The organism is Streptomyces sp. NPDC047072 (genome assembly GCF_040643855.1).
Lineage (GTDB): Bacteria > Actinomycetota > Actinomycetes > Streptomycetales > Streptomycetaceae > Streptomyces.
Genome location: NZ_JBEYVC010000046.1, coordinates 1 through 57,671 on the forward strand (window position 1 = coordinate 1; position 57,671 = coordinate 57,671).

The following is a 57,671-nucleotide window of genomic DNA, read 5'->3' on the forward strand; positions in this document are numbered from 1 at the left end:
TGATGCCCGCGCCGATGCCGGAGCCCGCCTTGACCATGATGGACTGGCGGTGCTCGGCGGGGCGGACGCTGTGCTCGCCGACGGCCATGCAGTTGTCCGCCCGCTCCACCGCCCCGAGCGCCAGATGCACGGTGGCCCGCAGGGTCAGCGCCCGCGCCCGCCAGATGACGTCGTCCGCCTGCCGCAGCCCGGGAATCGCCCGCCGTACGTCCTCCAGCGCCTCCCGGTGCCGCCCGAGAACGTACGAGGCGTAGGCGCGCCGGAACAGGATGCGCGCCCTGGTATGACCGCTGCTGACGGCGACACCCCGCTCCAGCGCCTCCAGGCCCTGCCGGGTGCGGCCCGCCTGGATCAGCGCCACGCCGAGCGTGGCCACGACCTCCGCCTCCTGGTCCGCCGCCTGGGCGCGCACCGCGAGGTCGCGCGAGCGGCGCAGATGGTGCAGCGCGAGCCGGATGTCCCCCCAGTCGCGCTGCCACAGGCCGATGACCTGGTGCGCGACGGAGGCATGCAGGGGTACGGGATCCGAGCCGAGCACCTCTTCTGCCCTCGCCCGCGCCTGGTTGGGCGCGGCGAACACCATCGGCAGCAGTTCGAGAACGGAATCGCTTCCCCCTGTCACTCCAAGGATGGTACTGGCCCTGGTTGCACGTCACACGGGTTTGGCGCTGTATCAATCGACGGCTCCACCGCTCTGACTGACGACCGCCGCCTCAGTGGGAGGACACGCCATGGCACCTCAGCGATTCCACGAGCAGTTCGACCAGATCCAGCGCTCCATGCCCGACGTCCCCCTCGCCCTGGGGCCCGACGACGCCTCGGAGTTCGTCTACGAGAAGGGTGTCGTGCTGGCCCGTGACGGCCGCGACGCCCAGTTCGTCGAGGACACCGTCCGCACCCACTTCACCGAGGCGACCGGGCTGACCGGCGACGCCGTCCGCCGGGACAGCCCCGAGACCAACCGCTCGGGCATCACCCGCATCCGCGTCGGCGACCCCGGCCACGGCGACCACCGCGGCGACCGGGCCGTCACCAACGCCCTGCGCGCCCTGAGCGAGCGCGAGGGCCGCGCGGGGCGCCGGCTGGTCAGCCGCAACCACGTCGTCTCCCTCTCGGTCAACTGCTGTCCCGGCGACGAGCCGGTGCCCGCCGCGCTCAGCCAAGGCACCAACCCCGCCCCCGAGTTGGCGGGCCACGACCCCGACACCGCGGTGAAGGTCCTCGTCGTCGACAACGGCCTCACCCACGACCACGCCCTCGTGCCGCTCCTCGCCCACGTCGACGGCGACCTGCACGGCACGGAGACCGACAGCGACGGCAACCTCCTCCAGTACATCGGGCACGGCACGTTCATCGCCGGCGTCCTCGCGGCCGTCGCGCCGAACACGAACGTCACCGTGCGCAGCAGCCTCAACGACGCCGGTGCCATCCTGGAGTCGGAGTTCGGCGACCGGCTCTTCGACGCCGTGGCCGACGGCTGGCCCGACATCATCAGCCTCTCCGCCGGCACCTCCAACGGCAGCGGCGACGGACTGCTGGGCCTTGAGGCCTTCATGCAGGAACTGCGCACCCAGGGCACCCTGTTGGTGGCCGCGGCCGGCAACAACGCCAGCGCCAACCCGTTCTGGCCCGCCGCCTACGCCGACCAGCCCGACTACCAGGACGTCGTCCTGTCGGTGGGAGCGCTGCGCGGCGACGGCGAGTACGGCGCCTGCTTCAGCAACTACGGCTCCTGGGTGAAGGTCTTCGCCCCCGGCGAGCGCCTCACCAGCACCCTCACCGGCTTCGACGCGCCGGTGCCGTACGAGTACCAGCACTCCACGTACGACGCCTGCCGGTTCGGCTTCACCTACGTCTGCACCTGCCAGTCCCCGTCCCACACAGGCGTGTTGAGCGACGACGGCACCACCACCGCCACGCCGGACCAGGTGATGTTCGAGGGGTACGCGCACTGGAGCGGGACCTCGTTCGCCACCCCCGTGGCCGCGGGGCTGGTCGCCGCCCACATGACCGCCAACAAGGAGACCGACCCGCGGGTCGCGCGGCAGCAACTCCTCGCCGCGAACACCCAGTTCGCCGAGGTGCGCGGGGCGCACGTACCGGCGCTGCGGCCGGCCGGGTGGCGCCCGGTCCCGGTCGTGCAGCGCCCGGTCGGCGCATGAGGTCCGGAACGGCCCCTTCCACGGCGTACGATGACAGGCCGCACACGAGGAGTGGGGCCGTGGACCGAGCAGATGTCGGCGCGCTGGTCCAGTCCGCCGTCGACGGTGACGCGGCGGCCTGGAAGGCGCTCGTGGAGGGGCTGAGCCCACTGGTGTGGTCGGTGGTGCGCGCACACCGGCTCTCGGACGCCGACGCGCACGAGGTGTACCAGACTGTCTGGTTCCGTTTCGCCCAGCACCTCGGGCGCATCCGCGAACCCGACAAGGCCGGTTCCTGGCTGGCCAGTACGGCGCGCCACGAATGCCTGAAGGTGCTCAAGAACTTGAGGCGGCTGACCGTCACCGACGATCCGCAGGTGCTGGACCGGATCAGCGACGACCGTACGCCCGAGCAGTCGTTCCTCGATCTGGAGGAGGCCGCCGAGCAGAGCGAACGGGTGCGGCGCCTGTGGCAGGAGTTCGACGGACTCGGCGACCGCTGCAGGCAGTTGCTGCGGGTCCTGATGGCCACGCCCAAGCCCAGCTACCAGTCCGTGTCCGCCGCCCTCGGGATCGCGGTGGGCAGCATCGGTCCCCTGCGCCAGCGCTGTCTGCGCCGGCTCAGGGCCCGGCTCGAGGCCCGGGGGGCGGTATGAGCGACCTGCACGACGACTTCGACGACGCCTTCGGCTTCGAGGAGGAGCTGGCGCCCGACGAGGAGTTGACACTCGACCTGCTGGAGGAGGAGCTGCGGCAGGCCGCGGCGATCCTCGACCCGGTGCCGCCGCGGCTGCGGCAGATCGCCGTCGAGGCCTTCGCCCTGCACGACCTCGACACCAGGATCGCCGAGCTGGGCTTCGACTCGGTCGTGGACGCCCTGCCGGTGCGGGGCGCCACGGCCGCGCCCCGGATGCTCACCTTCCACGCCGGTGAGCTGACCGTGGACGTCGAACTCACCCCGCACGGGCTGCTGGGACAGGTGCTGCCCCCGCAGTCGGCCCGGATCGAGGTGCTCAGCGGGCCTCAGGCGGGCGCGCCGCTGACCACCGACGACATGGGTCGCTTCAGCTACGAGGACGCTCCCGCCGGTCCGTTCGCCCTGCGACTGCGGACCGGCGAGGGGGTGATCGTCACCGACTGGCTGACCGTCTGAGCGGTGAGGGGGCTCTCTCACCACGTGACGGGCAGGGACTGCGGTCCGCGGATCATCGTCCTTCGGCGCCAGACGACCTCGTCGGCCGGGACCGCGAGCCGCAGCCCCGGCAGCCGGTCGAGCAGGGTGGCGACCAGCAGTTCGGTCTGGAGCCGGGCGAGGACGGCACCGGTGCAGTAGTGCGGGCCGTTGCCGAAGGCCAGGTGCGGGTTGGGGTCCCGGTCGGGGTCGATGCGCTCCGGATCCGGGAAGACCTCGGGGTCCCGGTTGGCGGCCAGGTAGGAGACGTACACCGGGTCGCCCGCACGGATCCGCAGACCGTGCAGTTCGACGTCCTCCAGGGCGATGCGGGCGAGCCCGACCGAGGCGCGGTGCGGGATGTACCGCAGCAGTTCGTCGATGACGCCCGCGCGTGCCTCGGGCCGGCGACGCGTCCGCTCCATCAACTCGGGCCGCGTCAGCAGCAGATACAGCATCTGCCCGCAGTTGTGGGTGACGGCCTCGCCGCCGATCTGAAGCGGACCGGCGAGCCCGACGGCCTCCTCCTCACCGATCTCCCCACGTCGTACGGCCGCGCCGAGCAGGGAGTACACGTCGTCGCCGTCGCTGTGCGCGCGGGCCCGGACGGTCTCCGTGATCCACCCGTACAGGCCGGCCTTGGCCTGCTCGGCGGCCTCGGCGCCGCCGGAGGTGGAGATGATCTGCCGGGTCCAGGCGTGCACTTGACCACGGTCGGCGGCGGGCACACCCATGACCTCGCTGACGAGAGCGATCGGAAAGGGCTCCAGGACCCGCTCGACCAGATCGGCGGGCGGCCCGTCCGCGAGCACCCCCTCCATCAGCCCGTCGAGCAACTCCTGTGCCCGGGGCCGCAGTCGCTTCATCGCGCCCATCGTGAACGCCCCGGCGACCGCCCTGCGCAGCCGGTTGTGGTCGGGCTGGTCAGCGAAGGCGAGCGAGCCGGGTCGGGGCTTGAAGTGCGGTGCCATCCTGGTCACTTGACGCTGTGTCACCTCAGCGCGGCCGAAGCGCGGGTCGTTGGTGATCGCCTTGACGTCCTCGTAGCGGGTGGCCAGCCACGCCCAGCCCTCGCCGTGCGGCAGCCGGATCCGGGTCAGCGGTCCCTCGCGCACCAGGTCCGCGAGCACGGGGTCGAAGTCGGTCCCGGCCAGGTCGAGCGCGGGCCACTCCCGCACCGGGGGCGGCGCCTGCTCGGCCAGCGTGGTGGTCTCCTCGGTCATGTCACCCACCCTCACCGCAGCCGGGGGTGCGTGTCGCGGGGGAGTGCTCCAAGCGGAGGGCGGCGGGTCAGTGCCGTACGGCGTCCACGAGCGCCGCGAGCGCCCCGGCGAGCCGCTTCAGCCCGGCGCCGGCGGGTCCGCCCGGCTCGGTCATGTAGGTGTCCCGCCGGATCTCCACCATCAGGGCGCTCACCCGGGCGTCCCGGCCGTAGAACTCCAGCGGCACGTACGTCCCGCTGAACGGACTGTCCAGCCCGGCCTCCCCGAACGCCTCCCGGGCCGCGGCGACCAGCTGGGGCGGGGTGTGGAAGGGGTCGGTCCCGAGACACACGGGCGGCCGCGGTCCCGCGCCGTGCAGCTCGTAGGGAAGCGCCTCCGTGGGATACGAGTGCACGTCGACGATCACGGCCCGCCCGGTGGCGGCCAACCGGTCGGCCACGGCCTCGGTCATGGCCTGCGCGTACGGCCGGAAGTACCGCTCGACGAGCGGAGCGGGGTCGAAGCCGTCGGCCCGCAGCGCCTCCCGATGCGTGGTCCGCGTGTACACGGCCCCCATCCCGACGGCGAGCATCTCCTCCCGCTCGTCGGGGAACCGCTCGGGGTCGACGACCAGCCGCGACAGCCGGTTCACGAACCGCCAGGGCCGCACCCGGCACCGCCCGGCCGCCTCCTCGGCCAGCTCCGCGGTGTGCGCGTCGACGATGTGGTCCAGCTCCCGCTCCAGGGCTACGTCGTCCAGCACGATCCCCGCCCGCGCCTCCGCCGGGATCGCCCGCGCCGAGTGCGGGACGTGCAGGATCACCGGGGACTGCCGGTCCCCGGGCAAGAGGTCGAACGAGGTCATGAGGCCGCTCCCGGGGCGTTGTCAGTGGCGTGGTGCACGATCACACCATGCTGTCCGCGGTGTACACACCCGGGACCGGTGACACACCACCGCCCCGGCCGGACCGAAGCCGACCGGGGCGGAGCGCTGCAGCGAGCGGGCGTCAGCTGAGGGACGCCAGGGCCTCGTTCCACGTGGTGGACGGGCGCATGACCTTCGCGGCCTTGGCCGGGTCGGGCTGGTAGTAGCCGCCGATGTCGGCCGGCTTGCCCTGGACGGCGTTCAACTCGTCGACGATCTTCTGCTCGTTCGCGGCGAGCGTCTCGGCGAGCGGGGCGAAGGCCTTCGCCAGGTCCGCGTCCTCGGTCTGCGAAGCCAGCTCCTGCGCCCAGTACAGGGAGAGGTAGAAGTGGCTGCCACGGTTGTCGATGCCGCCGACGCGACGGGTCGGGGACTTGTCCTCGTTGAGGAAGGTCGCCGTGGCGCGGTCGAGGGTGTCGGCGAGGACCTTGGCCTTCGGGTTGTTCGTGGCCGTCGCGTACTGCTCAAGGGACGGGACCAGCGCGAAGAACTCACCCAGCGAGTCCCAACGCAGGTAGTCCTCCTTGACCAGCTGCTGGACGTGCTTCGGCGCGGAGCCGCCGGCGCCCGTCTCGAACAGGCCGCCGCCCGCCATGAGCGGGACGACCGACAGCATCTTGGCGCTGGTGCCCAGCTCCAGGATCGGGAAGAGGTCGGTCAGGTAGTCACGCAGGACGTTGCCCGTCACCGAGATGGTGTTCTCGCCGCGGCGGATGCGCTCCACCGACAGCTTCGTCGCGTCGACCGGGGCGAGGATCCGGATGTCCAGGCCCTCGGTGTCGTGCTCCGGCAGGTACGCGTTGACCTTGGCGATGAGGTTGGCGTCGTGCGCGCGGGTCTCGTCCAGCCAGAACACGGCCGGGTCGCCGGTGGCACGGGCGCGGGTGACGGCCAGCTTCACCCAGTCCTTGATCGGCGCGTCCTTGGTCTGGCAGGCGCGGAAGATGTCGCCCGCGGCGACCGGCTGCTCGATGAGGACGGTGCCGGCCTGGTCGACCAGACGGACCGTACCGGCCGTCTTGATCTCGAAGGTCTTGTCGTGGGAGCCGTACTCCTCGGCCTTCTGCGCCATCAGGCCGACGTTCGGCACCGAGCCCATGGTGGAGGGGTCGTAGGCGCCGTTGGCCCGGCAGTCGTCGACGACGACCTGGTAGACACCGGCGTACGAGGAGTCCGGGAGCACCGCCAGGGTGTCGGCCTCGGCGCCGTCCGGGCCCCACATGTGGCCGGAGGTGCGGATCATGGCCGGCATCGAGGCGTCGACGATCACGTCGGACGGCACGTGCAGGTTGGTGATGCCCTTGTCGGAGTCGACCATCGCGAGAGCCGGGCCCTCGGCGAGCTCCGCGTCGAAGGAGGCCTTGATCGCGTCACCCTCGGGGAGGGCGTCCAGGCCCTTGAGGATGCCGCCCAGACCGTCGTTCGGGGAGAGGCCGGCGGCGGCGAGCGTGGCGCCGTACCGCTCGAAGGTCTTGGGGAAGAACGCGCGGACCACGTGGCCGAAGATGATCGGGTCGGAGACCTTCATCATCGTGGCCTTGAGGTGCACGGAGAAGAGCACGCCCTGGGCCTTGGCCTCGGCGATCTGCGCGGTGAGGAACTCGCGCAGCGCGGCCACGTGCAGCACGGACGCGTCCACGACCTCGCCCGCCAGGACCGGTACGGACTCGCGCAGCACGGTGGCGGAGCCGTCCTCGGCGACCAGCTCGATCTTGAGCGAACCGGCCTCGGAGATCACGACGGACTTCTCGGTGGAGCGGAAGTCGTTCTGCCCCATCGTCGCCACGTTGGTCTTCGAGTCCGAGGACCAGGCGCCCATGCGGTGCGGGTGGGACTTGGCGTAGTTCTTGACCGAGGCGGGGGCGCGGCGGTCGGAGTTGCCCTCACGCAGCACCGGGTTCACGGCGGAGCCCTTGACCTTGTCGTAGCGGGCCTGGATCTCCCGCTCCTCGTCGGTCTTCGGGTCGTCCGGGTAGTCCGGCAGCGCGTAGCCCTGGGCCTGGAGCTCGGCGACCGCGGCCTTGAGCTGCGGGATCGACGCCGAGATGTTCGGCAGCTTGATGATGTTGGCCTCGGGCGTCTTCGCCAGCTCGCCCAGCTCGTGCAGGGCGTCCGGGATCCGCTGGTCCTCGGTCAGGTACTCCGGGAACACCGCGATGAGGCGCCCGGCCAGCGAGATGTCCCGCGTCTCCACAGAGACACCCGCCTGCGAGGCGTACGCCTGGACCACCGGCAGGAAGGAATACGTCGCCAGGGCCGGGGCCTCGTCAGTGTGCGTATAGATGATGGTCGAGTCAGTCACCGGGTGCTCCGCTCCACGTCTGCAACATTGCTCGACATCAAGATATCTCGTGATCGACCCGGCCTCGACAGGGGTGCTCGCCCACTGTCCGAGAATCTGTTCGCCCGGAGAGGCAACCCGAACGCCCGATCTCGTGGTGAAGCAGGGTGATCACCCTTCATCCGACGGCCGGACCTGACCACCCGGCCGCCCGAGCGAAAGCGGACCATGAGATATCGCACCCGAGTGACGGCTCCGGCCGCGCTGATCGGCACCGCCGTGGCCCTGTCCGTGGGCACCACCCCGGCGCACGCCACTCCGACGCCCGGCACGCCCGGCGCGGAGACCCTGGGGGACTCCGTCTATCCGAGCCTCGGCAACGACGGCTACCGCGTGCAGGCCTATCACCTGGACCTCGCGTACGACGCCACGACGAAGCTCGTCGAGGCGAAGGCGACGCTGAGGATCACCACCGCCCAGGAGCTGAGCCGCTTCTCCCTCGACGCCCTGGGCCTGGACATACGCACGGTGACCGTGAACGGCGCCACGGCCGCCTTCGAGCAGGTCGACGAGAAGCTGCGGATCACGCCCGCCGTCCCGCTGCGCGCGAAGCGGAAGGTCACCGTCGTCGTGGCCTACGGGGCCGACCCGCGCCGCGCCCTCACCCACACCGCGTGGGTGCCCACGCCGGACGGCTTCGCGATCTGCCCGCAGCCGAACTCCGCGCACACCGTCTTCCCGTGCAACGACCACCCCCTGGACAAGGCGGACTTCACCTTCCGGATCACCGTCCCCACCGGCCTCAAGGGCGTCGCGAGCGGCCACCTGGTGAGCACCGAGGACGTCGGCGACGGGCGGACCGCCTACTGCTACCGCTCCCGGGAGCCGATCGCCACGGAGATCGTGCAGATCACGGTCGGTGACTACGTGATCAAGGAGCGCTCCGGCCCGAACGGGCTGCCGCTCAGGGACGTCGTCCCGACCGCCCGCGCCACCGCCCTGGAGCCCGCGCTCGCCCTCACCCCGAACCTGGTGAGCTGGATCGAGCAGCGCCTGGGCGCCTACCCGTTCGAGACGTACGGCCTGCTGCCGTGCAACAACGACGCCTCCAACGCCTTCGATTTCACGGGCCTGGAGACCCAGACCCTCACCCTGTACAAGCCGAACTACCTCCTCCAGGAGGAGTCCAAGATCGGTTCGCACATGATGCACGAGCTGGTCCACTCCTGGTTCGGCAACAGCGTCAGCCCCGCCAACTGGGCCGACCTGTGGCTCAACGAGGGCCACGCCGACTACTACGGGCTGCTCTACCGCTACGAGCGCGGCTGGACGGACTCGCTCGGCTACTCCACGTTCGAGGCGCGGATGAAGTACACGTACGCCCTCGGCGACCAGTGGCGTAAAACCTCCGGCCCGGTCGCCGCGCCGAACGAGGTCAACCTCTTCGACAACCAGCGCTACACCGGCGGCGTGCTCGTCCTGTACGCGCTGCGCCAGGTCGTCGGCGAGAGCGTGTTCAGCGCGATCGAGAGCACCTTCCTGGAGCGCTTCCGCGACTCCTCGGCGACGACCGACGACTACATCGCCGTCGCCTCGGAGATCTCCGGCACCGACCAGTCCGGCTTCCTGCGGGACTGGCTCTACGGCACGAAGACCCCGAGGATGCCCGGCCATCCGGACTGGACGGTCACGCCGGTGCCGTCCAACCTGCGTACTCCGCAGCGCACGCCGGGCGGCCACCACGACAACTCGGCGACCCTGTAAGGCCGTAGAGGCGCCGTAAGGCCGTAGCGGAGGATGCGTCAGTCGAGCCGGGTGGAGGAGACCTCGCCCGGCTCGATCTCGATCGCCGCGCCGCGCTGCTGCGGGATCGCCACCGAGCCGCCCTGGATCGCCACCGTGCGCGCGGGGGCCGGGATGCGGATGCCCTCGGCGCGGTAGCGCTTGTGCAGGCGCTTGATGAACTCGTGCTTGATCCGGTACTGGTCGCTGAACTCGCCCACGCCCAGGATGACGGTGAAGCCGATCCGGGAGTCGCCGAAGGTGTGGAAGCGCACCAGCGGCTCGTGCTCGGGCAGCGCGCCCTCGATCTGAGTCATCACCTCGGTGACGACCTCGCAGGTGACCCGCTCGACCTGGTCCAGATCGCTGTCGTAGGCCACTCCGGCCTGCACCAGGATCGTCAACTCCTGCTCGGGACGCATGAAGTTGGTCATGTTCGTCTTGGCGAGCTCGCCGTTGGGGATGACGATCAGGTTGTTGGAGAGCGCGCGGACCGTGGTCTGACGCCAGTTGATGTCCTCGACGTAGCCCTCCTCGCCGCTGGCCAGCCGGATGTAGTCGCCGGGCTGGACGGTCTTGGAGGCGAGGATGTGGATGCCCGCGAAGAGGTTGGCGAGCGTGTCCTGGAGGGCGAGCGCCACCGCCAGACCGCCGACGCCGAGGGCGGTGAGCATCGGCGCTATCGAGATGCCGAGGGTCTGGAGCACCACCAGGAAGCCGATGGCCAGGACCAGTACGCGGGTGATGTTGACGAAGATCGTGGCCGAGCCGGCCACACCGGAGCGGGACTGGGTGACCGTGCGCACCAGCCCGGCGATCAGCCGGGCCGCCGCCACCGTGACCACGAAGATCATCAGGACGGTCAGGATCTGGTTGACCGTGTGCTGGACCCCCTTGGTCAGGGGCAGTGCCGCCGCGCCGACGGCCGCGCCGCCGACGGTCGCGCCCCAGGGCACCACGGTCCTGAGCGCGGCCACGATGACGTCGTCGCCGGTCCACTTGGTGCGGTCGGCGTGCTTGCCGAGCCACTTGAGCAGCATGCGCAGCAGGAACGCCGCCAGCAGACCCGCCGCCACCGAGATGCCGGCGGCGACCAGGTCGTCCATGGTGAGATCCCGTTGAAATGCCGTCACGTTGCCACCTGTTCGAATTGCGGGAAGTGCGATCGCACCGGCCGTGGAGGTTCCGTGGCCGACGCGACCGCTCATCCTGCCGTATCCGCCACAGGAGTTCGTAGCCGAGCGGACGCCGGATCGCGCGGTTTCAGACGATGCCCTCGGCGAGTTCGGCCTGTTCACGGTCGGAGTACGCGGCCGTCGTGGGCGTCCCGTAGGAGCGGCGGGCGACGAACCACCAGACCGTGGCCAGGAACAGGACGACGGCGAGGGCCACGGACGCGTAGTTCATCGTGTCCACCGTCACCGGCGAGGACTGCGGCAGGCAGAACAGCACCGTCACACCCGCCACCCACACCACGGCCGTCCATCCGATCGGCCTGCTCCACCGGCCCAGGCTCCACGGACCCGGCTGAAAACGGCTCCCCGCGCGCAGCCGCAGGAAGACGGGAATGGCGTACGCGGGGGTGATCCCGATGACGTTGATCGCGGTGACCGCCCCGTACGCGGTCGCCGAGTACAGCGAGGGCAGGGCCAGCACCCCGGCGACCGTCACCGACAGCCACACGGCCGCGACCGGCGTCTGGGTGCGGGCGCTGACCTTGCGCCAGAGGACCGAGCCCGGCAGGGCCTTGTCGCGGCTGAACGCGAACACCATCCGGCTGGCCGCGGCGACCTCGGCGTTGCCGCAGAACAGCTGCGCGACGATCACCACGATCAGCAGCGCGCTCGCGCCGTCCGTGCCCAGGCCGTCGATGAGGATCTGGGCCGGCGGCACCCCGGTGGCGCTGTTCCGGGTCGCGTCGTAGTCCTGGATCGCGAAGGTGAGCCCCATCAGCAGCACGAAACCGGCGATCCACGACACCCAGATGGAGCGCACGATGCCCTTCGCCGCCGACACCGAGGCGTTGGAGGTCTCCTCGGACAGGTGGGCCGAGGCGTCGTAGCCGCAGAACGTGTACTGCGCGAGCAGCAGGCCGATCGCCGCCACGTAGACCGGGTTGTGCCAGCCGGTGTCGTTGACGAACTCGGTGAACACGAAGGACGAGGACTGGTGGTGGTCGGGCACGATCCACAGGGCGCCCACGATGAGCGCCACGCCTATGAGGTGCCACCACACGCTGACCGAGTTGAGCACGGAGACCAGCCGGACGCCGAACAGGTTCAGCACGGCGTGCAGCAGCAGGATCGCCACGAAGATCAGCATGGTCTTGCCCGGCGTCGGCTCGAAGCCCCACTGGAGATTGGCGAACGCGCCCGCGAACAGGGCGGCGCCGTAGTCGATGCCCGCGATCGCGCCGAGCAGCCCGAGCAGGTTGAGCCAGCCCGTGTACCAGCCCCAGCGGCGCCCCCCGAGCCGGTCCGCCATGTAGTACAGGGCGCCGGACGTCGGATACGCGCTGGTGACCTCCGCCAGCGCGAGTCCCACGCACAGCACGAACAGGCCGACGCCCGCCCAGCCCCACAACATCACCGCCGGGCCGCCCGCGCCCATGCCGAAGCCGTACAGGGTCATGCAGCCGGACAGGATCGAGATCACCGAGAAGCTGATCGCGAAGTTGCCGAAGCCGCCCATGCGCCGGGCGAGCACCGGCCGGTAGCCGAGTTCGCGCAGGCGCCGCTCCTCGTCCTGCGGCGGGACTCCGGACGAGAGGGATGGTTCGGGGGTGCGTGACATGCTCAGACCTCCGTGGAAGGGGACGGGGAGTCGTGCGGGTGTCAGGCGTCGGGGCCGGGCGCCGCGGACCGGCTGCGGGCACGGGCCTGGAGGAAGACCTGGGCGGCCTGCGCGGGGTCGCCGGGATCGGCGGCGCGACACGCCCAGGGCAGGGGGGTGTAGTAGGGGCCGAGCGCTTCGAACACCCGGGACGCCTCCGCGAACAGGAGCGCTCCGGACAGGGCGTGGGCGAGATGGTTGAGATCGAGCGGGGTGCGCTCCTCGGGGCGGGTGTGCGCGAACCAGGACGCGTGCGCCCGCCGTGCCTCGCGGGTGGCGTCCTCGGCCACCCAGTGCAGATCGAGCGCGGCCGTGCGCCCGCCGCCCCGCCGGTACCGCTCCACCCGCACGTACAGCGGCAGGACGTGCAGCGCGGAGGCCGGCGGCGCCGACCCCGCGGCCCAGTGTGCGTATCCGGCCGCCTCCGCCAGCCGGTCCGAGCCGGCCTGCGCGTACAGGAACTGCAGCATGCGGTGGTGGGCCTCGCGGTTGTACGGGTCCCGCTTGTCCGCCTCCGCGAGCAGCCCCCAGGGACCCGGCGGCAGCATCGGGCCGGGCGGGCGGGCCCGGTGCTCCTCCCACAGCAGCTTGCGGTCCAGCTGGGCGAGGGCCAGCAGACAGACCCACGGCACCGGGTCGTGGGGCGCGACCCGGGCCGCGGTCCGGCTCACGTCCCAGGCCTCGATCCACAGTTCATGCGTACGGCGATGCTGTTCGCGCCGGGCCCGCAGCGCGCGTTCCACCGCGACCCGGGCGCGCATCACCGTGGCCGGCACGCTGCCGGGCTCCTCGGCGGTCCAGGCCCGCACCACGTCGGTGCCCGCGGCGGCCGCGGCCAGCACCTGGGTGCGCTGGGTCCACTGCCACCAGGCGGTCGTACGTTCCAGCAGGGTCCGCATCGACATCCAGCGCCCGGCGCGCACCTCCTGGAGGGCCGCGCGCAGCTCCGGGTCCTGGCCCGCCGGATCGTAGGGGCCGTGCTCCTTCTCTGGCCATCACCTGCCCGTCCCGGGCTTCGGACCGGGCAGGACGGCAGGGTGGAGTAACAACAGCCCTCCTCGGGGCGGCGGTTGAGGAGATCGCGCTGGACGGCGGTCACTATAGGGGCGGGGGTGGCGTCGCCACACCTCCTTCCGGATCTTTCAAATGGCTTGTTGACTAAGCGACTTGACTGGTGATCAGCCAATGAAAGAGACGGTGTTCCATGGCCCTGCGGGCGCTTGACGGGAGGGTGGGGCGGCGGCAGGCTGTCGGGCTGTGATCATCGAGGAAGGCGCGTGATGACCGGTCCGGTACTGGCCGTCGACCAGGGGACGTCGGGCACCAAGGCCCTGGTGATCTGTCCCGAACGCGGGGTGATCGGCACCGGGTTCGTGGAGGTCCGGCCCCGCCATCTGCCCGGCGGGCTGGTCGAGGTGGACCCGCGGGAGCTGTACGAGTCGGTGGTCGGCGCGGGGGCGAGGGCGCTGGCCGAGGCGCGGGAACCGGTGGTCGCGCTGGGGCTCGCGAACCAGGGCGAGACGGTGCTGGCGTGGGACCCGGTGAGCGGGGAGCCGCTGACCGACGCGTTGGTGTGGCAGGACCGGCGGGCGGAGAGTGTGTGTGCGGAACTGGGGGCGCATGCCGAGGAGTTGCGGGAGCTGACGGGTCTGCCTCTGGACCCCTACTTCGCCGCCCCCAAGATGGCCTGGATCCGGCGTCACCTCACGGCCGACGGGGTCGTGACCACCAGTGATGCCTGGCTGGTGCATCGGCTCACCGGGGCGTTCGTCACGGACGCGGCGACCGCGGGGCGCACGCAGCTCCTGGATCTCGACCGTGCGGAGTGGTCGCCGCGTGCGCTCGATCTTTACGGGCTGGCCGACGAACGGCTTCCCGAAGTCGTCGACAACGCCCAACAGGTCGGTGTGACCACGGTGTTCGGGGCGCCGATCCCGCTCACCGGGCTCGTCGTCGACCAGCAGGCGGCGCTGCTCGCCCAGCGGATCACCGGGCCCGGCGGGGCCAAGTGCACGTACGGCACGGGGGCGTTCCTACTGGCGCACACCGGTGAGCGGGCGCGGCGGGGTGACGCCGGGCTGGTCAGCTGTGTGGCGTGGCGGCTTGGTGGGCGGGCCAGTTACTGCTTGGACGGGCAGGTGTATACGGCCGCGTCCGCGGTGCGGTGGTTGACCGACCTCGGTGTGATCAAGGGGGCGGCCGATCTTGACGTCGTGGGGGGTGCGGTGGCGGACAGTGGTGGTGTGACTTTTGTTCCGACCCTCGCGGGGCTTGCCGCGCCTTGGTGGAGAGGCGATCTGCGGGGGTCTCTTACCGGGCTCGGGCTCGATACGGGGCCCGGGCATGTGGTCCGTGCGTTGTGTGAGGGGCTTGCGGCGCAGGTTGTGGAGCTGGCGGAGGCTGCGGGGCGGGATCTGGGGGCGCCGCTGGACGCTCTGCGTGTCGACGGTGGGCTGACTCGGTCGACGCTTCTTATGCAGACTCAGGCTGATCTGCTGCAACGGCCGGTGGAGGTCTCTGCGTTGCCTGATGCGACGGCGCTCGGTGTGGGGGCTCTGGCTCGGTTGGGTGTGGACGCGGGGCTTGATGTGGCTGAGGTGTTGCCGGAGTGGAAACCGGCGGCCGTGTATGAGCCTCGGGTTTCGGCGGAGGAGGCGGGGGAGCGGCTCGGGGGGTTTCGGGCTGCGGTGGAAGGGTTGCTGCGGGGGGTGGAGCGATGAGGGTGCCTCGTCCTGTGGTGGGGTTTCTGCGGCGCCGTCGTGGCTGGTCGCGCAGTTCCCCGCGCCCCTTTAGGGCGTTGCTGTGCTGTGGCTCCATATGACGGGCGGCATGTGCGGTGTTGTCACCCGGCGTGGGGCGTTGCCCTCCCCGCCGTACGACGTCGTGGTCGTCGGGGCCGGAGTCGTGGGCAGTGCTCTTGCTCGTGAGCTTGCTCGATACCCCGGTCTCCGGGTCGCTCTCCTCGACGCTCAGGACGATGTCGGGCAGGGGAGTTCCAAGGCCAACACCGCGATTCTGCATACCGGGTTCGATGCCGTGCCCGGTTCTCTGGAGGCGCGGTTGGTGCGGGAAGGGGCCCGGCTTCTTGCCGACTACGCCAAGGAGTCCGGCATCCCCGTCGAACCCGTCGGCGCCCTCCTCGTCGCCTGGGACGAGGAGCAGCTTGCCGCGCTGCCACGGCTCGCGGAGAAGGCGGAGCGGAACGAGTACCGGGACACCCGGCTGCTCGATGCCGCCGAACTCCACGAGAGCGAACCACACTTGGGGCCCGGCGCGCTCGGTGCCCTGCACGTGCCCGGTGAGAGCATCATCTGTTCCTGGACGACGACGCTTGCCTACGCCACCCAGGCGGTTCGACACGGAGTCGATCTGCATCTCAACTCCCGTGTGGGCGAGGTGAGTCGGGAGGGTGACCTGCACGTCCTCGCCACCGACCGCGGGCCCCTCCGCACCCGTTGGCTGGTCAACGCCGCCGGTCTGCACGCCGACACCCTCGACCGTGCCCTCGGTCACGACGACTTCACCGTCACCCCGCGCCGCGGCCAGCTCCTCGTCTTCGACAAGTTCGCCCGCGACCTGGTCCGCCACATCCTGCTCCCCGTCCCCACGGCGCTCGGCAAGGGCGTCCTGGTCGCCCCCACCGTCTACGGCAACGTCCTGCTCGGGCCCACCGCCGAGGACCTGTCCGACAAGCGGGCCACCCTCTCGACCGCCGACGGTCTCGCCCTGCTCCGGGAGAAGGGCCGCCGTATCCTCCCCGCACTCCTCGACGAGGAGGTCACCGCCGTCTACGCGGGCCTGCGCGCGGCCACCGAACACGAGGACTACCGGATCTCCGCGCATCCCGAGCAGGCGTACGTCACCGTCGGCGGTATTCGTTCCACGGGGCTGACGGCATCGCTCGCCATCGCCGCGTACGTGACGTCACTGCTCGCCGAGTCGGGTCTTGATCTCGGTCCTGCCGCGCCCCTGGAGCCGGTCCGTATGCCCAACCTCGGTGAGGCGTTCCCGCGGCCCTACCAGCGGTCCGAACTCATCGCGGCCGACCCTGAGTACGGCGTCCTTGTCTGTCACTGCGAGCGCGTTTCCCGGGGCGAGATCCGCGATGCGCTCGCCGCGACGGTGCCACCGGCGGGTCTCGACGGGCTGCGCCGTCGTACCCGGGCGCGGGCGGGACGGTGTCAGGGGTTCTACTGCGGGGCGGCGGTACGGGAGCTGTTGGAGGCCGCCCAGCCCTTTGAGGGGACCCGGCCATGAGCGCGACACGCCAGATCGACGTCCTCGTCGTCGGCGCCGGCCCCGCCGGGCTCGCCGCCGCGGCCCGCCTCGCCGCCGCCGGGGTCGCCCGGGTCGAGGTCCTCGACCGGGAACGGCAGGCCGGGGGAGTGCCGCGGCACTGCTTCCACGGCGGCTACGGCACCTGGCTGCACCCTCTGACCGGCCCCGCCTACGCCCACCTCCTCGTCATCGCCGCCCGGAGCGCCGGCGCGGTCGTCCGAACCGGGGTGACCGCCCTGGACTGGGCCGGGCCCACGGCCCTCCACACGGTCGGACCCCAGGGCCCGGAGACGATCGAGGCACGCGCGGTCGTCCTGGCCACCGGCGCCCGGGAACGACCACGCACCGCACGCCTGGTCCCGGGCACCCGCCCGGCCGGTGTCTTCACCACGGGCGAACTCCAGCAGGCGGTCCACCTGTTCGGGCAGCACATCGGCACCCGCGCGGTGGTCGTCGGCGCCGAGGACGTCTCCTACGCGGCGGCGGCCACCGTACGGGCCGCCGGTGCCGCGGTCGTCGCGATGGTCACCGACCTTCCCCTGCCGCAGACTTCACCGGCCCGAGCCGCCGACGCCCGGCTCCGGCACGGGATTCCGCTCCTCACCGACACGACGGTCACCGAACTCCTCGGCCACGGACGGCTGTCGGGGGTCCGCGTACGCCACCGTGACGGTCGTACGGTCGTACTGCCCTGCGACACCGTCGTGTTCACCGGCGACTTCGTCCCCGACCACGAACTGGCCCGGCGCGGCGGCCTCACCCTCGACACCGGGACCCGCGGCCCCGCGGTCGACGGCACCCTGCACACCTCACGGCCGGGCGTGTTCGCCGCGGGCAGCCTGCTGCACGCCGTGGAGAGCGCGGCGACGGCGGCCAGGGAGGGGACGCATGCCGCGGGCGCGGTACTCAAAGCACTCGACGGAGCCCAACGCGCCGTCGGTGTCTCCCTGTTGGTCGATGCCCCTCTGCGCTGGATCGCCCCGAACCTGGTCGCCCCGACCGACCGCCTGCCGTACGTCCTGCGCACGGCCACTCCGCTGGCCCGCAAGGTTCTCCGTGTCACCCAGGACGGCCGCACACTGCACCGCGAACACCTGGCCCGGGCCCTCCCGAACCGCACGGTGACCCTGAGGTCCGGCTGGACGCACGCCGTCGACATCAAGGGCGGGGCGGTACACGTGCTGGTCGAGGACCCGCGGGTCAGATGACCTTCAGCCGGACCAGTGCCCCCAGCGTCAGCGCCCCCGGCAGCAGCGGTACCCACACCGTGATGATCCGGTACGCGAGCACCACCGCCGTGGCCACCGCCGCCGGGCCGCCGGCCGCCACGAGCGCGATCACCAGGGCCGCCTCGACCGAGCCGACCCCGCCCGGCGTGGGCACCAGGGCCACCGCGCAGGTCGCCGCGAGATAGGCGAGGGCCATGTGCACGGGCGGTACCGACAGGCCCAGCGCCTGGCCCACCGCGGCCAGCCCGGCCGCCTGGAGCGCCGGGAAGGCGAGTGAGCCGCCCCACAGGGCGAGCGCCCTGGCGGGACGGGCGTGCACCGAGCGGGCCTCGCCGAGGGCGGTCCGCAGGAAGGAGCAGACGGCCGTGCGCACCCGGCGGACGCCCACGAGCACGCCCACGGCCAGGACGAGGACCGCGCCCAGGCCCAGCAGCAGGGGGCCGCCCGCCGCGTCCGGCAGCAGCGCGCCCACCTGGAGCGCGTCCGGGAAGGCGATGAAGAGCGCGGCCAGCAGGGTCAGCCGGCCGACCGACTCGGCCAGCAGATACAGCGCGAGGGCCGCCGAGGAGCGGGCGAGCGGCACCCCGCACACGGTCATGAACCGCAGGTTGACCGCGCTCGCGCCGAGCCCGGTCGGCAGCAGGTGGTTGGCCGCGCCCGCCGCGAACTGCGTGGCCAGCAGCCGCCGCCGGGGCAGCCGCTCCACGACGGCGCCCTGCCGGGTGAAGGAGGCGGCCACCCAGGTCAGACAGGTGGCACCGGCCGCCACCAGCAGCCACGGCCACTCGGCGTGCCGCAGCTGGCCGAAGCCCTCGGCGAGCACCGAGCGGTGCCGCACCGCGACCACGGTGACGAGCAGGAGCGGGAGCAGACACAGGATCCGGCGGAGGTGGCGAACGGGGAGACGCTGGGGAAGGCGTTCCTGGGGAAAATGAACCGCTGTCACATCGGGAGAGGGTTTCCACGCCGTGCCAACTGCGGGTTGCGGAAGCGGGGCCAGTGGCTTACGTACGGTCATCGAGTCCTTCGGTGGGGCAGAATTTGTTCGGGCATTGACCTCGACAACGCTTGAGGTTCTACGTTTTCTCCCATGAGCATGGAGACCACAGCCTGGACACAGCTGCACAGCGTCATGAACGCCGAGCAGGAGCGCCGTCCCTTCGCCCGCGAGACGCTGCGCCGCATCGGCGCGTTCGCCCGCCCGCACCGTACGCGGATCACGCAGTTCGTGGTGCTCGGGGTGGCGACCGCGCTGCTCGCCGTCGCCACGCCCGTCCTCGCCGGACGCGTCGTGGACGCGATCGTGTCGGGCGACGACGAGGGCACGGTCGTACGCCTGGCCCTGCTCATCGCGCTCATCGCGGTCGCCGAGGCGGCGCTCGGCATCCTGGCCAGACGCCTGTCGGCCACGCTCGGGGAGGGTCTCATCCTCGATCTGCGGACGGCTGTGTTCGATCATGTGCAGCGCATGCCGGTCGCGTTCTTCACACGCACTCGTACGGGAGCGCTCGTCTCGCGACTCAACAACGACGTCATCGGCGCCCAGCGCGCCTTCAGCAACACCCTGTCCGGCGTGGTCAGCAACCTGGTCACCCTGCTGCTGACCCTTGTGGTGATGCTCACCCTCTCCTGGCAGATCACCCTGCTGGCGCTCGCCCTGCTCCCGGTGTTCGTGATCCCGGCCCGCCGTATGGGCAGTCGGATGGCCCGCATGCAGCGTGAGGCGGCCACCCTGAACGCGGCCATGGGCACCCGCATGACCGAGCGCTTCTCCGCCCCCGGCGCCACCCTCGTCAAGCTGTTCGGCCGCCCGGAGCAGGAGTCCGTCGAGTTCGCGGCCCGTGCCCGCCAGGTCGCGGACATCGGCGTACGGACCGCCACCGCCCAGTCGGTGTTCATCACCGCCCTGACCCTGGTCTCCGCCCTGGCCCTCGCCCTCGTCTACGGGCTCGGCGGCTGGTTCGCCCTGCGCGGCACCCTGGAACCGGGCGCCGTCGTCTCCCTCGCCCTGCTCCTGACCCGTATGTACGCCCCGCTCACCGCCCTCGCCGGAGCCCGCGTGGAGGTGATGAGCGCGCTGGTCAGCTTCGAGCGGGTCTTCGAGGTACTGGACCTCAAGCCGCTGATCGACGAGAAGCCGGACGCCCGCGAGGTCCCCGAAGGCCCGGTCGCCGTCGAGTTCTCCGACGTCCGCTTCGGCTACCCCTCCGCCGACAAGGTCTCCCTGGCTTCCCTGGAGGAGGTCGCCGCTCTCGACACCCGCGGCGGCAGCGAGGTGCTGCACGGCGTCTCCTTCCGCGCCGAACCCGGCCGGACGGTCGCCCTCGTCGGCACCTCCGGCGCGGGCAAGTCGACACTCGCCGCACTGCTCCCTCGCCTGTACGACGTCGACGGCGGCGCGGTCCTGGTGGGCGGCGTGGACGTCCGCGACCTTTCGGCGTCCTCCCTCCGCTCCACCGTCGGCATGGTCACCCAGGACGGCCACCTCTTCCACGACACGGTCCGCGCGAACCTGCTGCTGGCCCGCCCGGAGGCCACCGACACCGAGCTCTGGTCCGCGCTGGGCCGGGCCCGCCTCGACGACCTGGTCCGCTCGCTGCCGGACGGCCTCGACACCGTCGTGGGCGAACGCGGCTACCGTCTCTCCGGCGGCGAACGCCAGCGCATGACCATCGCCCGTCTCCTCCTCGCCCGGCAACGGGTCGTCATCCTCGACGAGGCCACGGCCCACCTCGACAACACGTCCGAGGCGGCCGTCCAGGAAGCCCTCACGGAGGCCCTGGAGGACCGCACGGCGATCGTGATCGCCCACCGCCTCTCCACGGTCCGCGCGGCCGACCTGATCCTCGTGATCGAGGACGGCGCGGTCGCCGAACGCGGCACGCACGAGGAACTGCTGGCCCTCGACGGACGGTACGCGGAGCTGTACCGGACACAGTTCGCGGCCGCGGACGGCGGGGCGAGGGAGATCGCATCCGCTACGGAGGCTGTGGCATAGGCCGTGGGCCAGAAGGTGCTGGAGCCCGGTGGCCCCGACGGCGAGGAACGCCAGCAGCAGGACACCGCCGACGACCAGACCAGCGTCACGGCCACGCCGATGGGCACGTTGATCAGGAAGACGCCCCGCCAGCTGAGGCCACTGGAGATCAGTCCGCCGGCCACCGGCCCGATCGCCGAGCCGCCGATGCCCTGCAGCACCCGGGACAGGATCAGCATCAGCGGCGACTGCGCCGCGCCGCGCCGCACAGCAGCGAGGCGACGGTGAATGGGACCACGCCGATCGCCTACAGCCGCCTGCGGCCGAAGCGGTCGGCGAGCGTACCGCTGGTCAGCAGCAGGGCGGCGAGGGCCAGCGCGTAACCGTCGATCACCCACTGGAGGTCGGCGAAACTGTAAGGTGGCGCAACAGCCCTTGACCTGCACAAAGCGGGCAGGGAGCCGACCAGTGGGAGTGCCCCTATGTTGCGCACCATGTTCAAGTCCAAGATCCACCGAGCCACCGTCACCCAGGCCGACCTGCACTACGTGGGATCGGTGACCATCGACGCGGAGCTGCTCGACGCCGCGGATCTGCTGCCCGGTGAGCTCGTCCACATCGTCGACATCACCAACGGCGCCCGCCTGGAGACGTACGTCATCGAGGGCGAGCGCGGCTCGGGCGTGGTCGGGATCAACGGGGCCGCCGCCCATCTCGTCCACCCTGGCGATCTGGTGATCATCATCAGTTACGCTCAGGTGACCGACGCCGAGGCGCGGGCACTCGCACCCCGGGTCGTGCACGTGGACCACGGCAACCGCATCGTGGCCCTGGGTGCCGACCCGTCCGAGCCGGTGCCGGGCTCGGACCAGCAGCGCAGCCCGCAGGCGGTGTCCGCCTGACCCGGCTCACGACGGCCTTCGGACCAGGAGCGTGCCCATGAGCGACATCGAGATCCGCGACGACCGGCCCGCGGGCCGGCTGGAGGCGCACGGCGACGGCGGCGAAGTCGTCGGCCACATCCAGTACTTCGTCCTCGAAGCCCCCGAGCGCGCCCTGGTCCCGGTCCACACCATCGTGGAACCGGCCCACGAGGGCCAGGGCATCGCGGGCTCCCTCGCCCGCGAGCTCTATACGATCGCCGCCCGCGAGGGCGTCCAGGTCGCCCCCCTCTGCCCGTACGTCGTCAAATGGGCCGCCCGCCACCCCGAAGAGGCCCCCGCGGCCACCCCGGAACTCCTCCAGGCGGCCAAGAACTGGCTGACCGCCCACCCCGAGGGCTTCTGACCCACCCGGGTGACTGCGCCCACGGCCACCGGGTACGCGGGGGATGAGTCCAGAGCCGACGTCTACGACAGGCTGGAGGACACCATGACCAACCCGTACCCCGACCCGGTCCCTCCGGGCCCCACACCGGGCCCGGGCCCGGCCCCCACACCGGGCCCCGGACCGGAACCCACCCCACCACCCCCACCGGACCCGACCCCGGGCCCGTCCCCGATCCCCCCGGACCCAGAACCGATCCCCAACCCGGAACCGGGCCCACCTCTGACGTGAACGAGTAGTGGGGCGACGAATAATCGCCGCCCCACTAGTCCCACCTAGGGGCGCGGGGCTGTGTCAATTTGCGGCTCCGCCGCGTGGGCGCGACCAGCCCCCACACACCCGCACAGACCCGACTACGAGGTCACCTCGGACCGATCCCCACCCCACAACGTGTGGAAGGACCCATCCCGGTCCACCCGCCGATACGTGTGCGCCCCAAAGAAGTCCCGCTGCCCCTGCGTAAGCGCCGCAGGCAACCGCTCGGCCCGCAACCCGTCGTAGTAGGCCAGCGCCGCCGAGAACCCGGGCGTCGGCACCCCCTGCCGGGTCGCCGCGATGATCACCTCACGCCAGTCGTCCTGCGCCGCCGCGATCTCCTGCGCGAACGTCTCGTCGGACAGCAGGCTCGGCAGGTCCGCGCGGGCGTCGTACGCGGAACGGATCCGGTCGAGGAACGCCGCGCGAATGATGCACCCGCCCCGCCAGATCGCCGACACCGCACCGAGGTCGATGTCCCACCCGTACTCGTCGCTGCCGGCGGCCACCTCGTGGAAGCCCTGCGTGTACGACACGATCTTCGACGCGTACAGCGCCTGCTCGACCTTGTCCGCGAACGCGCCCGCCTCCGCCTCGGTGAGCGGTGTCGCCTTCGGACCGGCGAGCCCCCGCGAAGCGTCCCGCAGCGCCGCGTGCCCGGACAGGGAGCGGGCGAAGACCGCCTCGGCGATACCGGAGACCGGGACACCCAGGTCGAGCGCGATCTGGACCGTCCACCGGCCCGTGCCCTTCTGCTCGGCCTGGTCGACGACGACGTCCACGAACGGCCTGCCCGTCGCCGCGTCCACGTGCGACAGCACTTCCGCGGTGATCTCGATCAGGTAGGAGTCGAGCCGCCCGGTGTTCCAGGTACGGAAGATCTCGGCGATCCGCGCGGGGGAGTACCCGGCGACATCGCGCAGCAGCTGGTACGCCTCGCCGATCAGCTGCATGTCGGCGTACTCGATGCCGTTGTGCACCATCTTCACGAAGTGCCCGGCCCCGTCGGGACCGACATGGGTGACACAGGGCGACCCGTCCGCCGCCTTCGCGGAGATCTTCTCCAGCATCGGACCGAGGGAGTCGTACGACTCGACGGGCCCGCCCGGCATGATGCTCGGTCCGTGCAGCGCGCCCTCCTCGCCGCCGGAGACGCCCATGCCGACGAAGTGGATGCCCTGCTCGCGCAGTTCGCGCTCCCGGCGGCGGGTGTCCGCGAAGTGCGCGTTGCCACCGTCGATGATCATGTCGCCGGGCTCCAGGAGCGGGGCGAACTCCTGGATCACCGCGTCGGTCGGCTCACCGGCCTTCACCATGATGACCAGACGGCGCGGGCGCTCCAGTGCCGCGACGAACTCCTTGGCGGTCTCGGCACCGATGAAGTCGCCCTCGCCGCCGAACTCGTCCACCAGCGCGTGCGTACGGGCGGGGGTCCGGTTGTGCACCGCGACCGTATAGCCGTTGCGGGCGAAGTTCCGGGCGAGGTTGCGGCCCATGACGGCCAGTCCCGTGACGCCGATCTGCGCTGTCTTGCTCATACGGTGGGCTCCTCAAGCATCCGTTATTCGGTGGTGCCGGTCGTGCCTGTCAGTATCGTCCACCGGCCATCCTGACGTGCCGGTTCGTCGTCCGCACGTCCGGGGTGGCCGGCGTCCCGCCAGGTGATACGCACGAAACGCCGCACCTGCCTCAGCCGTCGCCGAACTCGCCCGGACATCCCGCCCCTTGGACCACAGTGCGGCCGATTGCCGTCTTGTCATGGCCTGTTCGGGGCGCTTATTTTTGGCCCTTCCGACACCTGTCGAGGGGGCTTCGACATGTCCGTACGCGGGCGGCACCGCCGGTACCAGCCGAACCGGATCAATCGCGCCTCGCTCACCGTCACCGCGGGTGGTGTCGGCATCGCGGTCCCGCTCATCGGCACGGGCACCGCCCACGCGGCCGACGTGGACACCTGGAACAAGGTCGCCGCGTGCGAGTCCAGTAACGACTGGAACATCAACACCGGCAACGGCTATTACGGCGGACTCCAGTTCACCCGGTCCACCTGGGAGGCGTACGGCGGCACCCGGTACGCGGCGCGGGCGGATCTGGCCACCAAGGACCAGCAGATCGCCGTAGCCGAGAAGGTGCTGGACGGGCAGGGGCCGGGCGCCTGGCCGACGTGCTCGGTGCGGGCCGGGCTCACGCGCGGCGGCGACACTCCGGACATCCACCCCGCGGGGACGGCGGGTACGGCGAAGAAGACGTCCGTGCAGGATGTCCAGCCGCAGACCACACCGCAGTCCCGGGCCGGGACCGCCGAGATGTACACGGTCGTCCGGGGCGACACGCTCTCCGGGATCGCCGACGACCAGCGGGTCAAGGGCGGCTGGCGGGGGCTGTACACGGCCAACCGCACGACCGTGGGCGCGGATCCCGACCTGATCCTGCCGGGGCAGCGGCTGAAGCTGCGGGGTTCCTCCGGCACGACCTCCGCGCAGAGCGCGCCGACCACGACCTCGACGGCGGCCGAGAAGACGGCGAAGAAGCCCGCGGACAAGCCCGCGGCGACCAGCACCGACACCCTGGTCGCCCCGGTGAACGCGTCCCTGGGCACCGCGTACCGCAAGGCGGGCTCCGCCTGGTCGAAGGGCTACCACACCGGCGTCGACTTCGCCGTGCCCACCGGCACCTCGGTGAAGGCGGCCGGGGCGGGGAAGGTCGTCACGTCCGGGTGGGGCGGCTCCTTCGGGTACCAGGTGGTCATCCGGCACGCCGACGGCCGCTACACGCAGTACGCCCACCTCTCCGCGATCTCCGTGAAGGCGGGGCAGACGGTGGGCGCGGGGCAGCGCATCGGACGCTCCGGCTCCACGGGCAACAGCACGGGCCCGCATCTGCACTTCGAGGTGCGGACCGGGCCCGGCTTCGGAACCGACATCGACCCGGTGGCGTACCTCCGGGCCGGCGGCGTCAGGATTTGACCCGCGCGCGATGCCGGTCGAGCACCGGCATCGGGATGTACAGGCCGCCGTAGAAGGGGCCGTAGGGGAACGGGGGTTCGTCGTCGGGGACATCGGGGGCATCGAGGGCCGCTGCCTGCCGGGCCGGTTCGACCAGGGAGAGCTCGGGGAGCGGACTCTCGGGTACCAGGACCTCCTCCGGTACGACGACCTCCTCGCGCCGCGCCTGCGTCGGCACCGTGTCCTCGACGCCCGCGCTCTCGTCGATGTCCGCGTGGTCGACGTCCGCGTGGGTCCGCTGGATCCGCTCCGTCGTCAGCAGGATCAGGCCACCCGCCGCCACCACACCGCAGCTCAGGGCGAGCAGGGTGCCCGTGGTGCCGTAGCGGAAGGTTTCGCCGAACATCGTGATGCCGACGGCGGCCGCGACCACCGGGTTCACGACGGTGAGCGTGGCCAGGGGTGCCGCGAGTCCGGCGCCCCGGTAGGAGGCCTGCGAGAGCATCAGTCCGGCCGTGGCGAGCACGCCGATCACGGCCAGCGAGGGGACGTCCGCCAGGGAGACGCCGCCGGTCCAGTCGACGGCGACGGTCTTGGTGAACACCGAGGACATGCCGAACGCTATGCCGGACGCGGTCGCGAGCAGCACGCTGCGCACCACCGGGTGCCGGTGCGCGGCGCGCCCCGCGATCATCAGCGCGACGACGGCCCCGGCGGTGGCCACCGCGGCGAACACCCGCTGGGGCGTGCTCAGCGACTGCGCGTCGGTCGCGCCGACCAGGGAGAGCAGACCGGCCAGGCCCACGGTCGCCATGATCGCGCCCCGCCAGGCGGCCGCGCCGGCCTTGCGGTGCACGAAGACCGCGGCCATCGGCAGGGCGAAGACGATGGTCAGGGCGCCGAGCGGCTGCACCAGGCTCAGCGGGCCGTACGCCAGCGCCACCACGTGCAGCAGACCGCCGAGGCCGTTCAGCGCGACCGCGGCCCACCAGCTGGGGCGGCGCAGGGGCGCGTACTGCTCGTCGGGGTGGTCCACCGCGACCTGCTCCTGCACGATCGCCCCGCCCGCGTAGGCCACGGCGGAGACGAGGGACAGGAGCACGGACAACGCGAGGGCACTCATGAGCTGCTCCTCTGCGTAAGGCGGGGGCCTTCGGCCCGGCGCGACGAACTGTCGTCTTCCATGACCAACACGATGCCGGGAAAAGTTCTTCCCGTCGTCGTACCTGAGCAGGCAATGGGTCCTACTGCCGATGGAGTACGAATCGGGCACTCTCATCCCCAAGGTGGGGGACCGCCACCCCGTCCTCCTGGCTGCGCCCCCTAGGGGGCTTGGTACTACTGCTCTTCGTGGACCTCGACCCCGCTCTCGCCGCGCTCCGGCCGCTCGGCGCCTTCTTCGCACTACGGACGACCGGAGCACCGGACCCGGCCCCGCCGACCCTCGCGCGGACATACGAAAATCAGGCGTCGGATGTTTACGGACATTCTATTACTTTTCGCATCCGCAAGGTAGGCGAGGCCCTCCACGCCCCCGAGCCGCGCATCGCCGCCTCCATCGCCCACCAGGCCCTCGCCGCCCGGCTGTGGTCCGTGGCGCTCGGCTGCGCCGTCCACTACGGCCGCATCCCCGACCTCGACCCGCGTCTCCTGGACTGGGACCCCGACGGCAGCGCCCCCGACGACCTCTGGCTCTCCGCCGTACGCCCGCTGCCCGGCGACGCCGCGACCATCGCGGCCGTCGTCCTCCAGGGGCACCTCGAACCCCTCGCGGCCCTGCTCCACGACCACCACCGGGTCGCCACCGGACTTCTGTGGGGCAACGCGGCCTCCGCGCTGACGGGCGCCGTCCGGCAGCTCGGCGGAGACCGGGCCCGCGCACTCGGCGCCGAACTCCTCGCCCACCCCCTCCTCGCCGGCGCCCTCGACCCGGTCACGCTCCGCCGTCGCAGCTGCTGTCTGTACTACCGGTTGCCCGGAAGTGGCGTGTGCGGTGACTGTTGCTTCACACGAGCCCCGCGCTCTTCCGCGCACGGCGCATCTGGGTGACCATGAAGGCAACCAGCCGCTGAGACAGGGGGATCCGGGTGCGAGTCGGCCTGCTGACCCGGGAGTACCCGCCGGACGTGTACGGCGGCGCGGGTGTCCATGTCGAGTTCCTCGCCCGGGAGTTGAGGGCCCTCGTCGACCTGGACGTGCACTGCTGGGGAGAGGGCCGCACGGAGGGCGTCATCCGGCACCGACCGTGGTCCGGGCTGGACACCGCCAACGACGCGCTGCGCACCTTCTCCGTGGACCTCGCCATGACCGCCGCCCTCGAAGGCCGAGAGCTGGTCCACTCCCACACCTGGTACGCCAACCTCGCCGGCCACCTCGGCAAGCTGCTGCACGGCATCCCGCATGTGATGACCGCCCACTCCCTGGAGCCACTGCGCCCCTGGAAGGCCGAGCAGCTCGGCGGCGGGTACGCCCTCTCCAGCTGGGCCGAACGCACCGCGATCGAGTCCGCCGACGCCGTGATCGCCGTCTCGGGCGCCATGCGTGACGACATCCTGAACTGCTACCCGGCCCTGGACCCGGCGAAGGTCCACATCGTGCACAACGGCATCGACACCGCCCTGTACCGGCCGGACCACGGCACCGAGGTGCTGGACCGCGTCGGCATCGACCGCGACCGCCCGTTCGTGCTCTTCGTCGGCCGCATCACCCGCCAGAAGGGCGTGCCCCATCTGCTGCGCGCGGTACGGGACATCGACCCCGCCACGCAGGTCGTGCTGTGCGCGGGTGCCCCCGACACCCCCGAGATCGACCGGGAGTTCCGCGACCTCTTCGAGGAGCTGAGCCGGGTCCGCGAGGGCGTGTTCTGGATCCCGCAGATGCTGCCGCGCCCCGAGGTGATCCAACTCCTCACCCACGCGGCCGTGTTCGTCTGCCCCTCGGTCTACGAGCCCCTCGGCATCGTCAACCTGGAGGCGATGGCCTGCGGAACCCCCGTCGTGGCCTCGCGGGTCGGCGGGATCCCCGAGGTCGTGGACGACGGCGGGACCGGGGTACTCGTCCCCGTGGACGACGACTTCGAGGCGGGCCTGGCGCGGGCGCTGGACTCGGTCATCGGCGATCCGGCGGCCGCCCGGCGGATGGGCGAGGCCGGACGGGAGCGCGCGGTGGGCGAGTTCGGCTGGGACGCGGTGGCCCGGCGTACGGTCCGGCTCTACGAGGAGATCCTCAAACAGGCGTACTAGGCGCTGTGCGAGGGCAGGCATGGGTCAACCAGGGTGAGGGGAGCGGCCATGCGTCGTGGCGGACCTTCGGTGCTCGGCATCGTACTGGCGGGCGGAGAAGGCAAACGCCTGATGCCCTTGACCACGGACCGCGCCAAACCCGCGGTCACCTTCGGAGGAACGTATCGCCTCGTCGACTTCGTCCTGTCCAACCTCGTCAACGGCGACATCCTGCGCATCTGCGTGCTCACGCAGTACAAGTCGCACTCGCTGGACCGGCACATCACCACCACCTGGCGGATGTCGAGCCTGCTCGGCAACTACATCACGCCGGTCCCCGCCCAGCAGCGGCTCGGCCCGCGCTGGTACCTGGGCAGCGCGGACGCGATCCTCCAGTCGCTGAACCTGGTCTACGACGAACGCCCCGAGTACGTGGTGGTGTTCGGCGCCGACCACGTGTACCGGATGGACCCGCGCCAGATGCTCGCCCAGCACATCGAGTCCGGCGCGGGAGTGACAGTGGCCGGCATCCGGGTGCCGCGCTCGGAGTCCTCGCAGTTCGGCGTGATCACGCCGGGCTCGGACGGACTGACGGTGGAGCGCTTCCTGGAGAAGCCCGCCGACCCGCCGGGGCTCGTGGACGACCCGGAGACCGTCTTCGCCTCGATGGGCAACTACATCTTCACCACCAAGGCTCTGATCGAGGCGTTGCAGCGGGACGCCGAGGACGAGAACTCCCTGCACGACATGGGCGGTTCGATCCTCCCGCAGCTCACCGACCGGGGCGAGGCCCAGCTCTACGACTTCACCACCAACCACGTCCCGGGCGAGACCAGCCGCGACCGCGGCTACTGGCGGGACGTCGGCACGCTGGACGCCTACTACGACGCCCACATGGATCTGATCGCCGAGCGCCCCGCGTTCAACCTCTACAACCGCCAGTGGCCCGTCTACACCCACTCCGGCCAGCTCTCCCCGGCCCGTTTCAACGCGGGCGGCATCGCCAGCGAGTCCATCATCAGCGCGGGCTGCCTGATCCGCGGCCAGGTGACCCGGTCGATCCTCTCGCCGGGCGTGGTCGTCGACCCGGGCGCGGTGGTCCAGGGGTCGGTCCTGCACGACAACGTCAAGATAGGCCGGGGCGCGGTGGTCCGCGGCGCGGTCCTCGACAAGAACGTGGAGGTCCCGCCGGGTGCCACGATCGGGGTGAACCCGGAGCGGGACGCGGAGCTGTACACGGTCTCCAAGGGCGGGGTGATCGCCCTGGGGAAGGGCCAGTTGGTCTCGTAGCGGGTCTGGTCCAGGGACCCTGCCGGGTCCCTGGACGGAAGCCGGAATCCGTGTTGTCATGCCAGTTCATGTCCATGACAACGTTGTTATGGAGGCTTCCGTGCGCAGGAGACATCTCAGAGAACGACTGGCCCTGCTGTTAGCGCTGCTCCTCGGCCTCGCCGGCCTCACCGCGGCGCCCGCCCCGGCCGCCGAGGACCCCGTCGAGGCCCGCGGCCTCAAGGGCGAGTACTACACGCAGTCCGCCCCCGGCGCCTTCGACTTCGGCCAGCTCAAGGCGACCACCTTCGACCCCAACCTCGACTTCGACACCCTGGAACCCCGGCTCACGGCCGCGACCGGCCGCTCGGACGACGTCAGTGTCCGCTGGACCGGCAGGCTCGTGCCGACGGCGTCCGGCCCCCACACCTTCTCGGTCATCGGCGACAACGGCTTCCGCCTCTGGGTCGGCGGACAGCTCCTCATCGACCACTGGGTCGACGACTGGGACCGCGAACAGACCGCGCAGCCCGTCGAGTTGACGGCCGGACGGGCCTACGACATCAAGGTCGAGTACTTCGAGCACTACGGCGGCTCCAACCTCCACCTGCGCTGGACCCCGCCCGGCGGCACCAAGGAGGCCGTCCCCCAGTCGGCCTTCCGCCTCCCCGAGGGCTACGACTACGACGGACCCGTCGCCACCACCGTCCTCGGCACCGGCCGCACCCTCAGGCTCGACTTCGCCCAGCCCCTCGCCGCACTCCCGGCCGGTCTGACCGACCACCTCCAGGCGGTGATCGGCGGCGCCAAGTGGCCGCTGGGGGCGGTGAGGCGGGACCCGGCGAACCCGCGCTCGCTCCTCGTCGCCCTCGACGAACCCGTCGTAGGCAACAAGACCGGCACCGCACGCGGTACGGCCGACGTCCGCTATGACGGCGCGGGCGGCCTCGCATCGGCAGACGGCAACGTTGTCGAGCCATTCTGGAGCAGCGGCCCCAACCGGTCGACGTACGAACTGCGCACCCGCTGGGCCGACGAGGTGGGCCCGGACAACGCCCATCCGGAGTACCCGCGCCCGCAGTTGACCCGCGACGCCTGGCAGAACCTCAACGGGCGCTGGCAGTTCGCCGCCGCCGAGGCAGGCGAGCAGCCGCCCGTGGGCCGCAACCTCGCCGAGCGCATCCTGGTCCCGTACCCGGTGGAGTCCCAACTCTCCGGTCTGGAACGGCACGAGGACCGCATGTGGTACCGCCGCACCTTCACCGTCCCGCGCGACTGGCACATCGGCGACGGCAAGCGGCTGAAGCTCAACTTCGGCGCCGTCGACTGGAAGACCGAGGTGTACGTCAACGGCACCAAGGTCACCGAACACACCGGCGGCTACGACAAGTTCGGTGCCGACATCACCGACGCGCTCAAGCCAGGGCGTACCCAGGAACTGATCGTCGGCGTGTACGACCCCACCGACGCGGCCGACGGGGAGAACCCGCCCCTCGGCAAGCAGCGCCTCGACCCGAGCGGCATCTGGTACACCCCGTCCTCCGGCATCTGGCAGACCGTCTGGATGGAACCGGTCGCCCCGGACCACGTCGACTCCCTCAGGCTGACCCCCGACGTCTCCACCAACCGGCTGACCGTCGAGGCGAAGGGCGTCCGCGACGGCGTACCGATCACGGCGACGGCGTACGACGGAAAACGCAAGGTCGCAACCGCCCGCGGCCGCACCGGCGGACCGCTGACCGTCACCCTCGAGAACCCGCGCCTGTGGTCGCCCGACGACCCCTTCCTGTACGGCCTGAAGGTGACCGTTGGCGCCGATCGCGTCGGCAGCTACTTCGGGATGCGCTCGGTCTCCGTGGAGAACGTGAACGGGACCCCCCGCACCCTCCTCAACGGCGCGCCGGTCTTCATGATGGCCACCCTCGACCAGGGCTTCTGGCCCGACGGGCTGCACACCGCCCCCACCGACGAGGCCCTCGCGTACGACCTGAAGGTGCACAAGCAACTCGGCTTCAACGCCGTGCGCAAGCACATCAAGGTCGAGCCGGACCGCTGGTTCTACTGGGCCGACCGGCTGGGCCTCATGGTCTGGCAGGACATGCCCGCCACGACGGCCGGTGTGAGTCCGGGCACAGCCGCCCGCGCCGAGTACGAGCGGGAGATGAAGGAGATGATCGACGAGCACATCAGCAGCCCGTCGGTCGTCATGTGGGTGACCTTCAACGAGGGCTGGGGCCAGTACGACATCGGACGTGTCGCCGAACAGGCCAAGGCCTGGGACCCGACCCGCCTGGTCAACAACCAGTCGGGGCTCAACCTCGGCGCGGACGGCGGGACCGGCGACATCATGGACGAGCACGGCTATCCGAGCCCGGCCCTGCCGCCGCACCCGGATGGCAAGCGCGCCCTGGTCAGCGGCGAGTACGGCGGTCTCGGGCTCGCGGTGCCCGGCCATGCCTGGTCGGTGCAGCAGTCGTACGTCGACGTCGACCCGGCGACCTACACCGACGACTATCTGGCCAAGCTCGACGAGGTGCGCGCCCTGGTCTGCCGGGGGAGCAACGGCGCCGTCTACACCCAGATATCCGATGTCGAGGGCGAGCTGAACGGGCTGCTCACCTATGACCGGGCGGTGCTGAAACCGGACGTCGAGCGGGTGCGGGCCGCGCACGAGGCGCTCATCCGGGACGCGTCACGGGCCACACCGGCCGGATGTGTGACTACCGACGGCTGATCGGAGGTACACCAGGAGTCCCGCCCCTTTCACGAGGGGCGGGACTTAATCCGTTGTTAACTGTGCGTAGCTTGATCGTACTTGACCGTAATCGCCGAAGGGCGATTGACTGCTGGCCCACCCGTCGTCGACGCGAGGCAAGCCATTGACGTCTGACCTGCTCGCACCTCTCGACCTGGCGTTCTGGAACATGGAATCCGCCGAGCACCCCATGCACCTGGGCGCGCTCGGCGTCTTCTCGGCCCACTCGCCCACCGCGGGCGCCCACGCGGCGGACCTGCTCGCGGGCCGCGCCGCCGCCGTACCCGGACTGCGCATGCGGATCCGGGACGCGTGGCCGCTCGGCTTCCCGCGGGCCTTCGGGGGAGCCGCCCGGGTACCCGACCCCGCTTTCGACCCGCTCCGGCACGTCCTGCTGCACGCCCCGACCGCCGACTTCCAGGCGGAGGCGGGCCGGCTCATGCAGCGCCCCCTGGACCGCGAGCTGCCGCCCTGGGAGGCCCATGTGCTGCCCGGGGAGGACGGTACCTCCTTCGCCGTGCTCTTCAAGTTCCACCACGCCCTGGCCGACGGACTGCGGGCGCTCACCCTCGCCGCCGCCGTCCTGGACCCGATGGACCTGCCCGCCCGCAAGCCGCGCCCCGAGGAACCCGCCAAGGGCCTGCTGCCGGACATGCGCAAGCTGCCCTCCCTGGTCCGGGGCGCCGTCTCCGACGTGGGCCGCGCCCTGGACATCGGCGCCTCCCTCGCCGTGTCCGGTCTGGGCGTGCGCTCGTCGGCCGCGCTCGTCGCCGAACCGTCCGGCACCCGCCGTACCGCCGGTGTGGTCGTCGACCTCGACGACGTGCACCGCGTCCGCAAGCGCCGCGGCGGCACCGTCAACGACGTCCTGATCGCGGTCGTCGCCGGCGCCCTGCGCCGCTGGCTGGACGAGCGCGGCGACGGCAGCGAGGGCGTGGCACCCCGCGCCCTGATCCCGGTCTCCCGGCGCCGCCCGCGCACCGCGCACCCACAGGGCAACCGGCTCTCCGGCTACCTGATACGGCTTCCGGTCTGCGACCCCGACCCGCTCGGCCGCCTGGACACGGTCCGCACGGCCATGGACCGCAACAAGGACGCGGGGTCCGACCGGGGCGCGGGCGCCGTCGCCCTGCTCGCCGACCACGTCCCGGCCCTCGGTCACCGCCTCGGCGGACCGCTGGCCGGCCAGGCCGCCCGCCTCTGGTACGACATCCTCGTCACCAGCGTCCCGCTGCCCAGCCTCGGCCTGAAGCTCGGCGGCAACCCGGTCACCGAGGTCTACCCCTACGCGCCCCTGGCCCGCGGCCAGTCCCTCGCGGTCGCGATCTCCACCTACCGGGGACACGTCCACTACGGCCTGGTCGCCGACGCGCGGGCCGTACCGGACCTCGACCGGCTCGCGGCGGCGCTGCACGAGGAGGTCGAGGCGCTGATCACCGCTTGCGAGGCGTGATCGTCTCCGGGTTTACGGGCCCACTCCGGTACTGAAGTAAAATTTCGCGTTCGACAGCGGACGCGTCCGGAGCGGCGCACGGGTGAGCAGGGAAACGGCAGCGCGATGACGGTGACAGAGGACGGCTCGGCGATCTCGGACGACGCCGTGGACGAGGTCGTGTACGGCCCCGGCATCGACCCGGAGCGGCTCGCCGTCTGCCTGAGCGTGCTGGAGGAGCTCGACCAGCTGGACGTCGACCACCCCGACGCGATCGCCGTGCGCCGGGCCACCGCCGGCGTCTACCGCACGGTCAAGCAGCGCCGCCGCCAGGAGCGCCGGGCCGCCAAGACCGCCCACGACAAGGCGGTCACGGAGGCCACGGCGACCGGCTCCGCCCAGCGCATCGACGACGAGACCGAGGGCATCCTGCCCTCCTCGGTCACCGAGGAGGGCAGGATCGCGGGGATACTCCAGCGCCCGCGCTCCTGCTACACCTGCAAGACCCGGTTCGTCGAGGTCGACTACTTCTACCACCAGCTCTGCGCGGACTGCGCCCGTCTGAACCGCGCCAAGCGCGACGCCCGCGCCGACCTCACCGGCAAGCGCGCGCTGCTCACCGGCGGGCGCGCCAAGATCGGCATGTACATCGCGCTCAGGCTGCTGCGCGACGGCGCGCACACCACGGTCACCACGCGCTTCCCCAAGGACGCCATCCGCCGCTTCAAGGCCATGGACGACTCCGGTGACTGGCTGCACCGCCTGGAGGTCGTCGGCATCGACCTGCGCGACCCGGCCCAGGCCGTGGCCCTCGCCGACCAGGTCGCCGCGGCGGGCCCGCTCGACATCCTCGTCAACAACGCGACCCAGACCGTACGACGGCTGCCGTCCGCGTACGCGGCGCTGGTCGAGGGCGAGAGCGCGCCGCTGCCCGCCGGGGAACTGCCCGCGCACCACGTCATCGGCGCGTTCGGATCCGGTGCGGTCGACGGGCTCGCCGCGCTGCCCGTGGGGATCTCCGGCCTCGACGCCCAGCAGGTCGCCGACCTCGCGCTGGTCGCGGGCAACGCCAGTGTCGCGCGGCACCTCGACGGCACCGCCATCGACGCGGGCGGGCTGGTCCCGGACGTGGTCGACACCAACACATGGGTGCAGACGATCGAGCAGATCTCGCCGGTGGAGCTCCTTGAGACCCAACTGTGCAACTACACCGCGCCGTTCATCCTGATCAGTGCGCTGCGTCCGTCGATGGCGGAGGCGGCGCGCAAGGCCGCGTCGAAGCGGGCGTACGTCGTGAACGTGTCGGCCATGGAGGGGGTCTTCGGGCGCGGCTACAAGGGTGCGGGGCATCCGAACACGAACGCCGCCAAGGCCGCGATGAACATGGTGACCCGGACCAGCGCGCAGGAGATGTTCCAGTCCGACGGCATCCTCATGACCTCGGTCGACACCGGCTGGATCACGGACGAGCGTCCCCACTACGACAAGCTGCGGCTGGCCGAGGAGGGGTTCCACGCGCCGTTGGACCTGGTGGACGGGGCGGCTCGGGTGTACGACCCGATCGTGCGGGGGGAAGACGGCGAGGACGTGTACGGGGTCTTCTTGAAGGACTACGCGCCGGGGAAGTGGTAGTCCGTCGTCGGCTGCGGGTTTGTGGGGGCTGGTCGCGCAGTTCCCCGCGCCCCCAGGTTGCGTAGGGCCTCCTGTGTCGACACGTGCGCCCGCTGCACTCGTGTTCCGCCGTCCACCAGTAGGTCCGCGCCGGTGATCCATGCCGCTGCGTCCGACGCCAGCCACACCACCGCCCTTGCGATGTCCTCCGGCTCTCCGATCCTGCCCAGTGGCAGGCCCGAGGCGATCTCCTGCTCGCCCGGCTCCCAGACGAAGCGGGCCATCTCCGTGCGGACCAGGCCGGGGGAGACGGAGTTGACCCGCACTCTCGGGGCGAGTTCGCCCGCCAACTGTTGGGTGAGGTGCAGCAGGGCCGCCTTGCTGGTGCCGTAGGCGCCGAGGCGGGGGCCCACATGCGCTGCGCCCTCGGTGCAGATGTTGATCACCGAGCCGCCGTGCTCGCGCATCCAGCCCCGCCACACGCCCTGCGTCAGCCGCAGCGCCGCCTCCACGTTGACGGTGAACGCGTTGCGCCACTCATCCGGGTCCACGTCCATCAGGGGGCCGTACGGCTGATTCGTCGCCGCGTTGTTGACGAGGATGTCCATGCGCCCGAACTCGCGCAGGGTCAGGTCGACGACCGACCGGAGGTGGTCGGGGTCCGCCACGCTGCCCGCGAGGCCTGTGCCCTTGAGGTCGGTGGCCACCCGGAGAACGTCCTCCGCGTCCCGTGCCGTCACACACACCCGCACTCCGGCGTCGGCGAGTTGCCGGGCCACGGCCAGACCGATCCCGCGCGTGCCGCCGGTGACGATCGCGGCCCGACCCGCCAGTCCTTCCAGTCCGTACGACGATGTCATCGCCGTACCGTCTCATGACGGACCGTCAGTCGACAGTCTCCAGACGGGAGTTGCGGGCGGCGACCAGTTCGAGGACCGCGCGCCAGTCCTCCAGGACGCCCGCGTCGAAGGCGGATGTGCGGGCCTCCTCGGCCGCGAGGCGCAGCAGGTCGTCGTCGGGGGCGGGGCCGTGGTGGCGCAGGAGACGGCAGACCCGTTCGCCGAGCAGGGTGCGGACGGCTTCGGCGGCCTGGGCGATGTCCTGCACCAGGCCCGCCACCTGGAGCTCCTTGTCGGCGGGCCGGCCGCGACGCAGCAGCGCGGCGGTCCGCAGGGCGTGCTCGCTCCCGCAGGCGTGCAGCAGATCCATCAGCTCGTCGACACTGCGCAGTTCCATACGCCAGACCTCCCGCCGGGCCGTCCGTTGCCGTGGTTCAGCAGATCATGGGCGCCTTGCGATTCGGCCAACGGCAACTGAACTGCGTGCCCCCCTTCGGCTCGAAGGGCCGGTCGGATCCGTAGGCCGAACGGGTGACTCCGGAAAGGTTCACCCTGTGACAAACCACCGCAGAACATGGCCGGAAGAAGCCAGGCGAATTGCAATGGTTACCCCTTGTTTTCAGCCCCTATCGAGCGGACCCCTGCTCATTTGGTTAATCTGTAGCGGACGGACGGCAGTACGGGGTCCCACCCACACCCATGGTCCGTCCCGGGACAAGCCGGTCACCACGGCCTGCTCTCACATGAGTTACCGGCGCCACCGCGTCCGAACCCGATCTCGACCCAGACCCGAGCGGGCGTCCAGCGCCGGACCATAGGTTGGCCAGGTACGTCCCGAGGGTGAGCCCGACACATAAGGAGTGCGCGGTGACACCGGAGAAGACGAATCGCGAACAGCGCCCCAAGGAACGCACGGAGCGCGCCGGCCGACGGCCGGGAGAACTCGGCAGCCTCGACGTGTGGGCGCGCTCCGCCCCCATCCGGCTCGCGGGGTACGAGGACGACCTCGCCGAGCCCCACATCCTGCCCAGCGTGGACTGACCGCAGGACCCTTCGCGATCGCCGACGGCATGGGCGTGCGAGACTCACGCCCATGCCGATCAGAGAAGCCGCGGCCGACGACTGGCCGCGGATCTGGCCTTTCTGGCACCGCATCGTGGCCGCCGGGGAGACCTACACCTGGGACCCGGACACCACCGAGGAAGCCGCCCGCGCGCTGTGGACGCATCCCGCCAAGCGCGTCTACGTCGTCGAGGACGACAGCGGAGCGCTGGTCGCCTCGGCCTACCTCACCCCCAACTACGGCGGCCCCGCCGCCCGCATCGCCAACGCGGGCTTCATGGTCGACCCCGACCAGGCCGGCCGCGGCTACGGCCGCGCCCTCGCGGAGCACATCCTGGCCGCCGCGAAGGCCCAGGGCTACCGGGGCATGGTGTTCAACGCCGTCGTCGAGACCAACCCGGCCGTGAAGCTCTGGACCTCCCTCGGCTTCACGATCCTGGGGACCGTGCCGGAGGCGTTCGACCACCCCCGGCATGGGCCGGTCGGGCTGCACGTCATGTACAAGGCGCTCTGAGAGGCGTCAGTCGAGCGGTGCCGTGCGCTGCCACGGCTGCCGTCGCTCCAACTCCTCCGCCAGGTCCAGCAGTACGGCCTCCGACCCAGGCCGCGCCACCAGTTGTACGGCGGTGGGGGCGCCCGAGGGCAGGGTGCCGAGGGGGACCGACATCGCCGGCCAGCCGGTGAGGTTCCACGGGGGAGTCAGGGGCGAGTAGTTGGAGTTGACCAGGACGTTGGCCAGCCAGCCGCGCTCGTGCCAGGGGCCCGCCTTGGGGGAGCGGCGGGCGAGGGCGGGAAGCAGCAGGACGTCGTGCTCGGCGAAGAAGGGTTCGAGGCGTCGGCGCAGCTCCTCGCGTGCCTTGCCCGTCCGAACCGTGCCGAGGAAGCGCCGCCCGATCGCCGCGTGCACCCGGGTGCGCCGGGCCAGCCGGCTCCGGTCGAGCCCCTCGGCGTCGACGGACGTACCCGCCGTCCAGGTGGTCAGTGACGTCAGGCTCAGCGACAGCGGATACGGCGGATCCGCGCGCCGCACTTGATGGCCCCCCTTGATGAGGAGCCCGGCCGCATCCCGTACGGCCTTCGTATACGGCTTGGTGACGGCGATCCCGGCGAGCGGGCTGCGCAGCGAGACGGCGACCTTCAGCGTGGCGTGCTCGTCCCGTCGTACGAACGAGCTGTCCGCCATGACCGAAAGCAGCAGCCGCGCGTCCTCGACGGTCGTCGCGAGCGGGCCGTTTTCGGACATGCCGAACCAGTCGCCGTCACTGATGCCGGCGGGGACCACCCCCGACCCCGGCTTGATGGTGACCAGGCCGCAGTTGGCCGCCGGGATGCGCAGCGAGCCCATGCCGTCGTTGCCGAGGGCGATCGGCACCAGGCCCGCGGCGACCGCGGCCGCGCTGCCGCCGGACGAGCCGCCCGCGTTGCGCGAGGTGTCCCACGGGTTGCGGGCGGTGCCGTGGACGCCCTCCGTAGTGCCGAAGACGCACAGCTCGGGGACGTTCGTGAGACCGACGACCACCACGCCCGCCGCCCGCAGGCGCGCCACGGTGACGTGGTCGTGGTCGGCGGGCGTGTCCGGGGTCGCGGCGGAGCCGACGCGGTTGCTCTCGCCGCGCACGGCGAGGTTGTCCTTGACCGCCACCGGCACACCGGCCAGCGGGAGTTCGTCCAGATCGCCCCGCGCCCCGACCTCGTCGGCCTCGGCGAGCGCGGCCTCGGCCCGCACCACCCGGAAGGCTCCGACACGGCCGTCCAGCCGCTCGATCCGGGCGAGGTGCTCGGCCACCACCTCCCGCGGCGTGACCCGCTTCTCGCGTACGGCGGCGGCGATCTCGGCGGCGGTCCTGCCGGCCCAGCTGGTCACGTGCGCTCCTCGGGGCTACTGGTGAGTACGTAGGGAGAACTCTGCCCGTGCGCGGGCGCCGAGTCGAGAGCGCTCGCGCTTGGACATTCGCACCGGTCCTCTTGGACTTTTCGCTTCCGGTTCGTCCGACGGAAGGCCGTTGACCAGCAGGTCATCCGATCTCTGGCCCAACTCTCGGCTCATTCAGCCCCGTTGACAGCTCTCCTGGTGGCCTCAATTATCAGCCATCCGATGAATAGGGAGTCGCTCATGAGGAAACGGCTGAGATTCGCCGCTGTCGTGGCGTTGCTGACGCTGCTCCTGACACCCGTCCCGGCGGTCGCGGGCGAGGCGTCGAGCACGCCGGTCACGGTGCCCGCCCTGACCGACTGGACGCCGGAGGCCGGGAGTTATGCGTTCGGGACCGGCACCCGGCTGGTGGCCGACAGTGCGGCCGAGCGCCGGGTCGCCTCGACGCTGGCCGGTGATCTTCGAGCGGCGGGACACGGGAGTGTGCCCGTCGTCCGGGGTGGTGCCGCCGCCGGTTCCGGTGACATCGTTATCGACGTCAGGCCGTCCAGGACCTCGCTCGGCGCCGAGGGCTACGAACTGCGCGCCGGGCGGAGCCTGTCGATCACCGGCGCCACCGAGACCGGCGCCTTCTACGGCACCCGGACCCTCCTCCAACTCCTCGCCCAGGGCGACCGGATCCCCGCCGGCCGCACCGTCGACGTGCCGCGCTACAAGGAGCGCGGGGTCGGCGTGTGCGCCTGCTACATCCACATCACGCTGCCCTGGATGGAGAACCTCGTCCGCGAGATGGCGTACAACAAGCTCAACCAGCTGCTCGTGGAGCTGAAGGTGAAGAGCGACGCCCATCCCGAGGCCAACACCTGGGGCTACTACACCAAGGACGAGATCCGGCAGCTCGTCGCACTCGGCGACAAGTACCACGTCGAGGTCATCCCCGAGATCAACTCCCCGGGCCACATGGACCCCTGGATCGAGAACCGCCCCGACCTGCAACTGACCGACTCCGACGGCAACAAGCAGCCCGCCCGGCTCGACGTCACCCAGCAGGCGGCCTTCGACTACTACACCAGCCTGATGGACGAGTACGCGCAGGTCTTCACCGCGAAGTCCTGGCACATGGGTGCCGACGAGTACATGCTCGGCTCCGACTACTCCAAGTACCCGCAGATGCTCAAGTACGCCCAGCAGAAGTACGGTTCGGACGCCACTCCGCAGGACGCCTACATCGACTTCATCAACCGCGTCCACGACTACGCGGCGGGCAAGGGCGTCAAGCTGCGCATCTGGAACGACGGCCTGACCGGCGCCAACACCGTCCCGGTCGACCAGGACACCACCGTCGAGCACTGGCTGAACGTCGCGGTGAAGCCGAGTCAACTCATCGCGCAGGGCTACTCGGTGATGAACGCCGCGTACTCCCTCTACCTGATCCGTGGCGGCTTCCACAGCGACACCGCGTCGCTGTACGACCAGAGTTGGGACCCGCGCAGCTTCGAGGGCGAGAAGCTGACGTCAGCCCAGGGCGTTACCGGCGCGAAGATCAGCCTGTGGCCGGACAACGGACGCGGGGAGACCGAGAACGAGGTCGCCGTCGCACTCTGGCCCGCGCTGCGGCATGTCGCGCAGGCGACGTGGGGTGATCCGCATCCTGATGCTACTTACAGTGCCTTTGTCGCACGCGGTACGGCTGTTGGGCACGCACCGGGCTGGCGGGACCTGGCCCGGGTGCCGGTCGCGGACGGGAAGTACACCTTGGGGGCTGAGGGGCAGTCGTTCACGGCGACGCTGCGGCGGACGGCGGACGGTTACGCGACCCTGCGGTCGGACGCCGGATGTCTCGCGATCAGCGGCGGCAAGCTGACGCTCAACGTGCCGTTGCAGCCCGGCGTCGAGGCGACCTGGGACACCTGCGACGCGTCGAGCACCCTGCAGCGCTGGCAGTTGCTGCCCGAGGCGGGCGGCTACCGGCTGGTGAACGCGATCACGCAGATGGCGCTGACCGTCACGGACGACGGCCGGATCGTGCAGTACCCGGCCGACCAACGCAAGCCCGCAGTCTGGCACTTGAGCTGAGGAGCGCTCTCCCATGACCCTTTCCAGACGACTCTTCGTCGCCGCGGCGGGCGCGCTCGCCGTGACCGGGATCCCCACCCCGGCCCTGGCCCTCTCCGGCGACGACCGCTTCTACCGCATCCCGGTGTCGGCGACCGACACCGAGGCCGACCTCGTCCGCAAGGCGTCCCAAGTCCGGCCCACCGCACGGCAGATCGCCTGGCAGAGCCTGGAGCGCACCGCGTTCCTGCACTTCGGCGTGAACACCTTCACCGGCCTGGAGTGGGGCACCGGCGACGAGGATCCGAACGTCTTCCAGCCAACCGGTCTCGACACCGACCAGTGGGCGCGGGCGTTGGTGGACGGCGGCTTCAAACTCGCCATCCTCACCGTCAAGCACCACGACGGCTTCGTCCTCTACCCCTCCCGCTACACCAACCACACGGTGGCGTCGAGCAGTTGGCGTGACGGGCGCGGCGATGTCCTGCGCTCCTTCGCCGACTCGATGCGACGGTACGGCCTGAAGGTCGGCGTCTACATCTCGCCGGCCGACGAGAACCAGTACCTGCACGGGGTGTACGCCAACGGCAGCGCGCGCTCGCCGCGCACGATCCCGACCCTGGTGGAGGGCGACGACCGCTCGCCGGACCGCTTCCACACCCTCGACGGCACCGACTACGGCGCCCACATGCTCAACACGCTGTACGAGGTGCTCACCGAGTACGGGCAGGTCGACGAGGTGTGGTTCGACGGCGCCCAGGGGCACATCCCGCCCGACAAGGTGGAGAGCTACGACTGGGACAGCTGGTACAGCCTGGTCCGCTCCCTCGCCCCCGACGCGGCGATCGCCGTCACCGGCCCCGACCTGCGCTGGGTCGGCAACGAGAGCGGTATCGCGCGCGAGGACGAGTGGAGTGTCATCCCGGTCAAGGAGAACCAGTACGGCCGCACGGACTGGGCGCTGTCCTACGACACTCCGGACGAGGGCAGCCGGGACGCGCTGGTCGCGGCTCAGCCGACGACCGACTTCCTCCAGTGGTGGCCGGCCGAGTGCGACGTCTCCATCCGCGACGGCTGGTTCTACCACCCCGACCAACAGCCCAAGTCCGTCGACTACTTGACGGAGATCTTCTTCGGCTCGGTGGGCCGCAACGCGGTCCTTCTCCTGAACGTCCCACCGGACACGGACGGTCTGCTGCACGACACGGATGTGGTCCGCCTACGTGAGTTCCGCGAACGCATCGAACGCGAACTCCCGGAGGACCTGGCCCGACACGGCCGTACGACCTCGTCCCCGGGCCGTGTCACCGTCGACCTGGGCCGGGCCCAGGAGGTCGACCGCATCCGCCTCGCCGAGGACATCCGGAACGGACAACAGGTGGAGAGCTTCGTCGTCGAGGTGTTGAGTGACGACGGCTGGACCGAGGTGGCCTCCGCCGGAACGATCGGCGCGAGCCGCATCCTCCTCCTGCCGACACCGGTCACGGCACGGCGCTGGCGGCTGCGGGTGACGCAGTCGCGAAGTGCCGTACGGATCTCGGAGTTCGGTCTGTACAGGTCCGCACTCTGAGGAAGCGGGTGGCCACCGGGTTGTCGGCGGCCTGGTGGCCACCCTTCACCGCAGCCGCCAGTCGAAGGGCACCAAGTCCCTCTTTGGTACGTGTGCAACTCGGCTTGCCTGCCTGCCTTTTTGAAGGCTGCCGCGGTCTCGCGTCTCCACTCGGCGGGCAGGTGTTGTCCGCGGTGCCGTGCTCGGATGAGCGCGTGGAGCGAGACGGGGTCCGAGGACGACGTCACGGTCGGCGAGGGGCTCGGGCTGCGTGCTCTGGCGTCAGCGTTCCTACGTCGCCCTTGGGGCGTCCGGCACGCACCTGCGTAGGTCGGCGGGGAGGAGGGTGAGGATGTGGGGGCGGTCGGGGTGGAGGGGGTCGAGTTGGAGGGCGAGGCGCAGTAGGCCCAGGTGTGCTTCGGCGGGTTCGTGGTGGGCGCTCAGCTTCTCGGCCGCTTCGATCCGTACGGGGACGGGGGCGTTCGGGTCGGCCAGCACGGCGCGGAGCACCTCCTTCGCTCGGGTGCGTGCCGTGCGCCACTTCATGAGTTCCGTCGCGGCCAGGACGTGGTGGTGGGCGTGCGCCTGGTCGTCGTCCACCACCCGGCGGCAGGCGGCCTCCGCCTCGCTCCCGACGTCGAGCTTCGTCCACGCGGCGGCCGCGGCGAGGTGCGCTTCGGGGTCGGTGGTGTCGGGGCCCGAGAGCGACCGGAGGAGGTGGCGGCCTTCCTCGCCCAGGTCCTCGGCGAGCAGGGCGGCGGCGCGGGCGCGGACCTGGACGGGGTGGGCGGGGTCGGAGGCCAGGGCACGGGTCACCGGGATGCGGTTCAACGCACCGCTCGCCGGGAGGTGTTCGCAGATCGCGACGCGGAGTTCCGGGGGCGTTTCGGCGTCGGCGGCCAGAGGGAACCAGGGCTCGTCGAGGGTGCGGCCGGCGGCCGCGACGGCTGCGCATCTGTCCTGAAGGGGGGCCGTGTCGTCCTTGGCCCAGGCGAGCAGCTTGTCCTGGACACGATCGGAGGCACTCTCGTCGCGTATCAGGATCCACGGCCGGTGGGGATGGGCGAGCACTTCGGGCCGCCGTTGCTCGACGAGGTCGACCCACTGCGCGGCGGCCGTGAGGAGATCGGCCCCGGCAAGGGCGCCGGCCGGCACGGACGTACCCTCCTCGTCCTGGTAGAAGGACAGGGTCTGCCACAGGGCCGGGTGGGACGTGTGGCTGGACAGCGTTCCCGTCATCGAGTGGAGGCTCAGGCGGTACAGAGGGTCGTGGCCGACATCCGACATCAGCGCCTTCCACCGCGGGTACGGGATCAGTCCGATCAGTTCGGAGGCGGCCCGGACCCGGACGGAGGGGGTGGTCGCGGGGTCCTCCGCGATGCCGGTCAGGACGCGGCGGGCGCGGGGGACGACGGCCGACCGGTTCAGGTGAGACCCTCCCTCGAACTCCAGCAACGACTCCGCGGGCACCGATTCGTCGTCGATCAGCGCCTCCAGACGGCCGCGGAGCGGGGCGTCCGGCGTCAGGTTGTCGGCCAGGTCCAGGAGGCGCCACAGGTGTTCGTCGGGCAGCCCGGCCTCGTCGAGCAGCCGGTGCAGCGTCTCGGACGCGGCGCGTACGTCCACTTCCGCCAGGACGGCGAGCGCCTGGACGCGGTGGGTCATGCCCCCGTACGCGTCCTCGGCGACGCGGCGCAACAGCCCTGAGGCGGTGTCGCGGTCACCGGCTTCGAGCAACCGCGTCGCCGCTTCCCGCCGTACGTCCGCGGGCAGGGCCGGGTCCGCGGAGATCGAGGCGAGCAGGCTGTCGGTGTCGGCAGCACCCAGCTCGTCCAGGGCCACGGCCGCCTCGAGCCGGTCCGCGGCGCCGATGCCCGTGTCCGTCGCCAGGCACAGCAAAGAGGTGTGCAGGTCGTCCGTGGCGGCGAGCGTCCGCAGCAGGTCCAGGTGGGCGACCCGGTCTTCGACGGCGAGCGCGGGGTCGTGGAAGGTCCGCAGCGCCAGCTGCCGGAACTTGGCGGATTCCCCCACCTCGTGCAGCATCCGAGGCAGGTAGGAGCCGACGCTCCAGCGATCCGGAGGAGCGGCCAACAGGCCATCCACGCATGCCATCGCGACGGATCGCCGTCCGAGCCGGGCGAGTCGGGCCATGGCTTCGATACGGGTGGGGCCGCTCAGCCGCTCGTCGCGTGCCACGCGTTCGGCCAGCGCCACGTCGTCGATGTGGGACACAGCCGTGGCCATGGCGTTCTGCGACGAGTCGGGACTGGCGACGACCTGCGTGTGGACGAGGCGCACCACCTCCTCGCTCCGGTGGCCCGGGGCCTCCGGGAGCAGGAACACCGCCCGGTGCCGCAGATACAGGGGCACGGCAGGATCCCCGCACAGGTCCGCGAGAATCTCGGGTCGCACCGGCGTCAGCAGACAGCCCTTCAGGAAGCGGGTCAGGTACGGGTCCCCGGCAAGAACGGGGTTGTCGTCCAAGGCGTCGGCCAGAGCGGTGAGGGTCGCCTCGGGAAGACCGTCGGGGAGAATGTCCACCAGATGGTTGACATGCTGGTAGGGGAACTCCGAGGTCCGCAGCAGTGTGCTGAGCGCGTCCGTCCCGGCGGGGTGGTCCAGCAGAAGGAGCCCGTTGGCCGCTTCCTGCCGTGTCTCGGGGACCTGGTCGGGATCTTCGGCCAGGGCGAGCAGACGACGGCATGCGGCCTCGACATCCCCCGCTCCGGCCAACAGCGCCGCCGCCAAGAGCAAGGCCGCCACGACGCGTCGGCCGCCCGGCAGATCCGGGTCGTCGGCCACTGCCCTCGCGAGATCGCCCGCACCGTCGACGGCTCGCCGCACACAGTGCTTGAGCGCCTCGACACGCACTCCGTGCGGCACGGCCCGATCGGCGACCACTCCCACCAGCCCCCGCCCGTCGAGCACCGCGAACAACCGATCCAGCACGGTGGTCACATCGAGGTCGCCCACGGTCACGGACCGGCCGTACAGCTTGATCACCGCACGGGTGAACCGCGCCGTCAACTCCTCGTCCGTCACCAGTTCGTCGCTCAGGATCGTCGCGCACAGCAGCAGGTCGCGCCAGCCGCCGCCGTCGACGACCGTACGCAGGAACTCCTCCAACGACATGCCCTGTTCGCGCCAGCGGGCGGCCATGAACAGCACGAGGTTGGGGCGTTCGGCCGCGATCGCCTCGCGTACGGTGGCGAGGGCCTGCGGGGCCTTGGGGTTGAGGCGGTCCGCGAGGGAGCACCCGGCCAGGTACTCCTGGACGGTGTGGTGCAGGAAGCGCAGGTCGTCGCCGCGCCGCAGGACCAGCCCGGTGAAGGCGAGAGCGCCAAGGACCGTGTCCCGGTCGGGAGTTGTGTCGGGGTGGCGCTCGTTGAGCAGGTCCCGCACCTGGTCGAGCAGGGGACGCGGATCCCCGCTCTGCCGTGCCTCGGCCGCCGGGTACAACACGTCGTGCACCCGGTCCAGCAGATCCGGCGTGATGCCGTGACCGGCCCGGCCGCTGCGGCGCAGGCGCGCCGAGCCCCGCTCCCGCAGGATGGCGACGAACCGTGCGTAGAGCTCGGCCGGGTTGCGGGGCAGCTCGTGCAAAGCGGCGACCACGCAGATCATCGTCAAGTACAGCGGGTTGCGGGCGACTTCGGAGAGTCGGCCGAGGCGCAGTCCGCCCGTCAGCTCCGTCGCCCGCCGCGCGGCGTCCGGAACGCCCAGCGCCGCGAACCAGGCGTGGGCGACGCTCTCGATCTCCTGGTCGCCGAACTCCATCAGCGAGTAACGGCGCAGCAGGCTCAGCCGGTTCATCTCGGCGGTGACCAGCGAGCGGCTGGCGACGACGAAACGCAGATACGGTTCGCGGGCCCAACTCTGCACCAGCCGGATGACTTTGCCGCGCTCCTCCGGGTCCAGGATCTCGTCGAGTCCGTCGACACAGACCAGCCAGTCCACCGAGGGCAGCGGGCCGGCCTCGAAGAACGCCGGGGGCAGGGAGCGCCGTAGACCGGGCAGATCGCGTCCGACGGCCCGGGCCAGTGCCTCCGGGAAGGGCAGGTCCAGGAGTTGGTCGGCGCCGACCCGCACGGGGATGTACGAGGGCGCCCGCTCCGGGTCGTCCAGCCAGGCGGCGGCCGCCGTACAGGTCAGCCGCCGCAGCAGGCTCGACTTGCCGGTGCCGGCGCCGCCGGTGAACAGCACGTGCCGGTCGTCGGCGAGGACGCTCTCGGCGGCCGGCCGCTCCCGGGACGGGGACCGGCGGTCACGGCCCGGGCGGCGGGGATCCGGGTCCGCGAACGCCGCTTCGTCCTCCGCCTCGTCGGCGGCCGACGCCTCCTGGCGGACGTACACGGTGGACAGAGGGATGTCCTGGGCGTCGGTCAGCAGGGCGGCGTACGGATGCTCGTCGGCCGCGTCCCACGCGGCCTTCAGATAGTCGCGCAACTGGGCGCCGGGGTGGCGGAACTCCCCGGCCCGCAACTGCTCGTCGGTGAGCGCGTTCAGCCAGGGCACGGGCGGTGCCGGGGCGGGGCAGCGGGACAGGATCTCGGCGAGCGGGACCATGTGCGTGCTGCCCGCCTTGTTCGAGCGGGCGAGCATCCCGCACACCCCGCCGGTGCGCTCGTTGACCACCGGACTGCCGCTGAAACCCTCGCCGACCGGGGTGCCGTAGCCGCGGGGCATCGGCATGGCGTCCTCGAACGCCAGCCGGGAGTCGCCCTGGTACTCCAGTGCGGCCCACTGGCCCGCGCGGTAGTCGCCGCGCGGATGGCCGTAGACCCACATACGGTCGCCGAACGCCGTGTGCGGCGCGGTCAGCACGTACGGCGGGGCGGGTGCCGTCTCCTCGAAGCGCAGGAACGCGATGTCCAGGCCGTTCGCCGCGCGGTGGAGCGAGCCCTCGGACAGGGTCAGGGTGAGTTCGGTGCCGGTCGCCACGATGCGGCCGCGCACCGCGGTGACCCCGGCGACCACGTGCGCGCAGGTGACCACGGTGCCGGGGGCGAGGACGAACCCGGTACCGCCGCCGCTGCCGTCCAGGAGGTCCAGGGCGACGGTGGCGGCCTCCAGCGGATGTCTCCAGCCGTCCATGCCTACGACCCCGAAGTCCCCCCGGTTTCCGGAGCGGTGAACTCCAGTGTCACCTTCCACGCCGACTTGGAGGACGCCTTGCCGACCACCGCGAGCAACTGGCCGGTGTCCAGGGAGACATCGCAGCCGAACTCCACCGTCGCCCTCGACGCGCCGGTCTGCTGAAGGCGGGTGCCCATGGCCCGGGCCACGGCGGTCAGACTGTCGAGCACGGTCTCCAGCCGCGGGGTCCGCCAGGCGATCTCCTGCTCCTCGGCCAGTCCGGATCCGCTCTGCGCCGCGGCCGGGTTCACCGAGACAAGGATCTTCCGACCGTCCACCTCGACAGGGACGGTCACCTCCGCTTCGTCGCCCAACTTCCTTGCCCTTTCCCCCGATCCGGACGGATGGCTCATCGTAGCGGCCGTGCCCCACGGGCCACGCCGGTGCTGTCCCGCACGATCAGCCGCGGTACCGGCACGCGTACGGTCCGTGCCGGCCCCCCGTCCAGCAGCGCCGTCAGCTCGGTCGCCGCCGTACGCCCGAACGCCACGCTGTCGCGGGAGAGGGCGGAGAGCCACGGCTTGACCATGCGGCACAGGGCCGAGTCCTCCCAGGCGACCACCGAGACGTCGGCCGGGACCGAGCGGCCCAGGTCGGTCGCGGTGGCTACCCCGGCGAGGGCCATCACGTCGTTGTCGTAGATCAGCGCGGTGGGGGGAGTGGCGGCCTCCAGGACCCGGCGGGTGACGGCCGCGCCCTCCGCGTCGGAGTAGTCCGTGGTCACCGACTCGACACCGGTCAGGCCGCGCCGCGCGGCCTCCGCGCGCAGGGTGCGGATACGGCGCTCGGTGTGCGCGAGGCCCGGCAGGCCCGCGATGTGCACGATCCGGCGGTGGCCGAGCGCGTACAACTCGTCGACCACGGCGGCCATCGCGCCCGCGTCGTCCGCCCAGACGGTCGACAGGCCCGGGTGACGTTCGTCGGGGGCGCCGCCGATCACCACGCCGGGCAGGCCGAGTTCGTCCAGGAGGCCGGGGCGCGGGTCGTCGGTACGCGGGTCGACGACCAGGACGCCGTCCACACGGTGCTCCGCCCACCAGCGGCGGTACACCCCGCACTCCTCCTCTACATCCTCGGCCACCTGGAACAGCAGGCCCAGATGCCGCTCGGCCAGCACCTCCTGTATGCCGGAGACCAGTTGGAGGAAGAACGAGTCCACGCCCAGCGTCACCGCCGGGCGGGCCAGGACGAAGCCGACCGTGGCCGCGCCCTCGCCGGACAGTGCGCGGGCCGCCGTGCTGGGCCGCCAGCCGAGCTCCTCCGCCACCTGGCGGACCCGGTCGCGGGTGTCGTCCGAGACACCGGGGCGGTTGTTGAGCGCGAACGAGACAGCGCTCTGGGAGACCCCGGCGTGCCGCGCGATGTCCTTCATCGTGGGGCGGCGGGCCGGCGTCCGCTTGCCTGACATGGTGATTCCCCATTCCCCGGACGCATTGCGGCGCCAGTATGCACTAATGCGGTTCAGCTGAGTCAACCTAATGCGTATTAGTCACTAAACAAATTAGCTGTGCGAGATGCATTGACGGGCCCGTGGAACGGCGTGCAGGGTCTGCGTCGTTGGCCAACTCCGCCGCAAAGGAGACCGGTTCGCCGTGCCCATGTCCCGCAGAACCTTCGCCGCTGCCGCCGTCTGCGCCCTACTGCCGCTGAGCGCCTGCGGCTCCGGGAGCGACGACGGCGGCTCGTCCGACGCCTCCGGCAAGATCGAGGGCGACATCACCTTCCAGACCTGGAACCTCAGGGCGAACTTCAAGGACTACTTCGAGGGCCTGATCGCCGACTTCGAGAAGAAGTACCCCGGCACCAAGGTCAAGTGGATCGACCAGCCCGCCGAGGGCTACGCCGACAAGATCAGCGCCGACGCCGCGGGCGGCACCCTGCCCGACGTCGTCAACGTCTCCCCGGACCTGGTCGCGCCCCTCGCCAAGGCCGGCCTCGCGCTCGACCTCGACAAGGCGGCCGCCCAGTACAAGAAGGAGTACCTCGCCGGAGCCTGGGCCAGCCACGAGATACCTGGCATGACCGGCACGTACGCCTTCCCCTGGTACCTCAACACCGGCCCGCTCTTCTACAACAAGTCCCTCTTCAAGGAGGCCGGGCTCGACCCCGACCAGCCGCCGAAGACGTACGACGACCTCTTCGCCGACGCCCTCCAGATCGCGAAGAACAGCGACGGCAAGGTCGCCACCCTCGCCAACGTGCCGACGATCGAGGACTTCGGCCGCTACGGCGTCGAGCTGATGAACTCCGGCGGCACCGCCTTCGCCTTCAACGACGCCAAGGGCATCGAACTCCTCACCAAGTACAAGGAGTTGTACGACGCGAAGGCGCTCGACCCGCAGGCGCTGACCGCGACTCCCGAATCCTCCGGCAAGAAGTTCCTCACCGAGGCCGTCGCCATGAACCCCGGCAGCGCCCTGGACCTCGGCAACTTCAAGAAGCAGGCGCCGAACCTGTACAAGAACATCGGTATCACCGACCAGATCACCAGCACCGGCCACGTCAACATGTACGTGATGGGCGTGATGGTGAACGCGCAGAGCAAGAAGAAGGCCGCCTCCGTCGCCTTCGCGCACTACGTCACCGACGCCGAGCACCAGATGTCCTTCGCCAAGAAGGTCGCCATCTTCCCGAGCACCGCCGGCTCTCTGGACGACCCGTACTTCACCAAGGAGGACGGCACGGACGAGACGCGGGTGCGGATCGCCGCCGCCAAGTCCCTGAAGAACGCGGTCAATTACACGCCCGTGCTGTTCAGCGAGCAGATGAAGACCGCCCTGCGCAACGAGGTCGCCAAGGCGCTCCAGGGCAAGGAGAGCCCCGAGGAAGCTCTCGACAACGCTGTCAAGGCGTGCAACACGCTGCTCCAGCAGCAGGGATGACCATGTCCTCGTCCACCGTGTCCCGGGTGCGGCGCCAACTGCCGACGAGCCCTTGGCTGTTCGCCGCACCCGGACTGCTCGTCATCGGCGTGTTCATCCTGTACCCGTTCGTCTCCACACTGGTCAACGCCTTCACGGACAAGCGCACCCTGATCCCGGGGGAGTTCGTCGGCCTCGCCAACTTCCGTGAGCTGCTGCACGACGACATGTTCTGGATCGGCCTGCGCAACAGCACACTGTACGTCCTCGGGGTCGTCCCCGCGCTGGTGATCCTGCCGCTGCTGCTCGCCCTGCTCGTGCAGAAGAACATCCCCGGCATCACCTTCTTCCGGTCCGCCTTCTACACCCCGGTCGTCGCCTCGATCGTGGTCGTCGGCCTGATCTGGGTGTGGCTCCTCGACGAACGCGGCCTGATCAACTCGCTGTTGGAGACCATAGGGGTCGGCCGGATCGGCTTCCTCAGCGACCAGTGGCTGCTGTTGCTGAGCGCCATGGCCGTGACGGTCTGGAAGGGCCTCGGCTACTACATGATCATTTACCTGGCGGCGCTGGCGAACGTGCCGCGCGAGCTGCACGAGGCCGCGGCGATGGACGGCGCGGGTGCCGTGCGGCGCTTTGTGACGGTGACCGTTCCGGCCGTCCGTTCGACCATGGCCCTCGTCGGGGCGCTGTCCTCGGTCGCCGCCTTCAAGGTGTTCTCCGAGGTGTATCTGATGGCGGGCCCTAGTGGGGGACCGGCGGGCGAGGACACCACGCTCGTGATGCTGGTCCAGCGCACCGGCACCGGGCTGACCGGCAGGGTCGGTTACGCCTCCGCGCTCTCCGTCGTCGTCTTCGTCGTCACCGTGGCGCTGATGCTGCTGGTGCTGCGAGCCGATCGGAGAGGGGAGTCGTGACCCGGGTACGCAAAGGCGAACTGCTGCTGAGATACGCGCTGTTGCTCGCCGTCCTCGCCCTCACCGTCGGCCCCTTCCTCTGGCAGCTGTCGACCTCGCTGAAGGGACCCACCGAGGACATCTACAGCTCGCCGCCGACCTTTCTGCCCGAGCATCCGACCCTGCACAACTACGAACGGGTCGCCGACACCATCCCCGTCTGGGACTACGCCTTCAACTCGCTCAAGGTCGCCACCGCCAACGTCGTTACGAACTGCGTCGGTTCGGCCCTCGCCGGCTACGCCCTGGCCCGACTGCGCTACCGGGGCCGCCGCGCCGCCACCCTCGCCTTCATCCTGGCGATGCTCGTGCCGGTGGAGGGCATCATCATCGCGCAGTTCACGACCATGCGGGAGCTGGGCCTCAACAACACCCTGATCGGTGTGGTGCTGCCCGGCTGCATCGGTGCCATGAACGTGCTCCTGATGCGCAACGCCTTCCTCAACCTCCCGTACGAGATCGAGGAGGCGGCCTACGTCGACGGCGCCAACGTCTGGCAGCGGTTCCTGCGGATCGCGCTGCCCGCGGTGAAGGGCACGATCGCCGTCGTCGCGATCTTCGCCTTCATGGGCGCCTGGGACGACTTCCTGTGGCCGCTCATCGTGCTGAGCGACCCGTCCAAGTTCACGCTGACCATCGGCCTCAACTACCTGCACGGCACGTTCGCCAACGACGAACGGCTCGTCGCCGCGGGCACGGTCATCGCCGTGGCACCGCTGATCGCCCTCTTCGCCTGTCTCCAGCGGTACTTCTTCCGCGGGGTGGGCGAGGGCGCGGTGAAGGGCTGAACTCCGTACCTCCGTACACAAGGACACGCATGCCTGCTGCCGTGCGCTTCGGCGTCAACTACACCCCGAGCGTCGGGTGGTTCCACCACTGGCTCGACTTCGACCTCGACTCCGTCCGCGCCGACCTCGACTCCATCGCCGCGCTGGGCCTGGACCACATCCGGGTCTTCCCGCTGTGGCCCTACTTCCAGCCGAACCGCACGCTGATCCGCGCCCGGGCCGTCGCCGACCTCGTACGGCTCGTCGACGCCGCCGCCGAACGCGGGCTCGACGTCAACGTCGACGGTCTGCAAGGGCACTTGAGCAGCTTCGACTTCCTGCCGGCCTGGACCAGGACCTGGCACCGCCGCAACCTCTTCACCGACCCGAAGGCCGTCGAGGGCCAGGCCGCCTACCTGCGCACCCTCGCGGCGGCACTGGCGGACCGCCCCAACTTCCTCGGCATGACCCTCGGCAACGAGGTCAACCAGTTCTCCGCGGACCCGCATCCCGACCCCGACCGGGCCACCTCCGAGCAGATCGACGCCTGGCTCACGCGGATGCTCGCCGCCTGCGAGGAGGGCGCCCCCGGCAGACTGCACCTGCACGCCGAGTACGACGCCACCTGGTACCAGGACGACCAGCCCTTCACCCCCGGCCAGGCCGCCCGGCACGGCGCCGTCACCGCCGTGCACTCCTGGGTCTTCAACGGCACCGCCCAGCGGCACGGGCGCGAGTCGGTCCCGAGCGAGCATCACGCCGCCTACCTGGTCGAGTTGAGCAAGGCCTGGGCCGACGACCCCGCACGGCCCGTCTGGCTCCAGGAGGTCGGCGCGCCCGCGCCCCTGGTGCCGCCCGAGCACGCCGCCGCCTTCACCGAGGCGACGGTCCGCAACGCCCTGGACTGCCCCGACCTGTGGGGCATCACCTGGTGGTGCTCCCACGACGTGTCCCGGAGCCTGGCCGACTTCCCTGAACTGGAGTACGGGCTCGGCCTGTTGACCAACGACCGGCAACCGAAGCCGGCCGCACGGGTCCTGGAGCGGGCGGCGCGCTCACCGTCGTCCGCCGCTCCTGGACGTCGTACGACAGCACTGGTCGTCCCCTCCGACCCCGGGGCCCGCTCCCGGTGCGCACCCGGCGGGCCGGTCTTCGACGCCTACTTCCGGCTGGTCGCCGACGGCGCTCGCCCCACCACCGTCCTCGACGTGCGTGCCTCGGATGCGGAGCACCTCTCCGCGCGCGGCATCACCGAGGTCGTCACGTCCGATCAGGTACTCCCCACCCCACAAGGAGGCACCCGCTCGTGAAACCCACCAGACGTACGGTCCTGCTCGCCGCGACCGCGGCGGCGCTGTTCCCCGGAGTCCCGGCGAGGGCAGCGGCGGCGACCGCGCTCCAGCCCTACGCCAACTACTGGTACCCGGACTCCCTTCCGTCCGGCACGCCCGGCACCGGCATCACCTGGCGCAGTCTCAAGGCATGGCGGGCGGCCGACGACGCCGATCTCGCCTTCAACGCGGCCGCCGTCCCGCTCGCCGCCCGCTTCACGCCAACTCCGGTGAACACGACGGCCCGTTCGGGGCAGGCGCGGATCCAGTCGCTGGTGTCCTTCGGACCGACATCCTCCAACCCATCGCAGGGGTCGGCGACTTCGGACTACTACGCCTTCGGGCACTGGGCCTACGTCGACGAACTCGTCTTCTGGGGCGGCTCGTCGGGGGAGGGGCTGATCCTCGCGCCGAACGCGCCGATCGTGGACGCCGCCCACCGGCACGGCGTCCCCGTCCTCGGCAACATCTTCCTGCCGCCGGTCGCCTACGGCGGGCAGTTGCAGTGGACGCGTGACCTGGTGCAGAGGGACGCGGCCGGGCACTACCCGCTGGCCACCCAACTCGTCGCGGTGGCTTCGGCGTACGGCTTCGACGGGTGGTTCGTGAATGCCGAGACCGGGGGCGGGGACGCGGCGCTCGGGGCGGACATGCTGGGGTTCGTACGCGAGCTGAAGTCGCTCGCTGTTGCCGTCGGGCAGCGGGTGACCTGGTACGACTCGATGACGGTGAGCGGGTCGGTGAGCTGGCAGGGTGCGCTGAACAGCCGTAACCAGGCGTTCTTCCAGGCCGCCGACGACATGTTCGTCGACTTCCGGTGGACGGCGAGCAGTCTGGCTTCGTCGGGGACGCTGGCCGGCCAACTGGGGCGCAGCCGCTACGAGTTGTGGGCGGGTGTGGATGTCGAGGCCAACGGCTGGAACACCTCCGAGAACTGGGACGCGATCGTGCCCCGGGACAAGACCCATGTGACCTCGATCGGGCTGTACCGGCCGGAGTGGACGCGCAACCACCTGCCGTCGGGGCAGCGCGGGCCGGGGGACTTCCACGCGGCCGACGACCGGTTCTGGACGGGACGGTCGCTGGATCCTTCGCAGCCGGACGCGACGGACAGCTGGCGGGCGCCGGCGGTGTCGGTCGCGGACCGGTCGACGGTTTCGGCCGTGCCGTTCGCGAGTGTCTTCAACACCGGGCATGGGCTGCGGTGGTACGAGGGCGGGGTGGTCACCTCGGACGCGGCCTGGAACCACCTCGGGCTCCAGGACCGGCTGCCGTCGCGGCAGTGGGTGGTGCGGACGTCGGGGACGCGGCCGACGGTCTCCTTCGACTTCGCCGATGCCTGGCGGGGCGGCAGCAGTGTGCTGGTGGCCGGTGAACCAACCGCTCCGGTGACGGTGGATCTGTACGCTTCACGGCTGCCGGTGGGTGTTGACACGGTTGTCGAGCTGACACACCGGATAGATGCGGGCGCTGTGAACGTCGAGCTCGCGGTGGCGACGGCCGAGCCCGGTTCACCGGGCGCGACACCGCCGTACACCTATCTGCCCGTTGTGCCTGTGAACTCGGTCAACGGGTGGCAGACGATGACGATGCGGCTCACAGGGCTCTCCGGGACCGGGACCGTCAACGCGCTCGGTGTGCGGCTCACCGCGACCGAGGGGCCTGTGAAGTGGCGGCTCGGCGGTATCGCGGTGCGTGAGGCGGGTGTGCCGGAGGTGCCGGGTGAGGCCTCTGACCTGCGTGTCACCGACGCCTCGGGCGGAGACCTGCGGCTGGCCTGGAACCCCGCGCCAGGCGAGGTCCGTCACTACACCCTGCACCGCGTCCTCCCCGACGGCACCCGGCGCTTCCTCGGCGGCACCTGCCAGCGGGCGTACTTCCTCGGCGGCCTCCAGCCCGAGCAGGGGGAGGCGGCGGCGCGGTTCGAACTGCGTGCCGTAGGGGAGCTGTACACAGCGTCGGCCCCCGCGACCGTCACGCACACCTGGTAAACCGCGCCACCCGGTAGTCCGCGCCACCCGGAATCCGCATCCGACCCCTGGAGCACCCCGCATGCATGACGACCGCAACCTGGTCGAAGCCCGTCTCAAGCGCGTCCTCGACGAGCGTGTCCGCCCCGCCGTGTACCCCGAGTCCGTACCGCTGGAGGTGGCGGTCTGGCACGCGCCCGGTGAGCCCGTGCCGGTCGCCGAGGGGCTCGCGGCCGAGCCGGAGCCGATCGCCGTGAGCGCCCGCTGGGGTGCTCCCTGGGGCACCAGCTGGTTCCGCGTCACCGGGACCGTTCCCGAGGCGTGGGCCGGGAAGACCGTCGAGGCCCTCCTCGACCTCGGCTTCGACGAGAACATGCCCGGCTTCCAGTGCGAGGGCCTGGTCTACCGGCCCGACGGCACCCCGGTGAAGGGCCTCAACCCGCGCAACCAGTGGGTGCGGATCGGCGCGCCCGTCGAGGGCGGGGAGGAGGTGCGCCTGCATGTCGAGGCCGCCTCCAACCCCGTCATCCTCGACTACCACCCCTTCCTGCCCACGCAGTTGGGCGACAAGGAGACCGCGGGCGACACCCCGCAGTACACGCTGGCCCGCATGGACCTCGCCGTCTTCGACGAGACCGTCTGGCAGCTGGTCCTCGACCTGGAGGTGCTCGGAGAGCTGATGGCCGAGCTGCCGGTGGACTCGGCGCGGCGCTGGGAGATCCTGCGGGCGGTGGACAAGGCGCTGGACGCCGTCGACCTCCAGGACGTGAACGGCACGGCCGCGCAGGCGCGGGTACGGCTGGAGACGGTCCTGTCGGAGCCCGCCGTGCCCTCCGCCCACCGCATCAGCGCCGTCGGCCACGCGCACATCGACTCGGCGTGGCTGTGGCCGCTGCGGGAGACGGTCCGCAAGGTGGCCCGGACGACGTCCAACATGACTGCGCTGCTCGACGACGAGCCGGAGTTCGTGTTCGCCATGTCCCAGGCACAGTAGTGGGCCTGGGTGCGCGACCACCGGCCCGAGGTGTGGGCGCGGGTGAAGAAGGCGGTCGCGGACGGGCGGTTCGTGCCGGCCGGGGGCATGTGGGTGGAGTCGGACACCAACATGCCGGGCTCGGAGGCGATGGCCCGTCAGTTCGTGCACGGCAAGCGGTTCTTCCTCGACGAGTTCGGCATCGAGAACGAGGAGGCGTGGCTGCCCGACACCTTCGGCTTCGCCGCCGGACTGCCGCAGATCATCAAGGCGGCGGGCTCCAAGTGGCTGCTGACACAGAAGATCTCCTGGTCGCAGACGAACAAGTTCCCGCACCACACCTTCCGTTGGGAGGGTATCGACGGCACCAGAATCTTCACGCACTTCCCGCCCGTCGACACCTACAACTGCTCGATGAAGGGCAGCGAGATCGCCCACGCGGCACACAACTTCAAGGACAAGGGGGTCGCCCGGCACTCCCTCGCCCCCACCGGCTGGGGTGACGGAGGCGGCGGCACGACCCGCGAGATGATCGCCAAGGCGGCCCGTCTGCGCGACCTCGAAGGCTCGGCCACCGTCGCCTGGGCGACGCCCGCGGAGTTCTTCGAGAAGGCCGAGGCCGAGTACCCCGAACCACCCGTCTGGGTCGGCGAGTTGTACCTCGAAC

The 57,671-nt window shown here is 71.0% G+C and carries 42 protein-coding genes and 2 pseudogenes (1 of these 44 running past the window's edge); 28 read left to right on the top strand and 16 right to left on the bottom strand.

Going from position 1 to position 57,671, the window contains the following annotated elements; genetic code table 11:
• The coding region (locus tag ABZ896_RS21125) for a tetratricopeptide repeat protein (protein ID WP_360931148.1) at positions 1-583 on the bottom strand (583 nt) is incomplete at its 3' end.
• A gap of 148 nt (positions 584-731) precedes the next feature.
• Between ABZ896_RS21125 and ABZ896_RS21130 the strand changes: the two genes are divergently transcribed.
• Genes ABZ896_RS21130 through ABZ896_RS21140 form a run of 3 tightly spaced genes read left to right on the top strand, consistent with a single transcriptional unit; the run spans position 732 to position 3,294 of the window.
• The gene (locus ABZ896_RS21130; RefSeq protein WP_360931019.1) at positions 732-2,162 is read left to right on the top strand and encodes a S8/S53 family peptidase; all 1,431 of its coding nucleotides are present in this window, start codon (positions 732-734) and stop codon (positions 2,160-2,162) included.
• Between the two features lie 59 nt (positions 2,163-2,221).
• On the top strand, positions 2,222-2,797 hold the full coding sequence (locus tag ABZ896_RS21135) for a sigma-70 family RNA polymerase sigma factor (protein ID WP_360931022.1): 576 nt from the start codon (positions 2,222-2,224) through the stop codon (positions 2,795-2,797).
• Positions 2,794-3,294, top strand: a complete 501-nt coding sequence (locus tag ABZ896_RS21140) for a hypothetical protein (RefSeq protein ID WP_360931025.1) — start codon at positions 2,794-2,796, stop codon at positions 3,292-3,294. The genes ABZ896_RS21135 and ABZ896_RS21140 overlap by 4 nt, the downstream gene beginning before the upstream one ends.
• 17 nt (positions 3,295-3,311) lie before the next feature.
• Here ABZ896_RS21140 and ABZ896_RS21145 read toward each other — a convergent pair whose 3' ends face one another.
• The 3 genes from ABZ896_RS21145 to ABZ896_RS21155 form a co-directional block, all read right to left on the bottom strand.
• Positions 3,312-4,535, bottom strand: coding sequence for a cytochrome P450 (locus ABZ896_RS21145; protein WP_360931028.1), 1,224 nt, complete (start codon positions 4,533-4,535; stop codon positions 3,312-3,314).
• A 67-nt stretch (positions 4,536-4,602) separates the two neighbouring features.
• Positions 4,603-5,379, bottom strand: a complete 777-nt coding sequence (locus ABZ896_RS21150; protein WP_360931031.1) for an N-formylglutamate amidohydrolase — start codon at positions 5,377-5,379, stop codon at positions 4,603-4,605.
• Between the two features lie 142 nt (positions 5,380-5,521).
• Positions 5,522-7,741, bottom strand: coding sequence for an NADP-dependent isocitrate dehydrogenase (locus ABZ896_RS21155; protein WP_360931034.1), 2,220 nt, complete (start codon positions 7,739-7,741; stop codon positions 5,522-5,524).
• 207 nt (positions 7,742-7,948) lie between these two features.
• Here ABZ896_RS21155 and ABZ896_RS21160 point away from each other — a divergent pair, with 207 nt between their 5' ends.
• Positions 7,949-9,484 carry a M1 family metallopeptidase gene (locus tag ABZ896_RS21160; RefSeq protein WP_360931037.1) on the top strand — a complete coding sequence of 512 codons (1,536 nt, stop codon included), beginning with the start codon at positions 7,949-7,951 and terminating at the stop codon, positions 9,482-9,484.
• Between the two features lie 38 nt (positions 9,485-9,522).
• On the opposite strand, the gene ABZ896_RS21165 is transcribed toward ABZ896_RS21160, so the two are convergent.
• The 3 genes and pseudogenes from ABZ896_RS21165 to ABZ896_RS21175 form a co-directional block, all read right to left on the bottom strand.
• Positions 9,523-10,608: a mechanosensitive ion channel family protein gene (locus tag ABZ896_RS21165; protein ID WP_360931151.1), complete on the bottom strand. Its 1,086-nt coding sequence runs from the start codon at positions 10,606-10,608 to the stop codon at positions 9,523-9,525.
• Positions 10,609-10,765: 157 nt separating this feature from the next.
• Positions 10,766-12,295 carry an amino acid permease gene (locus tag ABZ896_RS21170; RefSeq protein ID WP_360931040.1) on the bottom strand — a complete coding sequence of 510 codons (1,530 nt, stop codon included), beginning with the start codon at positions 12,293-12,295 and terminating at the stop codon, positions 10,766-10,768.
• Between the two features lie 41 nt (positions 12,296-12,336).
• Positions 12,337-13,330: pseudogene (locus tag ABZ896_RS21175) on the bottom strand (hypothetical protein).
• A 284-nt stretch (positions 13,331-13,614) separates the two neighbouring features.
• Between ABZ896_RS21175 and ABZ896_RS21180 the strand changes: the two are divergent.
• The 3 genes from ABZ896_RS21180 (at position 13,615) to ABZ896_RS21190 (ending at position 17,820) form a co-directional block, all read left to right on the top strand.
• Complete coding sequence (locus ABZ896_RS21180) at positions 13,615-15,054, top strand: FGGY family carbohydrate kinase (RefSeq protein WP_360931043.1); 1,440 nt, start codon at positions 13,615-13,617, stop codon at positions 15,052-15,054.
• 109 nt (positions 15,055-15,163) lie between these two features.
• Positions 15,164-16,591 (top strand): FAD-dependent oxidoreductase, encoded by a 1,428-nt coding sequence (locus ABZ896_RS21185; RefSeq protein WP_360931046.1) that lies wholly within the window; start codon positions 15,164-15,166, stop codon positions 16,589-16,591.
• Positions 16,588-17,820 (top strand): FAD-dependent oxidoreductase, encoded by a 1,233-nt coding sequence (locus ABZ896_RS21190; protein ID WP_360931049.1) that lies wholly within the window; start codon positions 16,588-16,590, stop codon positions 17,818-17,820. Before ABZ896_RS21185 ends, ABZ896_RS21190 begins: the two co-directional genes overlap by 4 nt.
• Here ABZ896_RS21190 and ABZ896_RS21195 read toward each other — a convergent pair.
• Complete coding sequence (locus ABZ896_RS21195) at positions 17,813-18,787, bottom strand: lysylphosphatidylglycerol synthase transmembrane domain-containing protein (RefSeq protein ID WP_360931052.1); 975 nt, start codon at positions 18,785-18,787, stop codon at positions 17,813-17,815. The genes ABZ896_RS21190 and ABZ896_RS21195 overlap by 8 nt on opposite strands.
• A gap of 144 nt (positions 18,788-18,931) precedes the next feature.
• Between ABZ896_RS21195 and ABZ896_RS21200 the strand changes: the two genes are divergently transcribed.
• The 4 genes from ABZ896_RS21200 (at position 18,932) to ABZ896_RS21215 (ending at position 22,105) form a co-directional block, all read left to right on the top strand.
• Positions 18,932-20,839: an ABC transporter ATP-binding protein gene (locus tag ABZ896_RS21200; RefSeq protein WP_360931055.1), complete on the top strand. Its 1,908-nt coding sequence runs from the start codon at positions 18,932-18,934 to the stop codon at positions 20,837-20,839.
• Positions 20,840-20,842: 3 nt separating this feature from the next.
• Entirely contained in the window at positions 20,843-21,106 is a 264-nt protein-coding gene (locus tag ABZ896_RS21205) for a hypothetical protein (protein WP_360931058.1), read from the top strand.
• Between the two features lie 194 nt (positions 21,107-21,300).
• The gene (panD, locus tag ABZ896_RS21210) at positions 21,301-21,720 is read left to right on the top strand and encodes an aspartate 1-decarboxylase (RefSeq protein ID WP_360931061.1); all 420 of its coding nucleotides are present in this window, start codon (positions 21,301-21,303) and stop codon (positions 21,718-21,720) included.
• A gap of 37 nt (positions 21,721-21,757) precedes the next feature.
• A complete protein-coding gene (locus ABZ896_RS21215; protein ID WP_360931064.1) occupies positions 21,758-22,105 on the top strand; it encodes a GNAT family N-acetyltransferase in 348 nt (115 codons plus the stop codon).
• A 392-nt stretch (positions 22,106-22,497) separates the two neighbouring features.
• Here the strand turns inward: ABZ896_RS21215 and gndA are convergent, their stop codons facing one another.
• Positions 22,498-23,937 (bottom strand): NADP-dependent phosphogluconate dehydrogenase, encoded by a 1,440-nt coding sequence (gndA, locus tag ABZ896_RS21220; protein WP_360931067.1) that lies wholly within the window; start codon positions 23,935-23,937, stop codon positions 22,498-22,500.
• Between the two features lie 279 nt (positions 23,938-24,216).
• Between gndA and ABZ896_RS21225 the strand changes: the two genes are divergently transcribed.
• A complete protein-coding gene (locus ABZ896_RS21225; protein ID WP_360931070.1) occupies positions 24,217-25,365 on the top strand; it encodes a transglycosylase family protein in 1,149 nt (382 codons plus the stop codon).
• Here ABZ896_RS21225 and ABZ896_RS21230 read toward each other — a convergent pair.
• Complete coding sequence (locus tag ABZ896_RS21230) at positions 25,355-26,467, bottom strand: DMT family transporter (protein WP_360931073.1); 1,113 nt, start codon at positions 26,465-26,467, stop codon at positions 25,355-25,357. The genes ABZ896_RS21225 and ABZ896_RS21230 overlap by 11 nt on opposite strands.
• Positions 26,468-26,676: 209 nt before the next feature.
• Between ABZ896_RS21230 and ABZ896_RS21235 the strand changes: the two genes are divergently transcribed.
• From ABZ896_RS21235 to ABZ896_RS21260, 6 genes are all read left to right on the top strand, one after another.
• On the top strand, positions 26,677-27,393 hold the full coding sequence (locus tag ABZ896_RS21235) for a (2Fe-2S)-binding protein (protein WP_360931076.1): 717 nt from the start codon (positions 26,677-26,679) through the stop codon (positions 27,391-27,393).
• Positions 27,394-27,431: 38 nt separating this feature from the next.
• Positions 27,432-28,586 (top strand): glycogen synthase, encoded by a 1,155-nt coding sequence (glgA, locus tag ABZ896_RS21240; RefSeq protein ID WP_360931079.1) that lies wholly within the window; start codon positions 27,432-27,434, stop codon positions 28,584-28,586.
• Between the two features lie 48 nt (positions 28,587-28,634).
• Entirely contained in the window at positions 28,635-29,855 is a 1,221-nt protein-coding gene (gene glgC / locus ABZ896_RS21245) for a glucose-1-phosphate adenylyltransferase (RefSeq protein WP_360931082.1), read from the top strand.
• Between the two features lie 88 nt (positions 29,856-29,943).
• A complete protein-coding gene (locus ABZ896_RS21250) occupies positions 29,944-32,568 on the top strand; it encodes a PA14 domain-containing protein (protein ID WP_360931085.1) in 2,625 nt (874 codons plus the stop codon).
• Between the two features lie 145 nt (positions 32,569-32,713).
• Positions 32,714-34,042 carry a wax ester/triacylglycerol synthase family O-acyltransferase gene (locus ABZ896_RS21255; protein ID WP_360931088.1) on the top strand — a complete coding sequence of 443 codons (1,329 nt, stop codon included), beginning with the start codon at positions 32,714-32,716 and terminating at the stop codon, positions 34,040-34,042.
• 105 nt (positions 34,043-34,147) lie between these two features.
• The gene (locus ABZ896_RS21260; RefSeq protein ID WP_360931091.1) at positions 34,148-35,653 is read left to right on the top strand and encodes an SDR family NAD(P)-dependent oxidoreductase; all 1,506 of its coding nucleotides are present in this window, start codon (positions 34,148-34,150) and stop codon (positions 35,651-35,653) included.
• On the opposite strand, the gene ABZ896_RS21265 is transcribed toward ABZ896_RS21260, so the two are convergent.
• Positions 35,632-36,492, bottom strand: a complete 861-nt coding sequence (locus ABZ896_RS21265; RefSeq protein WP_360931094.1) for an SDR family oxidoreductase — start codon at positions 36,490-36,492, stop codon at positions 35,632-35,634. The two genes, ABZ896_RS21260 and ABZ896_RS21265, sit on opposite strands and share 22 nt — an antisense overlap.
• Before the next feature lie 25 nt (positions 36,493-36,517).
• Positions 36,518-36,868, bottom strand: a complete 351-nt coding sequence (locus ABZ896_RS21270) for a hypothetical protein (protein WP_360931097.1) — start codon at positions 36,866-36,868, stop codon at positions 36,518-36,520.
• A 470-nt stretch (positions 36,869-37,338) separates the two neighbouring features.
• On the opposite strand from ABZ896_RS21270, the gene ABZ896_RS21275 reads away from it, so the two are divergent.
• Positions 37,339-37,512 (top strand): hypothetical protein, encoded by a 174-nt coding sequence (locus ABZ896_RS21275; RefSeq protein WP_106980896.1) that lies wholly within the window; start codon positions 37,339-37,341, stop codon positions 37,510-37,512.
• A gap of 52 nt (positions 37,513-37,564) precedes the next feature.
• On the top strand, positions 37,565-38,047 hold the full coding sequence (locus tag ABZ896_RS21280) for an N-acetyltransferase (RefSeq protein ID WP_360931100.1): 483 nt from the start codon (positions 37,565-37,567) through the stop codon (positions 38,045-38,047).
• A gap of 6 nt (positions 38,048-38,053) precedes the next feature.
• Here ABZ896_RS21280 and ABZ896_RS21285 read toward each other — a convergent pair whose 3' ends face one another.
• Positions 38,054-39,397 (bottom strand): amidase family protein, encoded by a 1,344-nt coding sequence (locus ABZ896_RS21285; RefSeq protein ID WP_360931103.1) that lies wholly within the window; start codon positions 39,395-39,397, stop codon positions 38,054-38,056.
• Between the two features lie 249 nt (positions 39,398-39,646).
• Between ABZ896_RS21285 and ABZ896_RS21290 the strand changes: the two genes are divergently transcribed.
• A complete protein-coding gene (locus ABZ896_RS21290) occupies positions 39,647-41,482 on the top strand; it encodes a family 20 glycosylhydrolase (protein ID WP_360931106.1) in 1,836 nt (611 codons plus the stop codon).
• Positions 41,483-41,495: 13 nt separating this feature from the next.
• A complete protein-coding gene (locus ABZ896_RS21295; protein ID WP_360931109.1) occupies positions 41,496-43,031 on the top strand; it encodes an alpha-L-fucosidase in 1,536 nt (511 codons plus the stop codon).
• Between the two features lie 270 nt (positions 43,032-43,301).
• Here the strand turns inward: ABZ896_RS21295 and ABZ896_RS21300 are convergent, their stop codons facing one another.
• The 3 genes from ABZ896_RS21300 to ABZ896_RS21310 are packed head-to-tail and all read right to left on the bottom strand — an operon-like array spanning position 43,302 to position 49,554.
• Complete coding sequence (locus tag ABZ896_RS21300) at positions 43,302-48,104, bottom strand: trypsin-like peptidase domain-containing protein (RefSeq protein ID WP_360931112.1); 4,803 nt, start codon at positions 48,102-48,104, stop codon at positions 43,302-43,304.
• A 2-nt stretch (positions 48,105-48,106) separates the two neighbouring features.
• Entirely contained in the window at positions 48,107-48,442 is a 336-nt protein-coding gene (locus ABZ896_RS21305) for a CU044_2847 family protein (protein WP_360931115.1), read from the bottom strand.
• 53 nt (positions 48,443-48,495) lie between these two features.
• Positions 48,496-49,554, bottom strand: a complete 1,059-nt coding sequence (locus ABZ896_RS21310) for a LacI family DNA-binding transcriptional regulator (protein ID WP_360931118.1) — start codon at positions 49,552-49,554, stop codon at positions 48,496-48,498.
• A 184-nt stretch (positions 49,555-49,738) separates the two neighbouring features.
• On the opposite strand from ABZ896_RS21310, the gene ABZ896_RS21315 reads away from it, so the two are divergent.
• From ABZ896_RS21315 to ABZ896_RS21340, 6 genes and pseudogenes are all read left to right on the top strand, one after another.
• Positions 49,739-51,028 carry a sugar ABC transporter substrate-binding protein gene (locus ABZ896_RS21315; protein ID WP_360931121.1) on the top strand — a complete coding sequence of 430 codons (1,290 nt, stop codon included), beginning with the start codon at positions 49,739-49,741 and terminating at the stop codon, positions 51,026-51,028.
• 2 nt (positions 51,029-51,030) lie between these two features.
• Positions 51,031-51,924 carry a sugar ABC transporter permease gene (locus ABZ896_RS21320; protein WP_360931124.1) on the top strand — a complete coding sequence of 298 codons (894 nt, stop codon included), beginning with the start codon at positions 51,031-51,033 and terminating at the stop codon, positions 51,922-51,924.
• The gene (locus tag ABZ896_RS21325; protein WP_360931127.1) at positions 51,921-52,751 is read left to right on the top strand and encodes a carbohydrate ABC transporter permease; all 831 of its coding nucleotides are present in this window, start codon (positions 51,921-51,923) and stop codon (positions 52,749-52,751) included. The genes ABZ896_RS21320 and ABZ896_RS21325 overlap by 4 nt, the downstream gene beginning before the upstream one ends.
• A 29-nt stretch (positions 52,752-52,780) precedes the next feature.
• Positions 52,781-54,040: a glycosyl hydrolase gene (locus ABZ896_RS21330; protein WP_360931130.1), complete on the top strand. Its 1,260-nt coding sequence runs from the start codon at positions 52,781-52,783 to the stop codon at positions 54,038-54,040.
• Complete coding sequence (locus ABZ896_RS21335) at positions 54,037-56,052, top strand: endo-beta-N-acetylglucosaminidase (protein ID WP_360931133.1); 2,016 nt, start codon at positions 54,037-54,039, stop codon at positions 56,050-56,052. The genes ABZ896_RS21330 and ABZ896_RS21335 overlap by 4 nt, the downstream gene beginning before the upstream one ends.
• A gap of 61 nt (positions 56,053-56,113) precedes the next feature.
• Positions 56,114-57,671: pseudogene (locus tag ABZ896_RS21340) on the top strand (glycoside hydrolase family 38 C-terminal domain-containing protein); it runs 1,487 nt beyond the window's last position.

Coding starts and splice junctions, on each gene's coding strand:
- ABZ896_RS21265 (WP_360931094.1), bottom strand. CDS start 36,492: ATGACATCGTCGTACGGACTGGAAGGACTGGCGGGTCGGGCCGCGATC.
- gndA (WP_360931067.1), bottom strand. CDS start 23,937: ATGAGCAAGACAGCGCAGATCGGCGTCACGGGACTGGCCGTCATGGGC.
- panD (WP_360931061.1), top strand. CDS start 21,301: ATGTTGCGCACCATGTTCAAGTCCAAGATCCACCGAGCCACCGTCACC.
- ABZ896_RS21295 (WP_360931109.1), top strand. CDS start 41,496: ATGACCCTTTCCAGACGACTCTTCGTCGCCGCGGCGGGCGCGCTCGCC.
- ABZ896_RS21230 (WP_360931073.1), bottom strand. CDS start 26,467: ATGAGTGCCCTCGCGTTGTCCGTGCTCCTGTCCCTCGTCTCCGCCGTG.
- ABZ896_RS21160 (WP_360931037.1), top strand. CDS start 7,949: ATGAGATATCGCACCCGAGTGACGGCTCCGGCCGCGCTGATCGGCACC.
- ABZ896_RS21320 (WP_360931124.1), top strand. CDS start 51,031: ATGTCCTCGTCCACCGTGTCCCGGGTGCGGCGCCAACTGCCGACGAGC.
- ABZ896_RS21250 (WP_360931085.1), top strand. CDS start 29,944: ATGGAGGCTTCCGTGCGCAGGAGACATCTCAGAGAACGACTGGCCCTG.
- ABZ896_RS21215 (WP_360931064.1), top strand. CDS start 21,758: ATGAGCGACATCGAGATCCGCGACGACCGGCCCGCGGGCCGGCTGGAG.
- ABZ896_RS21270 (WP_360931097.1), bottom strand. CDS start 36,868: ATGGAACTGCGCAGTGTCGACGAGCTGATGGATCTGCTGCACGCCTGC.
- ABZ896_RS21260 (WP_360931091.1), top strand. CDS start 34,148: ATGACGGTGACAGAGGACGGCTCGGCGATCTCGGACGACGCCGTGGAC.
- glgC (WP_360931082.1), top strand. CDS start 28,635: ATGCGTCGTGGCGGACCTTCGGTGCTCGGCATCGTACTGGCGGGCGGA.
- ABZ896_RS21145 (WP_360931028.1), bottom strand. CDS start 4,535: ATGACCGAGGAGACCACCACGCTGGCCGAGCAGGCGCCGCCCCCGGTG.
- ABZ896_RS21310 (WP_360931118.1), bottom strand. CDS start 49,554: ATGTCAGGCAAGCGGACGCCGGCCCGCCGCCCCACGATGAAGGACATC.
- ABZ896_RS21290 (WP_360931106.1), top strand. CDS start 39,647: ATGAGGAAACGGCTGAGATTCGCCGCTGTCGTGGCGTTGCTGACGCTG.
- ABZ896_RS21200 (WP_360931055.1), top strand. CDS start 18,932: ATGAGCATGGAGACCACAGCCTGGACACAGCTGCACAGCGTCATGAAC.
- ABZ896_RS21330 (WP_360931130.1), top strand. CDS start 52,781: ATGCCTGCTGCCGTGCGCTTCGGCGTCAACTACACCCCGAGCGTCGGG.
- ABZ896_RS21280 (WP_360931100.1), top strand. CDS start 37,565: ATGCCGATCAGAGAAGCCGCGGCCGACGACTGGCCGCGGATCTGGCCT.
- ABZ896_RS21190 (WP_360931049.1), top strand. CDS start 16,588: ATGAGCGCGACACGCCAGATCGACGTCCTCGTCGTCGGCGCCGGCCCC.
- ABZ896_RS21140 (WP_360931025.1), top strand. CDS start 2,794: ATGAGCGACCTGCACGACGACTTCGACGACGCCTTCGGCTTCGAGGAG.
- ABZ896_RS21165 (WP_360931151.1), bottom strand. CDS start 10,608: ATGGACGACCTGGTCGCCGCCGGCATCTCGGTGGCGGCGGGTCTGCTG.
- ABZ896_RS21130 (WP_360931019.1), top strand. CDS start 732: ATGGCACCTCAGCGATTCCACGAGCAGTTCGACCAGATCCAGCGCTCC.
- ABZ896_RS21180 (WP_360931043.1), top strand. CDS start 13,615: ATGACCGGTCCGGTACTGGCCGTCGACCAGGGGACGTCGGGCACCAAG.
- ABZ896_RS21185 (WP_360931046.1), top strand. CDS start 15,164: ATGTGCGGTGTTGTCACCCGGCGTGGGGCGTTGCCCTCCCCGCCGTAC.
- ABZ896_RS21300 (WP_360931112.1), bottom strand. CDS start 48,104: ATGGACGGCTGGAGACATCCGCTGGAGGCCGCCACCGTCGCCCTGGAC.
- ABZ896_RS21150 (WP_360931031.1), bottom strand. CDS start 5,379: ATGACCTCGTTCGACCTCTTGCCCGGGGACCGGCAGTCCCCGGTGATC.
- ABZ896_RS21170 (WP_360931040.1), bottom strand. CDS start 12,295: ATGTCACGCACCCCCGAACCATCCCTCTCGTCCGGAGTCCCGCCGCAG.
- ABZ896_RS21225 (WP_360931070.1), top strand. CDS start 24,217: ATGTCCGTACGCGGGCGGCACCGCCGGTACCAGCCGAACCGGATCAAT.